The following is a 53785-nucleotide window of genomic DNA, read 5'->3' on the forward strand; positions in this document are numbered from 1 at the left end:
GTCGGACGCCCCTGTCGATTGCGGCGCGAGTCGCTCGCTGCCTACCGTGGCAGGGGCTGACCGAGCAGAATGGTCTCCAGCAAACGGATCACCGTCTCCTGCGGACTGATTCCATGGTCACCGAAGGTGCGCCCGAGGTCGACCACGAGGCTGAAGGCCGCGTGCACGAGGATCCGGGCCTCGCCGATGGACAGGTCCGGCCTCGCTTCCACCACCAACTTCGCCCATTCGGTGATGATCAGCTGCTGGAGATGGCGCAGGGTCACCTGATCGGGTTGGTCTACATGGCTGAACTCGGCGTAGTAGACGAAGGTCAGCGCGCGCTCGGCGAACGAGCCGGAGACATAGAGCTCGATCAGTGTGCCGAGTGCTTCGGCCGGAGTGTCCGCGGCGGCTGTCGCGGGCGCGATCGCTCCCGATACCCGGTCGGCGGCACGCCGGAACGCGGCTACCAACAGGTCGCTCTTGCTGCGGTAGTAGCGGTACACCGCCGATGCGGCCGACAGATCCGCGGCGGCGGCGATATCTTCCATGCTGACATTCGGATAGCCGCGCTCGTGGAACAGCTCGACAGCCTTGCCCAGCAGCAGATCATGTTTGAACGGCTGCGGTTGCTCGCCCCTCGAACCGGCAGTCTTCGTGCTGTCGTGTCCGCTGAGATCAGCGTCGATCAACGTCCAGCTGGTCGCATGGAGCAGCCGGGCGAGGGCCTTCACCGGAATGGTGGCGTGGTGGTCGCCGATGCTGCTCGCCACGGCAAAGATCGAGACTGCGCGAACCGCCCGGTCTCGACCGTCCAACTCGGGTCGTACCTCGCCGATCAGCTTGCGCAGCGTGGCGATCGCCGCGGCGAATTGATCGGTGAACTCCTGAAGATCGGCCGGCTCGAGATAGCGGCGCTCCCAGCGAGCCAGCGCCACGGTCGGCCGATTGGCGATGGTCAAGCCGATGATGGCGTCGAGCACATGATCGACGCGCCGGCGCGGCTCCCAGTCGGCGGCCTCGGCGGGCAACTCGACCGCGCCGACAGCGATCCCGGACAATCGCAGAAGTTCCTCCCGGAACAGTGCGTATTTGCTCGGAAAGTGCCGATACAGCGCGGTGGAACTGATGTCGAGGCGCCGTGCGATGTCGTCCATGCTGACACCGTGGTATCCGTGCGCGCCGAAGGCGGCGGCCGATTCTGCCGCGATCTGGGCACGACGATTCTTCGGCCTGCGCCTGACTTGGCGAGTCGGCGCATCCGCGGGGGATTCGTCTGCCTGGCTGCTCGTCGTCTTACCCTTTGTTCCGCGCGGGGACAGTGAGTTCCCGATGATCTTGCCTGTCATGCTATCGCCTGGCGGCGTGAGGTCGATCCGCCGGACCGCGTCATGGGGCGGGAGGCGAGGTCAACGGGGAGTTCACCTTCTCGACGAGCCAGCGGCCGTCGTCATTGTGCAGGTTGAACACCATCGACAGCTGACTCGGCTTGGGCTTGTGCTCGGTACCCAGGCTCGAGATGGTCGTTCCGATCACCACGATCGCCTCAGCGGAGTTCTCGTCGCCGGAGCGCAGCGCGCACTGGGTATCGGTCACCTTCGAGATGACCTCACCCTGGGTGAGGGCGTCGCGCAGCTCGGTGCTGGTGGATTCGAACTGTTTCTTCCAGTCACCCGTCGCGCCCGCGAGGACAGCCTTGAAGTAGGTGTCGAGGCTCTTGCTGTCGTAGTCGGCCAAGGCCGGCGCGTAGTGGCACGCGGCCTCGCGGGCCTGCTGTTGGGCCGCGAGGAGATCGGTGCTGTTCTTGTTCTCCACGAACAGGAACACCGAGGTCGCCACCGAGGCGCCGAGGACGATCGCGGTGGCACCGCGCAGGCCGAGAGTTCTGCGGTCCATCGCCCACCACTTGGCCTCGGTGGCCGTCTTCGCATCGACTGTGTCCGCGAGCCCTTCCGATGGTGCTGTGCTGGTGGATGTTTCGTCGTTGGTCATTGCTTTTCGTGCTCCTTATCTTGGTGCGGGCACCGAGGGCTGGGACAGTTCGTCACCGGTCACACCGGGCGGCGGTCCCGCACCGTTGTCGGGGCCGGCGGGTCGTGGTGCGTTCGCCGACCCACGGACCTGCAGCGCTGGGTTATCGGTGACGCAGTAGTTGTAGAGGCGCACCCTGGTATCGGCGGTGGCCTGTGTCGGCAGGATCGGAACAGTGTCGTAGTCGCAGGTCGGTCGCGGCCACGGATCCACGAGGGTGAAGAAGGCGTTGTCGTGGGCGGGGATCCCGACCGCCTCGGAGAAGCGACTCAAGGTGGGAAACAGCAGCTCGATCGCGGGTTGACGCAATTTGGCCGCCCGGGTGATCGCCACGAAGTTCGTCACCAGGTCCGTGATCGGGTCGTGGGTGCGGGAGATGAAGCCCCCGAGCGTCGCCAGCTGACCCGGCCCCTCTTGGAGCAGATGCCGCAATTCGGCGTCGGCGGCGGAGAACTGCTGGAACAGGGCGCTACCCGCGTTGGTGAGGGTGCCGAGGTCGGGTTGCGCGTGCGCGGTCGTCGCGGCGATGACTTCCAGATTGCGCAGCAGCTGCTCGGTCTGCGGAAGCAGATCGGTGAGCCCCGCCATCGCACGACTGATCCCGGAGATCATGTTGCGCAAGCCGTCCGGTCCGCCCGCGAGCGCTTTGTCGAGTTCGTTGACGATGACATTGAGGCGGTCGGGGTTCAATCCGCCGACCAGGCCCGTCATGTTCGCCAGAACCGACTGCACCTGCACGGGCACGGCGGTGTCCGCCCGGGCGATGACGGAGCCGTCGCGCAGAAAGGGTCCGGTGTCGGTATCGGGGCGGAAATCCAGGTACTGCTCGCCCGCGGCCGACAATCGGGCGACGGCGACTGTGCCGCCGACCGGAATCCGGGTGCCCTCCTCGATCTCGGCTACCGCCGCGACCCCGTCGCCGGCGACCCGCACGTCATCGACCCGGCCGACCCGAACGCCACGGAATGTCACGTCGCTGCCCGCGGTGAGCCCACCCGAGATGGCCAGTTCGACGGTGACAACGTAGCGCGAACTCGTCGGGTCGATCCGTAGCACGGCGCCGCCCAGGTAGAGGCTGCCCAGCACCAGGACGACGACCAGGCCGGCATTGGCTACCGCGATGCGACGGCGAACCAGCCACTCCCACAACGGTGAATTCATCGGGGCCCCTCGTGGGTCGGCTGCTGCGGTGTGCTGGTGAGGCGGCCGGTCACCTTGGCGATCACGTCGGTGATGCTGCCGAGGAACGCCGGCACATCGGTGCCGTCGGGCCAGCGGCTGCCGGCCGGATCGGTGATCGCACCGATATCGAGGTAGGACAGGATCGCTCCGACCGCCAGGGTCGGCCCCTGCATGCTGTCCATCACCGAGGGATAGACGCTGTGGAAGCCCTCGAGCGTGCCGGTCAGGTCATCGCCCATCTGCGCGAACCCGGACATCAGATTCTGGATGCTCTGGAACAGGCTGACGAACTGCGGCCCGTTCGTGGCGCTGAAGTCGCCGAGGGCGTCCATCGTCACGGCCACCCTGTTGATCAGCTCGACGATGGCCTGGTTGTTCTCGGCGAACAGTCCGATCAATTGCGGGAAGCTGTCGGCCGCGGCGCCGAGTTCGGCTTTGCGCCGCGCCAATTCGCCGGTCAGTACCGACAACCCGGCGAGTGTCGCGTCGAGGTCGCCGGTGCGTGCGTTGAGCGCGCTGATGACCGAGGTCATCTCCCCGATCAGGTGCTGCAATTGGGGCGCCTTGCCCGCGAAGATGGAATTGAGCTCGGAGGTGACCTTGGCCGCCTGATTGAGTCCGCCGCCGTTGATCAGCATCGACACCGACATCATCAACTGCTCGACCGAGGCGGCCGATGCGGTGTGCTCGGCGCCGATGGTCGCGCCCGCACGCAGCGGTGGCCCGGCGGCCTCGGCACTGGGCAGGGTCATGGCGACGAAGATGTCACCGAGGGGTGTCGCCTGGCGCAGCTCCACGGTGGTGCCCTGCGGCAGCTGGATGTCGGTGCGGATCAGCATCTCGACATCGGCGAGGAACGCGGTCGTCGAAATTCCGGTGACGACACCGATATCGGTGCCGCCGATCTTGACGTGGGCGCGATCGGGCAGATTGAGCGCGTCGCGGAATGTGGCGTGCAGGGTATAGCCGGGCCCGCCGATGCCCGGTTCGGGCATCGGCAGTTCGGCCACGGTCATCGAGCAGCCGCTGCTCGATGCGGCCACGGCGGCGGCGCAGAAGGCCGCGGCCAACGTGGTGCGCACAGTCATTTCGTCAGTCCCAACAGCGCGGCGGTCAACCCGAAGTCCGGGCCCATATCGGAAATCTTGCCGGTGCGGCAACCGTCCAGCCGCATCTGCACGCGCTCGCAGAACAGCGAGACCACCTCGCTGTCGAGCACGATCTTGTCGAGCAGACCGTGCAGGCGCAGCGCCTGGTGTTCCCGGCTGATCGCATTGTCGAAGTTCTGGAACATCAGCGGACCGACGTCGATGATCTCGGTCAGATTGCGGGCATTGGCCCGCATCTGGGCGGCGATCGCGACGAACTTGGTGAGCGCGCCCGCGAGCTGATCCTGATTCTGGCCGACCACCGAGGAGGTATTGGTGATGAAGTCGTCGAGCTGGGTCAGCACCGCCTGCAGACCGGGGGACTGCTGCCCGAACAACGCGACCAATTCGGTGATGCGACCGCTGAAATCGCGGACGGTCTGATCGTTGTCGGCGACGATCTGGGTGATCTCACCGAGTTCGATGATGGTGTTGGCGATCTGATCCTTGTTGGCGAAAGTCAGCTCGAAGGCCGCCGACAGTTGGTCGAGCGTTTCGCGCAGCCGGTCGCCGTTGCCGTCGAGCAGTGGGAAGAGCACCCGGCTCGCCATGGGCCCGCTCTGGCTGTCGCCCTTGAGCGCCTCGCCCAGCTGATCGAAGTTGGCCAGGATCCGGTCCAGCTCGACCGGTGTCCTGGTGCGCTCCAGCGGAAGATGCGCGCCGTCGGCCAGCTCGGGTCCTGCGCCGGTATAGGCCGGAGCGAGCTCGACATGGCGGTTGGTGATCAGCTGCGGCGACACCAGCGCCGCCATCGCTTCGGCGGGAATGCGCACGTCGCGGTCGACCGACATCACCACCTCGACGTAGCTGCCGCGCGGTGTCACCGAATCGACGACTCCGACCGGCACCCCGAGTACCGAGACCTCGTTGCCCGCATACAGTCCGGCCACGTTCTCGAAGTCGGCGCTGATGCGCTTCTGCTCGCCGAGCACCTGGTTACCCAGTCCGGTCAGGCTGTCGGGCAGCAGGGCGCAGCCCGAGGCGAGGGTCGCGGCCAAGCAGAGCGCCGCCAGCTTGCTCGTGCGTTCGGTCCTCATCAGTTGCACCCCTGTACGGCCTGTGCGAAGCACAGCCAGTTGTCCGGAAGGATCCACGGTGCCCAGATCTCGCCGTAGGGACCGTTGCCGAGCAGATTGTTGAACTGGCGCAACGTGACCGGGGCGTACTCGTAGATCCGGTCCAGGTTCTCCTTGTTCTTGGTCAGGCCGTCGGCCATCGTGTTGAGGTTGGCGATCAGCGGTCCGAGTTCACCGTTGTTCTCGATGCCCATGTCCTGCAGCAGCCTCGACATGTCGGCGACGTTGTCGAGCAGCTGGGTGAGCAGGGTCTGACGCTTCTGCACCGCCGCCCCGATCGCTTCGCCCCTGGTGAGCAGCACCAACACACTGTTGCGGTTGTCCGAGACCAGTTGCGAGACCTGATCCATGCTCTTCAGCAGTGTGTCGACCTCGTCGCGCCTGCTGTTGATCACCTGGGCGAGTGAGCCGATGCTGTCGAGGGCCTGCACCGCCATGGCGGGTGAATCGCCCAGCTGGGCGCTGAACACATCGAGCGCGGTGCGCAGTTTGTTCGGGTCGATCCGTTCGATCCGCTCGAACGAGGAGGTGTACTTCGGGTCCTGGATAACCTTGCTCAAGTTGTACGGCACCTCGGTGCTGTCGAGCCGGATCCGGTTGTCGGGCAGCTCTTTTCCGTCACCGGGCCGCAGCACGATGTGCAGCCTGCCGAGGATGGTCGACATCTTGATCGCCGCGTGGGCGTTGGCGCCGAGGCGGATGTCCTTGCGGATCCGCAGTGCCACCTCCACCCGATCGTTGACCAGTTTCACCGCCTGGACCTCACCGACCTCGATGCCGGAGACATCGACCGTCGCGCCGGGCCGAAGGCCCGCGGCCTGGGCGAACTCGGCGTGCACGGTCTTGTCGCCGAGCTGGACCTGGTTGAGCAGATTCGAACCGCCGAGCAACACCAGCACCGCGAGGGCCGCGATCAGGCCGAGCCGCAGGTGCCGGTTGTGCCGCAGAAATGCTGGAACGCGTGGTTTGATCATCGGCACACTTCCGATTGTGAGGTGCCGCCGACCTGGGAGAACAAGCCCTCGGGCAGGAGAACGCCCCACAGGGAGACGTCGAGGCGGCAGATGTAGGCATTGCCGTAGGTCCCGTATTGGGTGAACCTGGCGACGCCGTTGAGGAAGTCCGGGAATTCGACCGCAGCGCGATCGAGCGCGGCGCCGTTGTAGAGCAGCATCATCACGCCTGTGGTCGCGTTGCGTTGGGCGTCGGCCAAGCCGGGCTTGACCTGCTCGATGAGCGAGACCAATCCGTTCGTCGCTCCCGCCACCCGTTCGACCGAACTCTTCAACGATTCGCCCTCGGTGTAGAGCCCTTCCATCAAACTGCGAGTCTGGGTGATCAGGGTCTCCAGCTCATCGCTGCGGTTGGCCAGACCGGCCATCACCGAGCTGAGATTGCTCAGCACATCGCCGATGATCTGATCGCGTTCACCGAACGTGCTGGCCAACTGGGCGGCCTGGGTGATCAGCGCGGCCAGCGACACCTCGTTGCCTTGCAGTGCCTGAATGAGGGTTTCCGACAGCGAATTGATCTGGTCGGGTTGCAGCACACTGAACAGCGGCTCGAATCCGGACAGCAGCGCCGAGACATCGAACGACGGCTCGGTCCGCTCGAGCGGGATCTGTGAACCGGCGGGGACAACGGTGCCCTCGCCGGTGCCGGGCGCCAGCGCCAGGTAGCGCTGACCGATCAGATTCTGGTATCGCACCAGGGCTTTGGTGGTGTCGGTCAGGTGCTGGCGCGACTCGATCTGGAAGTCGACCTTGGCGATGTAGTTATCGGTGAAGTCGATCTTGTCGATCCGGCCGACCCGCACACCCGCCATCCGGACGTCGTCGCCGATGCGCAATCCGAGGACATCGGTGAAGACCGCCGAGTAGCTCGTCGTATTGCCGGGGACACTGCGTTGCAGGGTCGACCAGATCGTGTAGGTGAGCAACGTCGCCAGTACGGCGAAGAAGCTGAACCCGAGGAGCGCTTTGGTGGATTTCACTGTTGGACACCACCTTCGGTGTCGGGGACGATGGGAATGTTGCCCAGGATCGACCCGAGCAGCAGCAGCTGGCTGAACGTCGGTGTACCGCCGACCAGCGCCGACACCGCGGCGACGCCGCTCAGCCGAGGCTGCGCCGCCGGGGTGGCGGCGGGCGCGGGATCGTGGGATGCGGCGGGCGCGGTGATCCCCGGGATGGCGGGCAGACCCGGAATGGCGGGCAGACCCGGAATCGTCGGCAGGCCGGGCACCGTCGGCACGGTGATGCTCGGCAGCGCGGGAATCGGCAGTACCGGTGCCGGTCCGGCGGACTCGAGCCGCTTCGGCAGCATCTGTGCCGGATACTCCTGCGGCGGTGCGACTTCGGGCACGGACGGTCCGCCGCATCGGGGCCCGGCCATTGCGCCGTAGTGCGGGCAGTCCTTCGCGGTGTATTGCTGGAAGGGTGTGAACGTCACGTCCATGCGCCAGGTCATCTGTTTGCGCGGGCCGAAGTTGAACACCTGCTGCAACCTGCGGAACGACGTGTTGAGGTTGGCCGCCGTCGACTGGAGCGCGCTGGGATCCTTGGCGATGCCACCGAGCAGCTGGTCCAGGCCGGAGACCAATTCCTTGCCCGAATCGGGATTCGCGGCGAACAGGGCGTTGACCGATTCGATGGTGGAATTGCCCTGGGTGAGCAGCTCCACCAACTGGGTGCGGTGCTCGTTGAGCGTGCGCGCAGAGGTCACCGAATCGGCCAGCACGCCGACCAGCTCCGGTGCCGACTGGCTCAGTGCCGTTGCCGCCTGACCGAAATTGCCGAGCAGGTGGCCGATTTCGGGGATCTGGTGGACTGTGGTGAGCCAGGTATCCAGGCGCTCCACCGTGGAACCCGGCACGCGGCTGCTCGGGTCGAGCGCGGCGGACAGGGTGGCCAGCACCCGGCCGAGCTTCTCGGGCTGGATGGTGGCGAGCACATCGCGCAGTGTGTTGAGTGTGGACTGCAGCGCAATCGTGGCGGCGCTGGTGTCCTCGCGGATGGTCGCGCCCTCGCGCAGCCCCTCGGCGGTCCCCCCGTTGTCCACGAGCTGGAGCGAGGAGACGCCGAAGATGTTGTCGGGTACGACGCGCACGGTGACCGTGTTCGGAATCGTCTGCGCGAGGCCCGGTTTCAGCTCCAGCGTGGCGTGCTGGCGTTCGCCCTTGGCGACCATCTCCACCGAGCCGACCGCGCCGACCAGCATGCCGCGGTACTTCACGTCGGCACGCTGGGGTAGCCCGTCGCCGGTGCTGGTGAGGTCGGCGCCGACCACCACCGTGTCCTCGAACTCGCCGTTGTAGCGCAGTGCGAGCAGATACAGAGCGACCGCGAACGCGGTGATCACCGCCAGTCCCGCGAGCGTGAGCTGCAGGGGTTTGGGGCCGCGGCCGCTGAGATCGAGAATCATTCGATCGACCTATCCCGAGATCCGGAATCCGGGGTCGATGCCCCAGATCGCAAGGGTGAGAAACAGATTGGTGAAGACCATGACGACGATGACCATCTTGATGGCCCGGCCCGCCGCGACCCCGACGCCTTCGGGGCCCCCGGAGGCGACAAAGCCGTAGTAGCACTGGATGAACGCCGCGATGAGGACGAACACCACTACTTTGAAGATCGAATAGAACACGTCCCCGCCCAGCAGGAACTGGAAGAAGTAGTGGTCGTAGGTGCCCGCGGTAGTACCGCCCAGGAAGAGCACCGACAGTTTTGTCGCGATGTAGGCGACTGCGAGGCCGAGTGTGTAGAGGGGAATGATGGTGATCGTCGCCGCGATCATCCGGGTGGTCACCAGATAGGGCAGTGGCCGGATCGCGATGGATTCCAGGGCGTCGATCTCCTCGGAGATCCGCATCGAGCCGAGCTGCGCGGTGAATCGGCAGCCGGACTGGATGGCGAAGGCCAGCGTGCCCAGGATCGGCGCGATCTCACGGGTGGTGGCGAAGCCGGAGATGGCCCCGGTCAGCGGTCCCATGGTGAGCAGGTTCAACGCGGTGTAGGACTCGACTCCGACGGTAATGCCGCCGAACGCGCACAGCACGATGACCACGCCGACGGTGCCACCGCCGACGATGAGCGAGCCGTTGCCCCAGCCGACGTCGGCGACCAAGCGGGCTACTTCCTTGCGGTAGTGACGCAGGGTGAACGGGATGGCGATCAGGGCCTGGAAGAACACGATGGCCTGGTGGCCGAGGCGCTGATTGGCTTGGACAGGGATCTTGGCTGTCGCGCTGATCGCGCGGACCGGCCGCAGTGCGGGCGGGACGTACTCGGCGGCCATCTCACACCACCTTCGCGGGGAAGAAGCTGTTGTACAGCTGGGTAACGATGATGTTGGTGGCGAACAGCATCAGGGCGGAGGTGACCACCGCCGAGTTCACCGAGTTCGCGACACCACCGGGACCGCCCTTGGTGTGTAGTCCGATATCGCAGGCGATGATCGCGGTGAGCGCACCGAAGATCGCCGCCTTGAACAGCGCGACCATCAGGTCGTTCGCCACCGCGAACGAGGCGAACGAGCTGATGAACGATCCCGGCGTGCCCTGCTGGGCATAGACATTGAACAAGTAGGCGGTGGCGAAGCCGACGAACACGATGAACCCGCACAGCAGCATGCTCACCAGTACCGCGGCGGCCAGTCGCGGGGCGACCAGCCGGCGCACCGGGTCGACGCCCATCACCTTCATCGCGTCGATCTCCTCCCTGATCGTGCGGGAGCCCAGATCGGCGCAGATGGCCGAGCCGACCGCGCCCGCGATCATCAGGGAGGTGACCAGCGGTGCGCCCTGGCGGATGATGCCGAGTCCGGCGACCGCACCGATGAAGGTGGTGGCGCCGACTTGGTTGACCAGCGCGCCGACCTGGATCGAGACGACCACCGCGACCGGAATCGCGACGAAAACGGTCGGCAACGCCGAGACGTTGGCCATGAAGGCGCACTGTTTGATGAACTCCTGGAACGGAAAGCGCCGTTGCACGAGAGAGAGAAACAACTGCGCGATCGTTGCCCGACCGAGGAGGACCTGCCTGCCGAGAGTCTCGAGCGACTGCTGAGGATGCCGTCGCCAGAGCCCGGTGGCGCTGTCGATGAGCCGTCCGATCTCGGACGGTTCGGTGGCCGGTTGCGGCGTCACGCTGCACCGATCCTTTCTTGCTGCGGGGGATTGTGTTCCCGGCTGCTCAGAGCGAGCTCAGCCAGTGTTCGAGGAGGACGACGAGTGCGCCGACGGCCGCCAGACACAAGGCGATGACGCAGAGCAGCGCGATCCACATGCCTACTCGGAGAACAGGATTGACCTGTGTCCGCCCGCCGAGGATCTTGACGATGATCACGATGATGTCGATGACCCATACCAGCGCCATCATCAGGTCATCGTCACATTCGCGAAGACGAGTACGGGCCAGCACACGATCGATCCGAGGAACGAGACGATCAGGTCGGCCCCATGGAGGTCACGCAGATGACTGGTGTGGGTGAGTGTCCAGACGACCCCGACCAGTCCGTACGGGATGCCGATGATGATGAGCGTGCCGAGAAATTCGGACACCTTCATCTCATAGCTGAGAAACCTGTCCAGCCGTCGCAACATGGTGGTACCGGTGTCCTTCCTCGGGACCTTGGACGACGTCAGGCCTGCCGGCCGCCGTCGTTGGCGGTGCGATGTTGTTGTCGAGCGTTCTTTGGGGGTGGACCCGAAGGGTGATCGCCGTCCCCTGAGTCATGCAAGAAGTGTGGAGGCTTCCAGAGCTCGGGAGGTCGACCACCGAAGATCAAGTTACTACCCATTCTCATCGCTGTGATGAGAATTACCGGTAACATATCTCATAGATTCGGGATTGCCTATAGGGCACCGAATCGAGCGCTGTCGCAGGTTGCGCCCGCGGCATCCTGCTCGCCGGTCGTCTACTGGCGGGTTGGCGCGGGCCCTTGCGAGCGGAGGGGGCATCGCATCGGCATCGGACGCCGCTGAGGGGTGCGTTCCGGTGCCGATGCGACCCGCGCATCATGCCCCCAACTCGTGATGCTGCGGAATGGATAGTAACATATATGTGCTACACAAAGGCTAAATCACTGGCTATATGGCTAGTTATCGATGGCCCATGGTAAGAATGATAGTTAACTTACTTGATTGATGTCGTCGTGTGCTCGGCGACCGTGCAGGAGGTTCAAGATGTCAGCTGTCATCGTCGATGTGGTTCGTACGCCGTCGGGTCGAGGTAAGTCCGGCGGAGGACTGTCGTCGGTGCATCCGGCCACCCTGCTGGCCGGTGTGCTGGCAGAGTTGGTCGCGCGCACCGGGATCGATCCGGCCCTTGTCGACGACGTGATCGGCGGCTGTGTCACCCAGAGCGGTGAACAGGCCAACAACATCAGCAGGACCGCGGTGCTGGCGGCGGGCTTCCCGGAATCGGTGCCTGCCACCACGGTTGACCGACAGTGCGGTTCGAGTCAGCAAGCCGTGCATTTCGCCGCCCAGGGTGTGCTCGCCGGCGCGTACGACGTGGCGATCGCCTGTGGCGTCGAGTCGATGAGCCGCACGCCGATGTTCTCCAACATTCAGGGCAAGGACTCGCTGCGTGGCCCGCTCGCCGCTCGCTATCCGGCCGGTCTGATCGGGCAGGGGATCGCGGCCGAGATCATCGCGGCCCGTTGGAAACTGGACCGCGCGGTCCTCGACGAGTTCGCGGCCCGCTCGCATCGGCTGGCCGCCGCCACCGCGGCATCCGGCGGGTTCGATGCCGAGCTCGTTGCCGCTGGAGAACTCGTCGCCGACGAGACGATACGCACCGGGACGACTGTCGAAGGGTTGGCGGGTCTGCGCCCAGCCTTCACCGATCCCGCTCTCCTGGACCGGTTTCCGGAGATCAACTGGTCGGTGACCGCTGGCAACTCCTCGCCGCTCACCGACGGTGCGTCCGCGGCGCTCATCATGAGCGAGGCGATGGCGGCGAAGCTGGGGTTGACCCCCCGCGCCCGCTTCCACTCCTTCGCCGTTGTCGGCGACGATCCGACGCTCATGCTCACCGCCGTGGTTCCCGCGACGCGCAAGGCGCTCGACCGGGTCTCACTCACCGTGGACGACATCGATGCCTTCGAGGTGAACGAAGCGTTCGCACCAGTCCCGCTCGTGTGGCAACACGAGCTCGGCGCCGACCCGGCCAGGGTCAATCCGCGTGGCGGCGCGATCGCGCTCGGGCACCCGCTCGGCGCTTCCGGGACCCGCTTGCTCGCGACGATGGTCAACCATCTCGAACAGACCGGCGGTCGCTACGGTCTCCAGACCATGTGCGAGGCAGGCGGATTGGCCAACGCTACGATCATCGAACGCCTCTGAGTCTGCGCGGTGAACGCCCCCGCTGGACGCGATGTGCGGTCGGCGGGGGCGTCGAACTGATTGCCGGTACCGCCGCGGTTCGCGAGGTTCCGCGACTCGATGACGGGCGAGCGGTCGGTCGACGGCGTCGTGCGAAGGATGGGGCGCAAGACTCGCGGCAGTGGGGGCAAAGGGCCTGGACGTCCCACGCCGCGAGCCTTGCGCTCCGGAAGCGAACTCCCGGAATGCCACCTATCGGCGGCAGTCGTGTCCACCTGGCGCCGCAGTGCATGCCCGCTCCGTAGCGCTGGTGAATGCGCATCAACTTAGTTATACAAAGCTGCGGTGTCAATCCTTTGTAGGCCCTATTTTGGGTCCGCTTTCCTCTCTGTTCATTCGAGGAATAGTCGGTAACATAATGGGTGTGCTGAGGTATCCTTGGCGCCGAACCGCGTTCGCGAGGTGCGTCGGGCTGCTGTGCATCGCCTCGGCTACTCGGTCGCGCGGCACATCTCTGGGAAAGGATGACGATGAGCACGGCAACCAGGCCTGGCGACCCCGATTACGTCGACCCGCACAGTGATTCCTACGTCGACGAAGGGGCCGGACCCGCGTGGCGTCGGTCGGCCACCCCGGCGGTGGAACCCGCCGCGACGGAGCATGCGCTGACTCTCGACCGGGTTCGCCTCCATATTCCCGACACTCACCGGTCCCCACGCAAACGGCCCGCCCAGCTGGCCGATGCCTTGGACTTCTGGATGTTCGCGGGCGCGGCCGCGAACGTGGCGATGCAGTTCGCACACCAGGGGGTCGCGGCGGGTGTGATGGAGAGTCCGGTCGAATCCGGTGCGCTCATGGTGCATCCGTGGAAACGGCTGCGGACCACCTCCGCCTACCTCGCGGTGGCCGTTCTCGGCACCGACGAGGACAAGTCGGCCATGCGCGAAGCGGTCAATGTCGCGCACCGCCAGGTCAGATCGCGGCCGGATTCGAAGGTGAAGTACAACGCCTTCGACCGGAACCTGCAGATGTATGTGGCCGCGGCGATCTACATCGGCTTCGAGGACACGCACCAACTGCTGTGCGGCAAGATGACCGACGACGAACTCGAGGCGTTCTACCAGGGCGCCGACACCTTCGGCACCACGCTCCAGGTACACCCCGACATGTGGCCCAAGACGCGGGCCGAGTTCGACGAGTACTGGCTCGAGGCGTGCAAGCAGGTGGTGTGCGATGACGAATTCCGCGCCTACATCGACGATCTGCTGCACCTGCGGATGATTCACTGGTCCATCCGGGTGTTGTTCGGCAGCCTCCTGCAATTCCTGACCGCGGGCTTTCTGCCGCAGCATTTCCGCGAGCAGATGGCGATCGAGTGGAGCGCCGCGGATCAGCGCAGATTCGAGCACCTGTTCCAGTTCGTCGGCTTCGTCAACCGCTTCATCCCGAAGTTCATCAGGTTCGCCGGCACCAACGCGATGATGCGCGACGTGCGCAGCCGCATCAAACGGCAGAAGTCGCTCATCTGACCGAACGGAAGCGCGCAAGGTGCGGGCTCATCTGATTCGGGAGCCGGTGGTGCCGAGGGCGGCGGCGGTGAGACAGGCGAGGGCGGCGGTGATCCACAGGGGAGTGTAGGAGCCGTTGAGGTCGCGGATCAGGCCGCCCGTGAGGGCCATCGCGCCCGCGCCGAGTTGGTGGAAGACGCTGATCCAGCCGAACGTCAGGGCGCTGTCGGGGCCGAAGTAGTGCCGGCACAGGGTCAGTGTCGGTGGCACCGTCGCGACGTCGAGGACGCCGAACACCACAGCGAAGACGACGAGGTCGGGGGACCACCCGCTGGTGAACAGGATGGGGAGGAGAGCGAGGGACACACCACGACCGAGAAAGAATACGGCGAGAAGCAGTCGCGGTTCGATCCGGTCGGTGAGCCAGCCCGCGGAGACAGTGCCGAGGATGTTGGCGACGCCGATGATCGCCAGCAGGCCCGACGCGGCCGTGGCGGCCATGCCGTGATCGTGTGCGGCAGGGGTGAAGTGACTCCACATCAGGCCGTTCGTGGTCGCCCCGCACAGTGCGAACATCGAGGCCAGCACCCAGAACCGGGTGTCGCGCGAGGCGCGGAGCAGGGCGGTGATCGTGCGGGCGAACGGGTTGACGCGGCGATCGGTGTCGGCAGGCTCGGTGTCGGGGTTCGCCCCGTAGCGGACCGCGCCGATCGCGGCGGGGCTCTCGCGCAGGAAGAGCAGGACGCCGAGCAGGGCCGCCGTCGCGACAGCTCCGCAGGCGAGAACAGGCGCGCGCCAGTCGGCTCGCTCGAGCAACACAGACAGCAGGGGCAGCATCGCAAACTGACCGAATACGCTTGCCGCGGTAAGTAATCCGGTAGCAAGACCGATCTTGCGGTAGAACCAGCGATTCGCCACGGTCGCGGCGAACACCGTCGTGATCGACCCGGTCCCGACCCCGATGGCGAAACCGAACCACAGCACGAACCAGAAGACCGACGGAGTCCAGATCGCGGTGAGGACCGAACTCGCGATCAGCGCGAGCAGTGCGTACGACGTCACCCGGCGGATGCCGTAGCGGTCCATCATGGCCGCGGCGAACGGCCCGACCACCCCGTAGAGCACCATGTTCACCGCCACCGCGGCGCCGATTCCGGTGCGACTCCACCCCTTCGTCTCGACCAGCGGTTCGGTGATCAGCCCCGCGATCGTGGCGAAACTCCCCGCCGCGACGAGCGCGAGGGCCGCCACGGCCACGATCGTCCACGCGGGATGAAAACGGGGCGCCCGCCGGATCGCGTGCTGCTCGATATCGACTGCGGAAATACCCACCGGAATCCTTCGCGTTGGCTCGACGTCCTTACTCTCGTTTCTAGCAACCAACGGTCAGGATCGGCAGTATGCACAATCTTGTCCATATGGACGAAATGGATATCATCGAGCGTATGGCAACCACGGAGGAAGTCCGGGCGCCGATCGTCCGAGCGATGCGGAGCTGCCCCGTCGAGGTGAGCATCGCCGTCCTCGGCGGCGCCTGGAAGATGACCATCGTCAAGCACCTGCTCGACGGGCCCCTGCGCTACGGCGAACTACGCCGCAAGGTCGGCGAGGTAACCCCCCGCGTCCTCACCCGTCAGCTCCGCGAGCTGGAACAAGACGGCATCGTCGACAGACATTCTTTTGCCGAAGTCCCACCACGCGTGGAATATTCGCTCACCCCGACCGGGCAGGCACTGCGCGGTTTCGTGTCCGAGCTGAACCGCTGGGGTGCGGAATACGTCGAGAGTATTGCCCGTCCCGACCGGTGAGCACTGACGGGATGGCGCCTGCGGAAGGTCCCCGACCTGGCTGGCCATACGCCTGTATCCGAGTAGGTTGCAGACAAGAGCAGTAGTGGGAGGTCTCTATTTCTGAGATCCTCAGCAACGCTTGACAACTGGTCCGCGACCGCGTTGTCCGAGCTGAACTCGAAGGAGGACGGATGAGCGTTTCCTGGAAGGACGTCCAGGCGTTCCGTGGTCGAGGTGAAGTCGCGAACGCGCTCGCCAGTCGTGCGCAGGACGTCGATCGCTGGGCGGAATCCGAAGGCTACGAGGTGCGCGATGATGGCTCCATCCGTGACGTGTGGCGCGCGACCGGCCGCGACATCGAGCTGACCGGAGCGGAGTCGGTTCGCCGATACAAGGTGGTGTTCGACCTGCGATCCGCCATCGATGCGGTCCTCTCGGATGCACAGCCGCACGAGTAGCGACGTCAGTACGGGCGAGGTCGTGCAGATTTTCGGCGGTCGCGGCATCGTCTGCGTGTGTCCGAATACGTAGATCTTGCATGCGGCGGCCGGCACACGGGCTGGTCGCCACAGGTGGTAGGCGCAGCGGGCTGCTGACTGATAGCGGGTCGTGAGGCAGAATGTGGACGTGAGCGTTAGAAGTAAGCCGAAGTTCGGGGCGGGTGTCGCGGCGCCTGTCTGCGGTTAGTTCGATGTCGGACCAGGAAACAGGGCCGGGGTTCGCGCGCGGACCCGGCAACAGTCGATTCGATGCGGTGGAGCGGCTGCGTCAGAAGTTGGCAGAGACGAGGGCTGCCGAGACGGGTCCGCGCCAGGGCGGAGACGCGCCGTCGAACGTCGTGCGCCTGCCCAAGCCGCCGCGGCGACGTCAAGAGGATATCGGTGCGGCTCCGCGCTGGTCTCCGGTTCCCGATGGCGCCTACGATCCGGCGGCCACCCGCCCGGTGACTCGCGCGGAGTTGCAGCGCGAATCAGGATCGTTGCCGGTCAACGATGTGACGCAGGCCGGCGCCGAGTCGGGCGCGAATGCCGAGCGCGATGCGAATCTCATCGATTTCGACGCGTCGCGCCGTAAACGTGTCGGCGGGGAAAACCGCCCCGGCGGCGGTCGGCGGATGGTGCGGCCGCGCAGGATCGGCCCGACCCGCAGCGATGGCGGTGACGCCGGTCCGTCGCGCCCGGACGAACCTGGCCGCTGAGTCGTTTCGGCGCCACCTGCTCCACCCGTTCATCGCGGCCCCGGCATCATGGTGTGATGCGAATCAGCGTCACCGGGCACACGAACATCTCGGCCGAAACGGTCCCGCTCGTTCGTGCGGCCATCGCCGACCTGATCGCCGACACACCGGGTCTGGTCGGCATCTCGTGCCTTGCCCGCGGCGCGGACAGCGTATTCGCGGAAGTGGTTCTCGACGCGGGCGGGCAGCTCGAGGTGGTGGTGCCGTCGCGCGACTACCGGGAGTCGAAAGTGAAGCCGGACCACCTGGCGCAGTTCGACGGGCTCATCGAGCGGGCCACGACGGTTCGGGTCATGGACTTCGGCAACGCGGGCCGCGAAGCGTATGAAGCCGCCAACGAGGTCCTGGTCAGCGAGGCCGATCGGATGATCGCGGTGTGGGACGGGAAGGCCGGCGAGCGTGCCGGTACCGGGACCGTGGTCGCGCTGGCGCGTGCGCGGGGCATTCCGGTCGATGTGGTGTGGCCGAACGGTGCCGTACGGGATCAGCCCGGCCCGAAGCAGTAGCCGGCTCCACTGGTGTGGATGGCGCGGACGTCATCGAGACGCATGTGCGGGCTTGCCGAACCAGCGGGAGAGGCAGGCGTTCAGGTCCTGCTGGTGCTCTCCGATCCAGGCGACGTGGCCGTCGGGGCGTAGCAGCAGCGCTGGAACATCCAGTTCCGCAGTGGGATCCGCGATGATGTCGACCCGGTCGGACCAGCCGTCGACGGTCAGGCGTTCGGTGCGGTCCAAGACCAGACCGCGGCCCTGACGTAGTCGGTCGTAGAGGTGGCCCTGTTTCAGGTCGAGGTCGGGCAGGCGGCGGCCGAGTAGATCGGGGCCTGGGCCGAAGTCGTACCGGATGGCGGTCGCGGTGATCTTCTCGATCAGGTAGCGGTTCACCTCGTCGAAGCCCATCAGTTCGGTCAGCAGCCTGCGGACGGCCTGTGGGCCCGGCTCGGTGGACGCCAGTTCGACCTGGGCGCGGGTGTTGTCCAGCACGTCCGCGGCGACCGGATGACGTTCGGAATGATAAGTGTCCAGCAGGGTTTCCGGCGCCCAGCCGTGGATCTGCCCGGCCAATTTCCAGCCGAGGTTGACGGCGTCCTGAACGCCCAGATTCAGCCCCTGACCGCCGGCGGGTGGGTGGATGTGCGCCGCATCGCCCGCCAACAGCACCCGACCGACCCGATAGCGCTCGACCAACCGGGTGGCATCGCCGAAACGAGACAGCCAGCGCGGGGAGTGCACGCCGAAATCGGTTCCGGCGATCGCGCGCAACTGCTGTTGGAAATCCGCGAGCGTGGGCGGTTCCGTGCGATCCTCGCGCACCCCCGCGGCGGGAACAACGACGCTGTAGATGCCCTCCCCGAAGGGCCTGAGACTGAATACCGCATGGGTCGCGCGGATTTCGGTCACCTTGGCGACGATCTCTTCCTGCGAGGCACCCACTTCCATCTCGCCCATCAACGTCTCGGTCCGCGCGGGCTCACCGGGGAAATCGACACCGAGCAGTTTGCGTACCGTACTGCGCGCACCGTCACAGCCCACGAGATACCGCGACCGCACCTGCTCACCGTCGGCCAGTTCGACAGTTACGTCCTCGTCGTCCTGCTCGAAACCGACCACCGCGCAACCACTTCGGACCTGCGCACCCAGCTCGATCGCATGGTCTTCGAACAGGTGATCGATGATCGGCTGCGGAATGCCCAGCTGATAGGCGTACGCGGAATCCAGTCCCTCGGGCGTCGGTGTGGCGATGGCGGCGAAAACCCCGCCGACCGGACGCTGCCGTCCGCGTTCGAGGAGGCGATCCAGCAGCCCGCGCATCGCCATCAGCTCCAGGCTGCGCATATGCAGACTGACCACCCGGACGAACGACGACACGGACTCGGGTTCCTTCTCCAGTACGAGAACCCGCACATCGTGCAACCGCAGCTCAGCGGCCAGCATCGCACCGGTCGGCCCACAGCCGGCAATGATCACATCGAACATGAACCACCCATTCGCCCGAATTCTCGCCGATCTCGTCGCCGCATCCCCGCCACCGCGCATGCAGGCAGCGCGCTGATCCCGGATTTCCGCAGGTCCTGGCCTCGGCCGCCCATTGTGCGGTACCTCCAGCGCTCGCCGCAAGCGATATATGCCGAGCCCGAGGGTGTGTTGCCCGACCGATCTGCGAAGGCGCCCGCTGGGGAAGCTATTCGGTGGTCGGGTCGGCGTGTGCGTCATAGACGGCGCCGACGCGGTCGATCTCGGCCATATGATTCTCTGCCCAAGTGCGCAGTGCCGCCAAGGGGACCTCCAGGGACAAGCCCAGTTCGGTGAGCCCATAGTGCACGCGTGGTGGCACCGTCGGTTCCACTCGGCGGGTAACGAGACCGTCCCGGGTCAGGTTGTGCAGGGTCACCGACAGCATCTTCTGGGATACACCGGGCATTCGCCGCCGCAGCTCGGCGAACCGCACTTCATCCGGGGCGGCCTGCGCGAGGACCTTGACCGCCATCGACGTCCATTTTGTGCCGATGCGGTCCAGCAACTGACGTGTCGGGCATTGCGCATCGAACAGATCGCCGCGATCCGGTGCCTTCACCTGCGCTGATCGAGTAGTCACCTGGACCTCACCACCTGTAGTAGACGTGCCGTCTTGGCAGCCTACCTGAGATTACCTATCGTTCCATGGTAACTAATAGTTACTAATCGGAGGTCCCATGTCCCGCACGCCGCCGCTCCATGCCGCGCCTATCGAGCTGCGCCAGATCGAGACCAACGGCATCCGCGCCAATGTCGCCCTTGCGGGCTCCGGGCCCGCAGTCGTTCTGCTGCACGGCTTTCCGCACACCTGGCGATTGTGGAGCGAGATCATCGGCCCGTTGTCCGCGCAGTACCGGGTGGTTGCCCCGGACCTACGCGGGTTCGGCGCCACCAGCCGTGCGTCGGACGGCTACGACGCAGGCACGCTGGCCGCCGATATCGCCGGGATCCTCGATGCCCTCGGCGAACCCACCGCGGCCGTGGTCGCGATCGACGCAGGCACCCCGGTCGCGGTCCTGCTCGCCCTGCGGTACCCCGACCGGGTACGGCGGCTGGTGGTCATGGAAGCACTGCTGGGCAGGCTCCCCGGCGCCGAGGACTTCCTCGTCGCGGGTCCGCCGTGGTGGTTCGGATTCCATGCCGTCCCCGGTCTCGCCGAAACGGTCCTGCTCGGCCACGAGGCGCGGTATATTGAGTGGTTCCTCACCACCGGCACCCGAGGCCGGGGCGTGCGGGAAGATATCCGCGACGCGTTCGTCGATGCCTACACCGGAGATGACGCCCTGCGCTGCGCCTTCTCCTACTACCGCGCACTGCCGACCAGCGCTCGCCAGATCGATCACGCTGTGGCGACCGACCGGCTCACCGCACCCACTCTGGCGATCGGTGCCCACCCGGTCGGCGACGCGCTGGAGCGTCAGCTACGCCCCATCGCCGCCGACCTCACCGGACACGTCATTCCGGATTGCGGTCACATCATCCCGCTGGACCGCCCACAGGAACTGCTCAGCCTCATGACACCCTTCCTCGCCGCCGACCAACCCGCCTGGAGACCACTCGGTCCACCGACCGAATTCAACCTCGGCCGCGGGTATTGAGGTTCACGTTGCGTGCATGTTTAGCGTCGAGGTGCCGGATCGGCCGGTCGAGTTCCAAGTAGGAGGATGGGTGTGTTCTGGTCTGTTGCCGAAATTGCCCGCATGTCTGGCATGACGCCGCGCACGCTGCGGTACTACGACGAGATAGGGCTGCTGCCGCCTGCTGGTATTCGCAGCAATGGCTACCGAGTCTACGAGCAGGAGCAACTGCTGCGGTTGCAGCAGATTCTCGTGTTGCGGGAGTTGGATATGCCGCTCGATGCCATCGCGGCGATTCTCGACGGGCAGACCGATCACGTGCAGGCGCTGCGCGAGCACCACGCGAAGGTGACCCACAAGCGTGATCGTCTCGCCCGGATAGCACACACGCTTGCCCGCACCATCGAGGAACTCGAGATACAGAACGGAACAGTTGTTGTGACCGAAATCAACAGGCCGGAAAACCTTTTCGAAGGTTTCGACCCGAACCGGTACGAAGCGGTACGAGGCGACGATTGGCCGGATCAGGAGCAGACCCGGCAGCGGTCGCAACAGTTCATCGACTCGCTCAGTACCGAGGACATCGAACGGATGCAGCGAGATACGACCGCAGCGATGATTCGGATGGCCGAATTCATGTCATCCGAGACAGCGGTGAGCGACCCGTCCGTACAGGCGGAGATCGAGACGGCATACCAGCTCATCCGCGCGACTTGGGACCCGGGCGCTCGCGCGTTCAAGGCGCTGGCTCGTACCTATGATGATCCGGGCCATGCCGAGAATTTCGACCGGATCGCTGTAGGGCTTGCGACGTACTACCGCGACGCAATGGTGGTCTTCGCCGACACCCGGCTCACCTGAGCTAGGCGGCAGCTGCCGCAGGGGCGGGTCGTGTCCAGGGGGGCTTGTACGACGGCTCGACCAGCGACACGCGGTCACGCTTGTCGACAAACAAGGCCCCGCCCCCATTCGCTTGCCCGGCAGCCTCGAATATCTTCGGCTAGTCCAGATCCATTGGGGTACAACGCTATCCAGCCTGAACACCAGATGTCGTGCCGCTGTTCGAGTAGGTGGCTTTGTCGGATATTGCTATGCGGCATCCCCATCGACTACCCGGTCACCAGATCGCTGGTTCGGGTGTCAGGTCCTGTCGAATGCACTACTCTCGCGGGAACGCAAAACTAGAACAGGTTCTCGGGGTGGGGTATTCGATGCGGGCAGTGCAGATCGCGACATTGCGGGCGGCGGTTGGCGGTGTGGTCTTCGCGCTGGTAGCGGCGTGCGCGGGTTGGGCTACGGCAGTGCCGCTGCCGGAACAGGATTCGTTCTACGCCCAGCCTGTGGGTCTCGCCGACCTGGCCGATGGGACAGTGCTCGCGTCGCGGGTGATCGAAACGGAGTCGTTCTCGCAGCCGCTGCCGGCGGATGCCTGGCAGGTGCAGTACAAGACAATCGACAATCATGGGGCACCCCGGGCCTACATCGCGACAGTCCTTGTACCGCATCGAGAATGGATTGGCGACGGCCCGCGTCCGCTGCTGTCGTACCAGGTAGCCGAAGACGGCGTCGGCTCGAAATGCGCACCTTCGTATGCGCTGCGTGGTGGGATCGACGGCGTCCCCAGCGGCGCGTACGCCGAGACCGGCATGATTCGGTTTGCACTGCAACAGGGTTGGGCTCTGGTCGTACCGGACTATCAGGGTCCCGACTCCGATTTGTTCGGTGCCGACGGATATGTCCACGGCGTGCTCGACGGTATCCGCGCGGCCAGAGCGTTCGCGCCCGCGGCTGTCGACCCCGCGGCGCCGATCGGCATGTGGGGATACTCCGGCGGTGCACAGGCCACCGCTATCGCCGCGCAAGCGCACACCACCTACGCCCCGGAACTGCGATTGTCCGGTGTGGTGCTGGGCGGGGTCGTCGCGGACCTGGAAGCCACCATGTCCGGCTTCAGCGGTGGAATCGCCGGTGGCGCGGTTGTGGTCGGCCTGGTGGGGTTGGACCGGTCCTATCCCGAAGCTGATGTGGCTCAGTACCTCAACGAATCCGGCCGCAGGATGCTGGCCGCGAGCCGGGCCGATTGCGTGCCCCACGCCGCTCTGGCGTACCCGTTTCTCGATGCGGCGGCGCTGGAAGCTTGGCCTGGGTCGATCACGAACAACGCCGAACTGAGCACGGTGGTGCGGAAAGCCAGCCCCTTGTTCCGCCCGGGCGAACCTGCCGTGCCGGTGCTGCTCCATCACGCTGTCGCTGACGAGTTCGCGCCGATCGGTGCCGCCCGGGCGCTGGCCGGAAAATACTGCGCCGCTGGGATTCCGGTGCAGCTGCTGGAGAATTCCGTCGGCGAGCACGGTACCGAAGCCATGCTGGGAATGCCGACGGCTCTGACCTATCTGGCCGACCGATTCGCCGCGAAGCCGGCGGCAAGCACGTGCTGAGCTATATCAGCCCTCGACGGCCCAGGGGATAGGGGAACAGGCCCAGGCCCGGTATCCACGGTGCGGACTGTGCCGGAAACAGTGGCCCGGCCTCCGGCCAATTGATCATCGCAACGCGTATCCTGACCGTCGTGCCGACTGGGGGTAGCAAACAGGTCCGCGCCGCACGTAAGCGCAAGAAGCGGATGGCGGCCGTCTCCCACGACCTCACGGACGCGCAGTGGGACGCGCTCAAAACGTCCTGGGGTGGGTGCGCCTACTGCAAATCTCCCGTCACCTCGCTGCAGAAGGACTGCGTGCAGGCCCTCTCGCGCGGTGGCCGCTACACGCTCGGCAACGTCGTGCCCGCGTGTGGGTCGTGCAACGCCAGCAAGTGCAACGCCGAGGTGACCGGCTGGCTGCGCCGCAAGAAGCTCGACGAACGCTCGTTCCTCGTGCGCCACTATGAGATCGCGACCGAGCTCACTACGAGGTTCGCCTAGCCGCGTACAGGATATTCGGAGCAGCAAGCGATCTCACCGACGCTTGGTGACCGATGGAATGAGCACGATTCTGCCGAACACCTCGCCGGCGTCCATTCTCCGGTGAGCCAGCACAGCTTGCTCAAGGGAAAGTATCTCGTGCACAACTGCTTTCAGCTCGCCGCGAACCGCGGCCGCGAATAGTTCGGCGGTTGCTGCTCGCCGGTCGGATATAGGCACGGTATCGGCACTGAAGGTCGCGAACGACGTCGATCGCCGGAACGCCTTGATCATCTCCACGCCGAAGTCTGCGGGCGGCATGCCTGCCATAACACCGACGACCACCAGCCGGCCGTTGGGCTCGAGCTTGGTGAGGAACGACGGTAGATCCGCACCCGCGGCGATGTCGATGATGACGTCGTAGCCCGTGGGAGCGTTCTCCGCACCCCGGCCGACGCGGTCCAGCACGTGTGTCGCGCCGAGATCGCGCAAGCGATCGCCGCGCGCAGGCGAGGAAGTCGTGACCGCGACCGCACCCGCACCGCCGCGCGCCGCGAGCTGGACTGCCACCACGCCGATACCGCCCGCCGCGCCACGCACCAGTACCGACTCTCCGCGCGTGAACTGCGCATGGCGCAAAGCGAAGTGGGCCACCATGGCCGAGCTGCCGAGGGTCACCGCGTCGACAGCCGACAGGGCCTCCGGAACGGGAACGAGCGTCTCGGCGGAAGCGATGGCGCGCTCGGCATAGCCGCCACCCTCACCGGTGAACGCCCACACGCGCTGACCGATCCACCCTGTGTCGACGCCCTCGCCGACCGTGGTCACAGTGCCGACGACCTCTTGGCCCAGAATGTGACCTGGCGTGATCCCGAAGGTGGCCAGCGCGCCACTTCGGACAAGAGCGTCGACACCGCCGACACCGATCGCCTCGGTCGTGATCAACACCTCTCCGGCGGCCGGATTCGGGTGCGGGAGTTCGACCACCGCGAGGACCTCTGGACCTCCGAATGCCTGGACCACTACTGCCTTCATCGGCGTCTCCGTGTTCTGTTCGAGGGGAACTGACCAGTGGGACCGTAACGGACGCCCCCGTCCGTTTAGCTAAAGTGAGAGCGGTGACCACTGGTTTGCCTCACACCCTGCGTTCGGATGCCAGGGACAACCGCGAACGCATTCTCGATGCGGCCCGCGCGGTGTTCGTCATCGACGGCCTGGATGTGCCGATGCGCGAGATCGCCCGGCGCGCCCAGGTCGGCCCCGCCACCCTCTATCGCCATTTCCCGACCAAGGAGATGCTGGTTGCCGAGGCGTTCACCGATCAGATGCTCGCTTGCCGGACTCTCGTGGACGAAGGGCTCGCCGACCCTGATCCCTGGCACGGCTTCTGCCGCACCGTCGAGAAGCTCTGCGAGCTGCAAGCCCGCGACCATGGATTCGCCGCAGCCTTCATGTCCGCCTACCCGCACGCGCTGGACTTCGCCGCGATCCGCAACTCCTCGCTCACCGGCGCCGCCGAACTGATCCGCCGCGCCAAGAACACCGGCCACCTGCGCCCCGACATCGTGGCGGACGACCTCATCCTCATGATCATGGCCAACAACGGCATCCATGCGGGCACATCGGCAGCACGAATCGCGGCCTCGCGCCGCTTCGCTGCCCTCATGATCGAGGCGTTCCGGGCCTCACCGAGTTCTGTACCGCTACCGCCGGTGCCACGATTGATGCCCCCGATGCCCCGACGCAAGCCTGGCAGAAACGCGGATGCTCGGAGGTAGGGCTGTGCCGACCACGGGCAGTGGGCGGCCGAGTCGGTTCGTGCGGTGAGCGAGTGAGGTCCACCGACTGCGCCCGCTCGGGCTCGGGCGAGGCGGTCAGTAGTTGAAGTCGGGTGCGTCGATGGGAACGACTGGGGGCCAAGGGTTGTGGTGTAATTCGCCCTCGGGGATGCGGACGCCGTGGAACCAGCCGTGGGTGGGGTCGGTGCGGGAGGTTTCGCTGGCGTCGATGTAGTCCAAATGCAGCCAGGACCATTGTTCGTGCGCGGGGCAGGGGCCGGTTCGCGCCCCGGGATCGCTGACTACGTCGGATTGGACCAGAACGTCGAGGTGGTAGGCGGCGGAGAACCAGCGTGCGGTGTCGCGTGCGGCGGGGTCGGGGTCGCGGTGCCAAGTGGTGCTCAGCGCGCGCTCGTCACCGAGACCACCCGCGCCTATCGAGCGTGCGGCCAAACGTCGGACCATGGGCGCAGATTCGGTCAGGTCCGCGCATATACCCTGGGTGACAAGGGAATTGGCGTAGTGTCCCGGTCCGTTCACCGAGATCATCACCCCACCGGGGATCCGGCGGTCGTGATGACGGCGCAGATGGGCACCGGTATGGAACAGCTGCACACTGCCTTTGAACAGGCGCAGCACCCCGTCGCTACCGCGCAGCGGGATCGCCTCGGTATAGATCACGTCGGGCCGCACGGGTGCCAGTTCGGTGAGGTACAGCGATGCCAGTTCGGTGCACAGACGGGCGAATGTGGGGCCTGGCCGGGCGTGAGCCAGACACCGGCTGTTGAAGATCACCAGAAAGGCACTGCTCATTCCGCGCGCGGCCCGCTCCTTCCAGGTGCGTCGGTCTGCGGCGATGCGGGCTGAGATCGCGTGCGGCCCGGCCGCGAGCGTCTGTTCGCCGACCCAGCACAGATCCATCGCCAATCCTCGCGCTGGTGTGCCGGACTTGGTGGCCATCCGTCCGAAAACACATGGCTGGTGCCGGGCCGCCCAGTCCAGAAACGCCGCGCGTTTGGTCTGCTCATCGGCGGCGGACAGCAGAATCTCGTTGGCGGCGTCGATATCGGGGCCGAACGATGTTCCTGCTGGAAATCGGGGCAGTTCGGAGAGTGTGTCGAGCGAGATACCGGCCGGAATCGATGTCATCGTTGCCTCGGTGTCGGGGGCGATGAAGCTTCTGGACCGGCCAAGTCTGCCCTGCGGTCATCCCGATCGCACGCCGCCACTCCGTGTGGCGGAACGCGGTGCCGAACCGAAATGGGTCACTGCCGAGTCGGTGCGGAAGGACACACGAATGGATCGACGCCAGCGAGTGCCGCACTGGCGGCCCACAGTTCGGCAGCAGTGTCGTGGTCGGTCATGTGCGCGTGGGGCGTTTCGCGATGCGGTTGCCCTCGAAGACCGAACACCCTTGGCCCCCAGAGTTGCCCGCCGTCTATCTCGCTGTCGAGAACGGCTCGGACAATGGTGGCGGCCGCCGCGTGTTTACCGTGTAGCGCAACACCCGCGGGTAGTCCGCGCAGGCGCTGGGCGGTGGTGCGAACGAACAGCGGTGGCCGAGACGGCGTCAGTGAGTCCAAGGCACCGCCGGGGTGGACGACAATGCTGGCGATGTCGGCAGCATGCGCGCGCAGACGACGATCCAGTTCGAAACCGAACAGCATTTGGGCCAGCTTAGATCGCCCGTAGGTGCGCTTGGGCCGATAGTCGTGCTCGGATTGCAGATCACCGAGATCGAGTCGCTCCGACCGCGCGGCGAAGCTGCCCACCGTGATCACCCGGCTGTTCGCTGTCGCGGCCAATAGTGGTGCCAGATGTGCGACCAGTGCGAAGTGCCCGAGATGGTTTGTCGCGAACATCAATTCGTGTCCGTGAGCACTCATGCGACGATCGGGACCGGACAGCAGGATTCCCGCATTGAGCACGATCGCGTCCAGACTGTCGACATCGAGGGCGCCCACCGTCACCGACAGTGCGGACAGATCCGAGAGATCCAGACGCACGCACCGCAGTCGAGCATCGGGAACCCGTGCCCGGATCGCGCGTACCGCGAGGTCGCCCTTGGTGGTGTCGCGGCAGCCCAGCACCACCGTGGCACCGTTGGCCGCGAGCTGCTCGGCGGTGAAGTATCCGATGCCCGCGTTGGCACCGGTCACCAGAATGTTCTTTCCCTCGGCTCGTCGGCCGCTGTGCCACGTCATGTCATCGACTCTGACAGCGGACCCTTGCGCCGCCCTTGCACGCTACTGTCCTGGCGTGCGAAGGGACGGCCTGGTTGTTTCCCGCCGACAAGGTCATCGCTATCGTGAACGACAAGGTCACTGTCCAGTCGGACCTGGGCCGACCCGGCCGAGGTGGCTGTTCGATCGGAGAGAGTGGCGTCGGATCATGGCAGAGGACCTGACCGTGACTCGGGGGCTGGTGATACCCGCGTCCGAGTTGCGCGAGCGGTTCTCACGGTCGTCCGGCCCGGGAGGGCAACACGTCAACACCACCGACAGCCGGGTAGAGCTGTCCTTCGACCTCGCCAACTCACCCTCGGTGCCGGAGTGGCTGCGCACCCGGATGCTCGACCGCCTGGCCACCCGCCTGGTCAACGGTGTCCTCACGATCGCCGCATCGGAGCAGCGCGCACAACTGCAGAACCGCGCGGCCGCCCGCGAACGCCTGACCTCGCTACTCCGCGATGCCGCTGCCGCCCCGCCACCCGTTCGCCGCGCCACCAAGCCCTCGCGCGGAGCGAAGGAACGACGCATCTCCGCGAAGAAGCGGCGCGGTGTCACCAAACGCAACCGCCGCGCGTCCCCCGACGACTAGCCGACGGCATTCCTCGGCGGCGGCACAACAAACGAAATATTCCGCGAGGTCAGGCCCGGAACAGCAGTATGCGGCCGAGCGGATGCTTCGTGCGGTTGATAGGGGCTGCGTGCACAAGCCCCGGGGCGTACGATCACAATGATCTTGGTTTTCATTCTTGCCTGCTGTGTTGAGTGCGTGATTTCACTCCCATGACCTGGACAGGAAGGCCAATGATGACCGTTGCAGCGAGCACACACGACCGAGCGAATCTCTTCGATGAACTCGATGATGCGATCAGCGAAATCACCGCCGGCCGGCCAGTGATCGTGGTCGACGACGAGCACCGCGAGAACGAGGGCGACTTGATCATGGCCGCCGAACTGGCCACGCCTGAAACGCTCGGGTTCTTCATTCGCTACACCGGAGGAGTGGTGTGTGCGCCGATGTCGGTCGAGCGGGCCGAGCTGCTCGGGTTGCCGCCGATGACCGCAATGAATCAGGACTGCAAGCAGGCCGCGTTCACCGTGACCGTCGATGCGGTAGCGGGCGTGGTGTCCGGCATCTGCGCGGCCGACCGAGCCGCTACCCTGCGCGCACTGGCGGACCCGGCTACCCGGCCGGAAGACCTTCAACGGCCGGGCCACGTATTCCCATTACGAGCACATCCTGACGGGCTCGCGGCGCGTCAAGGTCACACCGAAGCCGGAATGGAATTGATGCGGCTGGCCGGCCTGTCCCCGGTGGCGGCGATCAGCGAGGTCTGTCACGACGACGGGGCGGTGATGCGGTTGCCCGCATTGCGTGCCTTCGCCGATTCCCATGAGCTGAAGCTGATTTCGATCGATCAGCTCATCGCCGCCACCGGAACCACGGCGCCCGTTCCCTCATGAGCGAGTACGTCGAGGCCGTCCTGTTCGATCTGGACGGGACTCTCGCCGCGACCATGGTGCCCTGGGACCGCTGCTGGGCGCAATACGCCGCCGGCCATGGCCATATCTGGACCGATGTCGACCGACACAGGACGCATGGCCACGGTGACTGGGCCCAGTATCTGGCCCGGGTGTGTGGTATCCATTCCGTCGATCAGGTCATCGCCGATTGCGTGAGGGCGATGATCGAGCAGCTCGAGGCCGGTCACATCGAGTTGCTCCCGGGGGTGGACGCGCTGCTGAGGGCGGTCACGAGCCGGGCGGTGACCGGTGTGGTGTCGGCTTCTCCACGCCGGTTTGTCGCTGCCACCCTCGATCATTTCGGGCTGCGCCGCTCCTTGCAGGTCGTGGTCGCTCGTGAGGACCAGGCGCAAACCAAGCCTCACCCGCAGCCCTGGTTGCATGCCGCGGCCCTGCTCGCAGTCGACCCGAATGCTTGTATAGCAGTGGAGGATTCGGTGGCAGGGATTCGGTCAGCGCATGCGGCAGGGATGCGGGTGCTGGCGATCCCGAGCTGGGCGCCCGACCTGTCTCCGAGCGAAGCGAAACTAGCCGAGCATCTGGCCCCTGACCACCGCGAAGCCCAGCAGTGGCTGAGCAGCATGCTCACCGAATCGGCCAGCACGATCACCCGCTGACGCGAATCAGGTTGCTCCTACTGCTGATGCACGGTGTCGAGAATTTGTTTGGTCAGTACGGGGCGCACGGCCACCTGCACCGACGGGAGCTGGTTGATATCCGGGTTCGAGCGGTCGATCGCACAGATGACCGTGTCGACGATCGCCCCCCGCGATCGCAACTGCTCGGTCGCGGCGACGACCGCTCCACCGGTAGTGATGACATCCTCGATCAGCACGATGCGGCGGTCCCGCACGTCGCCGCCTTCGGCAAGCTGTTGTGTGCCATAGGGTTTCGCTGCCTTTCGGATGAACAGCGAGGGCAGTCCGGTCAACTGGCTCAGCATGGTGACGAGTGGGATCCCGCCCAACTCGAGGCCACCGAGCATCTCAGTGTCTTCCGGGACCAGTGCGACCAGCTGTTTCGGCAGATGCGGACGTTCCTGACTGCGCGGTATGCGGCATTTGCGGATGCCATCGCCTAGAGGCTTGTCGCCGTGCGGACGAGGTCGGCGATGGCTTGTGATCTGCTGTGTGGTGGCCAGGCGATGACGGTGGTGACGGCCGGTGCGTCCGGCACCGGCACGATGGCGTGCTCGTGGCGTAGCTGGGTTCGGAGCGACTCGGGCATGACCGCGCAGGCCCGGCCGAGCGTGATCAGCTGGGTCAACTGGGTACGGTCGCGAACCTGTGGGCCGGGGCCGTCCGGATAGCTTCCGTCGGGTCGAGGCCATCGCGGTAGGGGCAGGTCCCTCAGGGCGTTGACCTCGGCCATCGACAGGTGAGTTCGGTCGGCGAGGGGGTGTCCCGCGGGCAGGACCACGATCTGCTGTTCGGTGTGCAAGTCCTCGGTATCGAATCCGGCCGTCGTGTCGTAGGGCCGGTGGAGCAGAGCGACGTCGGCACTCCCGTTGCGTAGCAGGCTTTCCGGTTCGCCGGGCCCGCACAGCACCACCTCGACTGCGACAGCGCAGGGGTCGGCGGCGTAGGCGTCCAGCAGCTTCGACAACAGTTCGCTGGACGCTCCTGCCTTGGTCGCCAGCACCACACCGGGCCGGTCGGCTGCGGCGCGGCGAGTGCGGCGCTCGGCAGCTTCGACCGCTTCGATCGCCAGCCGGGCCTCCCGCAGCAGCACCGCTCCGGCCGGGGTCAACGTGATCGCGCGCGTAGTGCGGTGCAGCAGAACGACTCCGAGCCGGCGTTCCAGTTGCTGGATCGCCCGCGACAGCGGTGGTTGCGCCATCGTGAGCCGTTGCGCCGCCCGCCCGAAGTGCAACTCCTCGGCGACGGCGACGAAGTATCGCAACTCCCGCGTCTCCACCGGGCCATCGTATCCGGCACTCACCACGACCAATACCCGCGCGGTATCGACGCACACCCGATCGGTCTTGGACGTCCGACCCGTGTCCGCAGCATTGTCAACGGCATGAATGAACGGACAATCGCACTGGTGACCGGCGCGAACAAAGGAATCGGATTCGAGATCGCGGCGGGCCTGGGCGCCCTCGACTGGCGAATCGGTGTGGGCGCGAGGGATCGACAACGCCGCGACACCGCGGTGGAGAAGCTGCGCGCGGCCGGAATCGAGGCGTTCGGCGTGCCGCTCGATGTGGACGACGACGCGAGTGTCGCCGCCGCGGCCGAGCTGATCGCCGATCATGCGGGAGGGCTCGACGTCCTGGTCAACAATGCCGCGATCACCGGCAGCGTGCCACAGACGCCCACCACGGTCGATCCCGCGACCGTGCGCGCTGTCGTGGAAACCAACGTGATCGGCGTCATCCGGGTCACCAACGCGATGCTGCCCATGCTGCGCCGCTCGGCAGCACCGCGAATCGTCAACATGTCCAGCAGCGTGGGCTCGCTCGCCCTGCAGACCGCTCCCGGCCTCGACACAGGCCCGGTTCCCACTGCCTACTCGGCGTCGAAGACCTTCCTCAACGCCGTCACCATCCAATACGTCAAGGAACTGGGCGACACCAACATCCTGATCAACTCCGGCTGCCCAGGTTTCACCGCCACCGATCTCAACGGTTTGCGAGGCGTCCGCACTCCGGCACAGGGGGCGGCGATCGCGATTCACCTCGCGACTTTGCCCGACGACGGACCGACCGGCGGATTCTTCGACGATGCCGGAACAGTGCCTTGGTGACAGGCCCACGGTGCGTCCGGGCGGTCCGGGCCCTTCCCCGGATCGCTGTTCACCGCACGGTCGTGACAGGTGCGGCCTCGGCGGAGGGGGACGGGATCATCCGCTGCGAGTGCCGGATCGAGCGGTCACACGGTCGCGCAGTATCGGCACGCCGGGTCCGGCAAGGTCATCGCAGTACGCAGATCTGCCGGCCATCGCCATGGTCAGCGCGATCGTGGTCCCGCTGACGACAGGGCCGGACCCGGCAGCAAAAGGTCCGTCGGTCGCCTCCAATCGCAGGCCGTCGGTATTGCTGCGGCTGGTGACCGTGAAGTCACGTCCGGCGTAGAAACGCGCGACTTCGGTAGCGGCTTCCGTCGACGGTGTGCGCGATAGTCCGAGGGGACGCCGGATGTCTTGTGCGTGGACAACGACTTCACCGAGCCAGGCCGCCGTGGGTCCGGGAGCCGCAAGGGTGCTGGTGACGACCGCCCGGAACCGTTCGAGGGTTTCGGCGGGAGTACTCCCACGGTGCTCGGCGAGACGCCGGTTGTTGTGCTTGTCGAAGTCGAACCGGGCACCCAGGACGCTGGACAGCCAGCGCAGCCGTCCGATGCTCGCCGCTGCGGTGAGGTGCGCGACGACCTCCTCGACCACCCAGTCCCCACACAGCGAGGGCCGTCCCCACTGCTGGTCGTCCAAGCCGGCGAGATCGTCGGCCAGGGCGGCACGCTCGGCGTGGGCCATCGCCCACAGGGTGTCACGGGCCAGGGCATCCGACACGAGGTACCTCCAACACTCAGTCGCCTACGGGTGCGATGCGCACCTCACGGTGTGCGGCGAAACGGGCGCGCGGAGCCGCTTCGTCGTTCTGTAGTGCAGACGCCGCGATCTGCGCAGACTCATCGGTGCGTGCGTTGTGAATGTCATGTGGCCATGCCGAGGGTTTCGAGAATCCAGCGTATTGCGCGGCGAGTCCTTGTGCGATACCGGCTGCGGGTTCAGGTCCTGGACGTAGTGGTTGGTCACGCCGGGTTCGCGCTACTCGCAGACCATGAACGTCGCGTCGAAGCGCACACCGACCACGCCGACGCCACTGCCGAGATAATCGCGATGCGCGTCGGGCTCACCACGGCCCGGATTCCTGCGGTGACAGGCTGAACCGCAGTCCTCGCACAAGCAGGCTGCTCGCCGAACATGCCGAAACCGGCCGACTGCTGAACTTCCTTCTCGAATCGTCGCTTGGGCGCGGCCCCAGCTGACCACATCGGAGGCTCTCCGGGCTGGGAGCACATCGGCGTAGCCTCGCAGGATGCGGATCGGCGAGCTGTCCAAGCGCACGGGCGTGAGTCCGCGCTCACTGCGGTACTACGAAGCGCAGGGTCTGCTGACCAGCTCACGCTCCGGCGCCGGGCAGCGCCACTATTCCGATGCGGAGGTCCAGCGTGTGTCGCTCATCCGGCAGCTGTTCGCCGCGGGTATGTCCAGCCGGGTGATCGCGACCGTGCTGCCGTGTGTGGACATTCCCGGTGACCTGGGTGTCGCCGAGGAGACGTTCGCGACGATGACGCGCGAGCGCGACCGGATCGACGCCGAGATCGCGCACCTGACCGAGAACCGAGATGCGCTCGACGCGCTGATCAGGGTCAACAGCCGGCACCGGGCGGAGCTGTCGGTGGCCGCCGAACCGGTGGCGCGGTCGGCCTGATGCTGTGACCTGCACCTCGATCGGTTGCCTCTTACATCGGTGTGAGGGGTGAGGATGGCTACAGAGCCCGGAATCATTTGGGCCGGTCATTCGAGAGGCGGCGGAAAATGGGGCAGGCGTGGGGTTTCGGCAGGTATGGCGGACCCGAGGTGCAGGAGTTCTTCGATCGTCTCGATCCCGTTCCCGGTCGCGGCGAGGTGCTGATCCGGGTCGACGTCGCCGGCGTGAATCCCCTTGACCACCTTGTGCGCTCGGGTCTGGTCCCTGGGCTCGACGGCGGGCGTCCATTTCCCCGCGTGCTGGGCATGGAGGCAGCCGGAATCGTTCTCGCCTGGGGTGAGGATGTCGAAGGGCTCGAGGTGGGTGATCCGGTCTTCGGCTTCGCACTCACCGGTGGTGGTACCTACGCCGAGACGACGGTGCTGTCCGCGCCGAACACCGCGCGCATCCCGGCGGGCCTGTCCGCGACTGTGGCGGCAACGCTGCCGGTGGCCGGGACGACCGCGGTGGATGCGCTCGACCAGCTCGACCTTCCGGCCGGTGCTACGGTCCTGGTCAACGGCGTCGGCGGTGGGGTCGGCCTCGCCGTCGCCCGGCTGGCCATCGGGCGCGGGCTGCGTGTGCTCGGCACCGGCAGTACTGCCAAGCGCGAGCACGCTGAAGCCATCGGAGTGCGGTTCATCGACTATGCCGCCGAGAACGTCGTCGCGGCGGCGCGTGAGCTGGTTACGGACGGCTTCGACGGGATCGTCGATCTGGTCGGAGGTACCTCGCTACGGGCGGTCGCGCCACTGGCCCGCGATCCTCGCAACGTCATCGCGGTGGGTGATATGTCTGTGCCCGACCTCGGTGGGCGTTTCATCGAGCGTCGCCTGGACCGAGAGAATCTGGAGCGCTCCGCCCAGCTGGCCCTCGACGGAGTCCTCGCACCCGTGATCACCGCGGTCCATCCGCTCGCCGACGCCCCGGCCGCCCTCGCCGCCGTCGAGAACGGCCACATCTCGGGCAAGGTCGTCATCAAGGTGACATGAGAAGCGCCGGCTTTCCGACGCCGAGAGGCCGCACCCAGGACCGCGGATCGGGAAACAGCGATACCACCCTGCTCAGAGTTCGACAGGTTGAGACCGCGATAGGCTGACTGTTGATTGCCGCGGAATCGCAAGTGCGGCTGGGGGAGGGGCGGACGTGGTGATACGTGGCCGAGAGTCCCGCGATGCTGCGACGCCCCTTGACATGTCGCGCGCGGAGCGCCTGCGCGTCCACGGCGCCGTCTCTACTGCACTGGCACTGCACAGCGATCATGCGTTGGGCGAGCTCGTGGATGCGGCCGTGCCGATCGGTTCCGGTATCGGCGGGAAGTCAGCGCTGCTGGAGATCGCCGGAGCTTCGGTTTTCGTGAAGCGAGTGCCCCTCACCGATCTGGAACGGCAGCCGGAGAACGTCCGGTCGACGGCGAACCTGTTCGATGTGCCGCAGTTCTACCACTACGGTGTCGGCCTCCTCGGTGGGGCGGGCTTCGGAGCTTGGCGCGAGCTCGCCGTGCACACCATGACGACGAACTGGGTGCTCGCTGCCGAACGCGAGGGGTTCCCGCTGATGTACCACTGGCGGGTGCTGCCGGACACGACGCCGCTGTCGGACGAGCTCGCCGACATCGATCGCGCCGTCGCCTACTGGGATGACGACCCCGGATACGCCATCGGATCGAGGCCGTTCGGGACTCTTCGGCGAGTATCGCGCTGTTCCTGGAGTACATTCCGCAGACCCTGCACGAGTGGCTGAATGCCCAGATCGAGGCGGGCGATGAGGCCACTGACCGGGCCTGCGCCATGGTGGAGCGGGAGTTGGCCGCCGCCACCGCCTTCATGAACGGTCGGGGGCTCCTGCATCTCGACGCGCACTTCCAGAACATCCTGACCGACGGTCGACGCCTCTACTTCGCAGATTACGGCCTCGCGCTCTCCTCCGGGTTCGACCTCTCACCGCAGGAAGCCGCGTTCTTCGACCGGAACCAGAGCTATGACCGCGGCTTCACCGCAACCTATTTGGTGAACTGGCTACTCACCGCTCTGTACGGGCTCCGGCGGGACGACCGGGCCGAACGCATCGAGATGGTGCGCGCCATCGCGGCGGGTGCGCCGCCGGAGGGTATATCCGAGGGGGCCGCCGCGGTTCTCATCCGGCAGGCGCCGGTCGCTGCGGCGATGTCCGCGTTCATGCTTGCGTTCCAGCAGACGAGCCGGAGCACCCCGTACCCGGACGATGAGATCCGCCGCCTGCTGGACGAGCAGACTTCTGTGTTCGCTCAGCCGCTCCTGTCGTCAGATCAGCTCGGGCGGAAGTGCTAACGCCGGGACAAGTGTTGCGAGGTCGGCAATCGATGATCTGTCTCCAGATCGAACGGTCGCGACGGGTCCACGGGCCGGCAGGGCAACCGCGGGCACCGAATTGCGTCCTGAGTGGAGTGAACGATCTCATCGGTACGCTCGTAAGCATGGGTGGGGACTTGCTACTGCTGATCGTCACCGTCGGTCCGGTGGCGCTGTTGGGGTGGGCGGCTGTTCGGGCGAAGCACCGCGGCTTGGGAGGGTCGTTCGTCGGGCCATTTCAGGAGATGTTCGATCCCGGTGCGGCGCGAGCGCAGATCGTCATCGAGGAGATCGCGGAACTGCCGGATCCCGCGGACTCCGGCGACCCGGCCGACGACGATGATTCGCCAAATACGTGGGTGTACAAGGGTATTCGGCTCCATATCGACCCTGATAGGGCTCGGCGGCGCGGAGGTGGTGGGACCGCCAGGCAAGCAGGATGAGCACCCGCCTGGCAAACCCGAACAGCCGTCCGACCATCACGCTCTCCGAATTCACCGTCTGATGGTTGCGAGGATTGACGAAGTGCACTCTCCTGGTCGACGTTTCGAGAGTTGCTCCTGCGATGACTCATTCCGAGGTCATCGAGACGTTGGAACAGGGGCGGCGATTGCGGCGTCGAGGCTCTGGACAGCTTTGTCGTACTGATTGCGGTCGAACAGAAATGGGCCGAATGCGGCGCAGTCACGAGTGGTGCGATACGGCTGTTCGAAGTGGTCCCATACGACAAGGTCGCCGGTCGAGGTTATGCGCGCCAGCAGCGGCCAGCAGCCGAAATCCCCGCAACTGCAAGCAAGTACAGGAGTCTTCTGTCTCATGGCGAGGGGAGAGGAACCGTGAAAATGCTCCTCCGCTGACTCGAACCGGACGAACAGGGGGACGAGGCCACCGTAACGGCCGCCCACGGGCTCCAGGTCGGCGCTGATTTCGAAGGTGTCGATGAGATCGGTCAGAGGGATGGTATCGATGCGGGGCATGATCTGGGGGACGTCGGTGGGTCCGGGGGGTCCTGGCCGATAGTCGAACCCGATCTCACTGATAGCTGTCAATCGGTTGCGCTGCAAGCGCTTCCGATCTCGGGTGATCGACCCAGCACCCGCACGGCGGCGCGCGTCGGGGGCCTGGGCCCTGCGGGGGATCACCGACTGAGGCGCACGACGCCCTTCCCAGTTGAAAGAATCACGGCGTCAATGTATCCAGCGCTCGCCCATCCTGCAAAGGTGGAGGCCCTCTGCGACGCCGCCCAGCCGGACGCTCATCGGTAGGTGAGTGCGGACGTCGGGGTCGCGCGGGTCGCGGCTTGAGAGTGCGTCGGGCCGGTAGCATCACGAGCGTGGGCGACCAGGACCGGCCGAGCGAGCGGGTTGTCGAGCAGCGACTGCGAAACCGCGCGATAGAGGCACTGGAGACACTCGTCGAGGGGGACGAGGGTGTTCGTAGATGGGGGTACGGGGACCACATCAACGAGTTCTTCGACACGATCGACGACGACGGAGCCTGGCGATGGCGCGAATGGTCGACGTTCACGCCAGCAGAGGTGACCGCGCTCGACAAGGTGCAGCGAGCACTCCTTGATGCCTGTGCTGCGACACCTCGGATTTCGTCCGATGAGGAGTTCGTCGCTTCGGGGTGGCCGAGGCGTATCAAGCCGGTCGCGGCTGCGGCGCTCGAACTGATGCAGTCGAGAGGTCGTTTTCGAGAGGATCGCGAGGAAGATGTGCCTTCGCGTACGAGCTGAAACTCACACCACCGATCGCACGAGAATCGGCAGATCAGTATGTCAGTGCGTTCAGAACCGCATGGCCGCGCTGGTCAAGTGGGCAGGCCAGCTCGAGGATGGGCACGTCTTCGAGTAACTGCATGTCGTCGACGTAAACCAGTTCCAGCAGAGCATCATTCACGCTGCGCCGGAGCCCGGTCAGTTCCGGTGTGGGTAGTACACGTTCGGTCTCGGCAGTGATGGGAACAATCACCAGCAGATCGAGGGAGGCCAGTGCGGTGCGTATGGCGGTTTCGTCGATCCCGGCTTCCGCATCGACGCCGATGGCTGCCAGATATGCGAGGAAGTCGAGCGGTGTCCTGTCGTATACCGCAGCGGGTGCGGGATCGCCGAGTAGGCGCATCGCGTAGCGCAACTGTGCCCAATAGTCCGCGGCCACGGGCGGATACGCGAATTCGTATCCTTCCTCTTCGAGTAGTACGTACGGTTCCTGGATTGCTGTGTGCCCGCGCTCCAGTCGCGCACAGAGCTCTTCGACCAAGGTTGTCTTGCCGGTTCCATGCGGTCCGGAAACCCCGATGCGCAACTCTGCCCCTTCCAATGTCTGGTCACTAGTCTGCGTCCTGCAAGGAATCGTGCGGAAATCAGGTGTGGAGTCCAGGGTGTCAGGATGCCCAGGCTGGAGACCACCGCCCCCTCCTTCGAAGCGATCGCGCCGAAATTCGCCTGTCTGCAACCAGTTCCTGATGAGGACTGTTGCCCGACGGCACCTTGCCGAAGGTGTTGATCAGTGCGTCCAGCCGGGCCGTCAGGTGTGGGGGTAGGACGGGGCGGAGTTTGGCCGTCGCGCTGTCGGCTGCGCGGGCGGCCGGTCGGCGCCGCGGCTGGGGAAGAGCCCGAGTAACACGGCCACCGCCTCGTCGTCGGTCAGTGGCATCCGTCAGCAGGAGCACACAGTGAAGCTCGTCTCGATCCGTGTGATCACTGACGACATCCAACGACTGGTCAGCTTCTATCAGCACGTGACCGGCGTCGAAGCCAACTGGGCTACACCGGATTTCGCCGAAATCGTGCTGTTTCGAGATCCCGACGGCAACCTGATCAACCTCTTCACCCCGGCGGCCCGGATACAGCAGGTCCGCCACCGAAACATTACGTCACGTCGTGGAGGAGTACGGACTTCAGCAGGTCGCCACCCATAGAGTTTCACGGATCGGCGCGCAGAAGGTCGTAGACATAGGACCGTTCGCCCTTGCGGCTCACCCACACGCCCTCAGGAGGAATCTCGCCTTGCCCAGGTTCGTCGAACGGGCGACTCGATACCTCATCGGCCGCGTTGCACACCACCCAACCGAAGTCGGGGAGTCGGCGACACCAGATATCGAGGTCGGTCCGCTTATACGATGGGAACCCGTGCGCGTCCCCATCGCGGACGAACTCATATGTCAACCCATCCACGCGCCGCACGAACCTCACACCCGACATCGGGCCATTCTCACCGAAGACCTCGGCACGAACAAGCAGGTCCCCGGTCAGGTTGACGAGAACCCAGGGACCGCATACGTGGTCAGCTCTGCTGATTGCTGAGCAATCCTCGAGCAGGTGAGCCTCTGTGTGTGAACGGCTGCCGGCCCCTGTGTGCGCACGCCACCCCGGAACAGGACAGATGCCCACTGAGGGTGCGAGCGCGTGTTCCGCGGTGGCTTGAACGCCGTAGGGTTTGTTTCGATGACGGCATCGACACACGCTCATTGCTTCCATGCCGGCGCTGTAGGCGAATCACCACTCGTTCTGCTCCATGGCTCACACGGCAGCGAATCCGACCTCATTCCGGTAGCCGACGAAATTGCCCCAGAGGCATCAAAACTGAGTGTCCGTGGCACAGTCAGCATGGATGAGGGCTATGCCTTCTTCCATCGCTTGCCGGACCGTCGCGTGGATCCGCGCGACATCGTCACCAGGACGCGGGTGCTGGCAGGTTTCATCGCAACCGCCTGCGCTGACTACAACCTCACCAGACGCCCCGTCGCAATCGGTTTCTCCAACGGCGCCATCATGGGCGCGGCTCTACTCATCACCTATCCGGGATTGCTGGCGGGAGCGATCCTCTTCCGTCCCCTGGCCCCGTTCGCCCATGATCTAGCCGACCGCGTCGACAACACTCCAGTTCTGATAGTCGACGGCGCGCACGACAACCGCCGGTCACCCGGGGACGGCCTTCAGCTGGCTGAACAGCTGCGTCGTGCGGGAGCCCGGGTAACCCATCAGGTGCTATCGGTCGGCCATGCGATCACCGCCGAGGACAAAATCGTTGCGCGCGAGTGGCTTCTGGCGCAGAGGTATTGAGCGATGGTGCCCAACCAAGGTGCCACACATTGCCCGGGCGATCTCTGCGCGCCTACGGTCATGCTCCGAGCACGACTGGTCTGCGCACAAACTTCGAGTTTCTCGAGACAACCAGTTTCATGCTTGCAGAGTTCAAGGGCGATTTCTCTGGCGCGAAGTTCGACTGGGTGATATTCCAGCATGCCGAGTTCTCCGGTGCTGTCGACGACAGCGGGGCGGACTTCAATCCGATCGGCTTCCCTCACATCAAGTCTCAGAGGTGAGCGCTGCTGATCCTGCTCCGAGTTAGGGTTCGGCTTGGCGGTGCGATTGCCTACTGATCTCGACGTTGCTCAGTCATCGGCATTACCGGTCGGTGGGATTGCGCCGGATGTCGTGGCGGCGGTGAGGCGCTGGCCCAGGGCGCGCACGGCGTCGTTGAGGGCGTCGGGGTGCTCGATGACAAAAGGGCGGTTCAGGGCGGCGAGGACGGGGGGAATCCAGTCGAGGTGTTCGGCGCGGATGAGGACTCGGACCCAGGGGGTGGGATCGGTGGGTGGGGAGTCTATTTCGTGCAGCGTTGCGATGGTCGCGGGGAGTAGTGGGCGGATTTGGGTGGGTGTGCCTTGGACGCGGATCGATACCTCGTGCCGGTAGGGGGCAGTGGCGAGGGCGGACACGAGGTGGGTGGTCGGGTCGAATTCGGTGGGTGGAGTGAAGGTTTCGGGGAGGGTGGTTGTCTCGGTGATGCGGTCCAGTCGGAACTGGCGTAGGTCGTCGCTGTTGTTGTCCATCGCCGTCAGGTACCAGCGGCCGGAGTGGGCGACAAGTCCGTAGGGGTGCACGGTCCGCTGAGAGTGTTGTCCGTTCCGGTCGGTGTAACCGATGGCGACCAGTCGGTGTTCGCGGGTGGCCGCGGCGATGTCGAGGAGGACGGCGGTTTCGACCGGGACTTCGGGGCGGGCGCCGGTGGTGAATTCGGCGGTGTTCATCAGTGCGTCGAGACGAGCGCCCAGGCGTGCGGGCAGGACGCGGCGGAGTTTGGCGGTCGCGCTGTCGGCGGCGTGGACCGATATCGTCGAATGGCTGGTGAGGAGTCCGAGCAGCACGGCTACCGCCTCGTCATCGGTCAGCATCAGTGGAGGCATCCGGTAGCCGGGAGCGAGTCGGTACCCGCCGTAGCGGCCGCGGACCGAGCGGACGGGGATATCCAGGTCGGTGAGATGGGTGACGTAACGCCTGACGGTGCGTTCGTCCACGCCCAGTCGCCCAGCGAGTTCGCCGACGGTATGGGTGCCGCCCGTCTGCAACAGCTCGAGCAGGGCCAGTACCCGGGCCGTGGGGCGCGTCATCCGGCAATTCTCCCATCGATACCGGGCGGAAACTGTCCGGTATCGCCTCTACCTTGGGATTCAGCGGTGGAACTTCCGCCCTTCCCGACAGCAGGAGTACGCAATGAACCTCGTCTCGATCCGCCTGATCACCGCCGACATCGAACAGCTGGTCGGCTTCTATCAGCGGGTGACCGGTGTCGAAGCCCGTTGGGCTACACCGGATTTCGCCGAGATCGTCACTCCGGCCGGCACACTCGCGATCGGAAGCGTGCGTACGGTCGCGTTGTTCGGGGCCGGAAGCGCGCGCCCTGCCGACAATCGCACCGCGATCATCGAGTTCATGGTCTCCGACGTCGACGCCGACTACCGCAGGTTGCGCGACTCCGTCGAAGACTTCGTCAACGAGCCGACGACGATGCCGTGGGGCAACCGGTCGCTCCTGCTCCGAGACCCCGACGGCAACCTGATCAACCTGTTCACCCCGATCACCGCGCGGGCCGCCGGGTAGGCGTGCAGCCCACCGTTGACCGTTTGCCTAACGGCGTTCATAATAACTAACTATGGACGCTATGCCGAGGCGTGATCGGAAAGCGGAACGGCGTGAGGCGACGCGGCAGGAAATTGTCGAGGCCGCGTGGGAGATCGCACGGGAGCGGGGACTGGCGCAGCTGACACTGCGCGAGGTCGGCGAGCGGATCGGAATGCGGGCGCCGTCGCTGTACTCGCATTACGGATCGAAGAACGCGATCTACGATGCGATGTTCGAGCAGGCTTGGAGTGAGTGCGAGCGCGTCTCGATCGACGCGCTGCGCTCGGCCCCCGCGGATCCCCGCGGCCTCGTGCGCGTCTTGGCACTGGCGTACTTCGATTTCGCGGTTGCCGATCTCGCCCGCTATCAGCTGATGAACCAGCGCACGATTCCGGGATTCGAACCCTCACCCGAGGCGTACGTGTCGGCGGTCCGCGCGCTCGACGAGGTCATCGCGGTGCTCGCCACGATCGGCGTGACCGACCGCGATGACGTGGAGATCTGGATTGCGATCCTGTCCGGCCTGGTCGATCAGCAGCTCGCCAACGATCCGGGCGGGCACAGTCGGCGCAAGCTGTTGGACCGCGCCGTGGACATGTGGGCCGACAGTGTCGGCCTTCCGCCGACGAAGGAGCCGCAGAAATGACGGCTGTCGAGCAGACGGCGGTGACTGCGCGGCGCGCGATGCTCGCCCATGCCGACGCGATGCGGCTCGCCCGCGACGAGTACTCGCGCTTCGCCGACGCGGTCACCGCGCTCGACGGTGACGACTGGAATGCACCGACCGAGTGTGCCGGGTGGACCGTGCACGACCTCGTCGCCCACGTGGTCGGTATGTCCACGATGGCATCGTCCCCGCTGGAGAATGTCCGCCAGACCCGGGCTGCCCGTAAGCGGTTGCGGCCCGGCCAGCAGCTCGTCGACGCCGTGACCGCGTATCAGGTCGAACGATTCGGACAGCAGACGACGGATCAGCTGGTCCGGTCGATGGCGGCCATCGCGCCCAAGGCCGCGGCAACGCGCAGACGTACCCCGGGGTTGCTGCGCAATCGAACAATTCCCGAGCAGCAGCTGGTCAACGGCACCGCCGAACGGTGGACCATCGGGTACGCCATCGACACGATCCTGACCCGTGACCCGTGGATGCATCGGATCGACTTGGCCCGGGCCACCGGGCACGTTCTCGTGCTGACCGATGAGCACGACGGGGCGATCGTGGCCGACGTGGTGCAGGAATGGGCCGCCCGCCACAACAAACCCTTCGACCTGTGCCTGACAGGTGCCGCTGGAGGCCGATGGCATTGCGGCACAACGGATGAACGCCTCGACCTCGACGCGGTCGAATTCTGCCGGATCCTCTCCGGCCGCGCCGAAGGCGCTGGACTACTGACCACCCAAGTGCCGTTCTGACACTGCACCGAATCGAGCCGACCATGACCACCACCATCGAGGAAATCGCCCCCGACATCTACCGCATCTCGACGTTCGTGCCCGACATCGGCGAACAGGGGCTGACGTTCAACCAGTTCCTGCTCGCCGATGATCAGCCGCTGCTTTTCCATACCGGGCATCGCGCGATGTTCACCGACGTCGCGGCGGCGATAGCACGGGTCACACCGGTGAACCGGCTGCGGTGGATCACCTTCGGGCACGTCGAATCCGACGAATGCGGGTCGATGAACCAGTTCCTCGCCGCGGCCCCCGAATCGCAGGTCGCCCACGGTGCCGTCGGCTGCATGGTGTCGCTGGACCACATGGCCGACCGGCCACCGAGACCGCTTGCCGATGGCGAAACCATCGAACTCGGCCGGATGCGAGTGCGCCACATCGACACCCCACACACCCCGCACGGCTGGGAAGCGCGTGTGTTGTTCGAGGAAACCACACAGACTCTGCTGTGCGGGGACCTGTTCACCCACCTCGGTGCGGGCGCGGCCCTCACTACCGGCGACATCGTCGGCCCCGCCGTTCACACCGAAGATCTGTTCGCCTATTCGTCGCTCGCACCGGCGACCCCGATGATCGTCGACCGACTCGCTGAGCTCGCACCGAAAACGCTGGCGCTGATGCACGGTTCGTCGTTCACCGGCGACGGCGGCGCCGCGCTGCGCGCCTTGGCCGACAGCTACCGCCACCGCATCGGCGACGCCACGGCTTGATGGCTTGCCGCAGGCGATACGCCGAGCGGAGGGGAACGTTCTGCTGACCGCCTCGAGCGCGGCCGGCGGATCAGCCGGGCGCTTGCGATGCTGCCGCCACGGGTGCGTCCGGGGTGGGCCGTGCGCGCGGCACGGTGAAGGTCGCCAGGACCGAAGCGATCGCGACGGCGAAGCAGGCTGCTGTGTACCAGAGGTTTCCGATGGGGTCGCCGTTGGTTGTTTCGCCGTTGACGGCGGCGAAGAAGTCGGGGAGCGACGCTATCCAGAGAGCGGCGAAGACGACCAGGTAGAGGGTGGCGAACCGTTGGACGAAGGGGTCTTCGTACTGCGGGGGTGTGGCGGTTCCTCGGCGTAGTTCGGTCCACTGGCGGACCATGACGATCCCGGCGACCACCGCGAGGAAGGCGAGTTCCAGTGCGTAGACGATGCCGCGCACGGTGGTGCCGCTCATGCCGATGACGGTGGCGGGCAGCGGGAGCAGGAACGTGCCGACCGAGGCCAGCAGGCCGATGACGATGGTGCGCCAGGTCAATTCGACGCCGGAGAAGTGGCGGCCGTCGTCGACGTGGCGGCCGACGAAATACTGCACGCAGAAGGCCAGCGACATCGGCCACAGGGCCGCGAACACGACGACGCTGCCCATCGGGACCGAATCGAACATCGGCTGGTTGATCGGGTTGTCGATCGACCATTCCCACCAGCGCAATTGGGGCCCGAGGTGGTCGAAGATCTCGTAGAAGGCGTGGTGGACGAAGCCGACGCAGGTGGCGCCGATCAGGGTGCCGTAGCGGCCGAAGATGCCGAGCATCCGGACGATGCCGAACGCCATCGTCGCCATCAGCGGGTAGATCGCGATGATGTAGATGGGCAGTCGGCCCCAGAGGAAGTCCACGGTGAAGACGTTGTGCGCGAACATCGTGTCGACGTGTTCTTCGATGCCGAACGCCGCCGGGAAGTACAGCGGCGGTTCGATGACGAACAGGTAGGCGGTGGCACCGAACCACAGCACGAGATTGGTCGGGTCACCGTGGCGGCGCAGGCGCACGATCGCGTACCAGAGCGCGAGAACCGCGCCGACGACGATGGTGAGCTCGAGGACCGGCAGGGTCCAGTTCTCGAGGGCGAACGGGTTGCGGAACTCGACGAGTCCGCCCGCCTCCTCGCAGGAGAAGCCGAGTTCGTGAGCGAGTTCGGCGAAGGTGGGGGAGCAGTGTTCGGCCATCGGGCTACCTTCTACGAGCTGACGGAATCGGCTGTGTACCAACGGGTTACGTCGTAACCTTCGTCATAGCGGCGGAACCACTCGTCGGCTAGCGCGGGCAGCTTCTCGTGCGCGGGATTGTGTCCGGGCGTCTGGCTGCGGATGATGCCGCCCAGCGCGACGAGTTGTTCGCGCAGACCGAGATTGTCGAACGCGCGCGGCATCGTGCCGTTGTCGGCCGGCTGGAGGAACGGCAGCCACCGGCGCAGGGTCTGCCCCCGGCGGTAGTTGGCGAACATCGACAGCGCGTCGACCTGGCGATCTTCCAGCGGCACATGCTCGTTGAAGCCCTCGCACGCCACCCGGATCACCTGCAACACGTGCCGGAAGATCGAGGCCGCCACCCGCATCCGGTACAGCTCGCTGTCGACCACCGAATTGAAGATGATCAGCGCCGAACTGCGGTGCTCGACTTCCTCGACGAAATGCCAGATGAACAGTGAGGCGACGCGGTCGTCGCCGGGGGCGAACAGATTCTTGTCGTTGTCGAGCATCAGCTTGAACACCGGCGTGAACGTCGCCTCGAGGTCGGCGGTGTAGGCGAGGCGGTACTTCACCGAGGTCTCGGCGGTGAGCTTGTCGAACTCGCCGATCACCGCGTCGAGGGTCTGCTGCAAGCCGGGATAGCGGCGGATCAGCGCCTTGACATGCTGGCGATGCGCCGTCGAATGCTGCCCTTCCTGGCGCATGAAGGCGTCGGCCTCCGACGCCACCTCGGGGTCGGTGATCTGCGGTTTCGCCTGCGTGATCAGTTGCACGATCATTTTCTCGAAGCCGATGGCCAGGAACGAAACGGCATTGGCCATCGACGAGAACGCCGGGTTCTGCGGATTCCACAGAAACGGCACGTCGTAGTCGGAGAACGCGAAATCCATTTTGCGGACGTGAAGGTCGGTCACGGTGAGTTACCTCGTTGTTCGGCCACGGTTGATAGAGCAATCATACGCACGAGGCTTCGCGTGTATGATCACTTTTACGGAATTCGCCCTGACCTGGGGTTGTGCTAGCGTCCACCTGGTGGCGCGTAGACGTGGGTGGGGCGGCAGTCCGCCGGGTGACGATGCGGAGGCGACGCGCCGGATCATCGCTGCCGCAGTCGAACTCATCGGCCGGACCGGTGCGGAGATCAGCATCGCCGACGTGGCGGAGTCCCTCGGTGTCATCCGGCAGACGGTGTACCGGTATTTCCCCAGCGCCGACGCGCTCATGACCGCCTCGGCCATCGCCTCGGTCGACGATTTCCTCGATCGACTCACCCGTCAGGTCAGCGGCCTGGGCGACCCTGTCGAAGCGATGACAGAGGCCGTCGTCTTCACCCTCACCGATGTTCGGCGGACCCCCCACCTGGGGATTCTGCTGTCGAGCTCGTATTCCAACGCCCACCCGGAAGGCATGACCTCCGATGAGGCCCAGGCGTTCGGTATGACCATGATCCGCCGCTTCGACGTCGACTGGGCCGCTCACGGCTACGACGAGCCCGCGCTGCGCGAACTCGTCGAATACGTGTTGCGCACCATGCAGTCGTTCTTCCTGTCACCGGGCAACCCGGCACGCTCCGACGACGAACTGCGCCGGTACCTGCGGCGATGGATGGGATCGGCGATCGGCGCGCAGCAGAAGGGCTGAACGCCGAACGCGCCCGTCCGGAATTCCGGACGGGCACGAAACGCATGCTCAGCTCGCGGCGGCGATCCTGCGGGGCTCCAGCGCGGCGGCGAGCAGATAGCTGCCGCCGCCGGCCAGTGCCAGCGCCCAGTACAGGTACGCGCCGTCGAGAAACAGTGCGGCCGTAGAGCTCACGGCCAGCCAGGCGCCGAGCGTGTATTGCAGGACGTCGCGGTAGGCGACACCGCCGGCGAGGTAGAGCAGTCCGACGATCAGCCCGGACCCGGTCGGCCAGAGAGTCGCTGCGGTGTCGGGGCTCAGCGTCGAACCGAGCGCCGTGATCAGGAAGAACAGCGCGGCGAAACCGATCAGCCACGATGCGCCGAGCAGATTGCCCACGACCGCTTCCTGTCCCGTCGCGCCGCGCTGGGCTCGCAGGGAGACGACGGTGGTCACGATCATGGCCGCCAGCAGGCCGACGCCCAGCAGCGCGGTCGGCACGAATCCGGGGAGGTCGAGCAGGGGGTTCGGGCCATGGCTGAGGGCGAAGGTGCCGTGGCCGACCAACCAGGCGAGGCCGAAGCTCAGGTAGATGGGGCGGTTGTCGAGGACGGTGCGAACGGGCTGGGAAACGTACATGACTGATCTCCAGGGTGTGAGCGGGTCAGGCGCTGACGAGGACGACTTTGCCGGTGACGGTGCCGGATTCGGCGAGCTCCAGAGCTCGGGCGGCATCGGTGAGAGTGATACGGGCCGCGACCTGGGCGGTGACGGTGCCCGCGGCGGCGAGGGAGAAGACCTGGGACAGATCTTCGGCGATTCGAGCACGGAAGCGGGTGATGTTGCGCTTGCCTGCCCACAGGTTGTAGAAGTGCGCACGTCGCTTGTTGGGCAGCATGTTCCACCACAGCAGGCGGGCGAACAGTTTCAGCACCGGCAACCGGGAGTCGCCCTCGTCGTTCTTGGTGGCCGCCGTTCCGTAGGAAACGAGGGTGCCGCCGTCGGCAAGCAAGTCGAACGAATCGCTGATGCCGGGCCCGCCGACGTGATCGAACACCGCGTCGACACCGTGCGGTGCGATGGCCCGAACCTGGTGTGGCACATCGGTGCGGTAGTCGATCCAGGTGGCACCCAGCGCGGTGACCGCGTCGGCATGGCGAGCGGACGCGGTGCCGATCACGTGAATGCCCGCGGCGCGGGCCAATTGGACCAGGGTCGAGCCGACGCCACCGTTGGCGCCGTGGACCAGTATCGTCGCGCCCGGCTGAACAGCGGCGACGCGGTGCAGCATCTGCCAGGCGGTGATGCCGTTCACGACAAAGGTTTCCGCGTCGGCGGCGTCCAGGGTGTCCGGCACGGGGATCAGATCGGCGGTGTCGAGGTCGACGTGGCTGCTCCAGCCGCCGGTCTTGGTCAACGCGGCCACCCGCTTGCCCACCAGTGTCGCGTCGTCGGCCTCGACCACCGTGCCGACCAGGTCGTAGCCGGGCACGAAAGGAAACGGTGGCTGGTCGTAGTACTTACCGCGGCGCATCTGCTGCTCGGCGAAGGACACCCCGGAGGCATCGACTCGAACCAGTGCGCGACCTGGTGCGGGTGCGGGGAGTTCGCGTCGGGTGACGAGCAGGCCGCTGGGGTCGACGCGACCGGGCAGGACGATTTCGGTGGCGGTGGTGGTGTTCATCAGGAGCTACCTTCCGTGGTGTGTGACTGGTCAATCACTCTTGCTGCAAAAGAAAGCTCCACCCTGAAAAGGCTGGAGCGAGGGGGGTCAGTGGGCTTTCGGGTGGCGCATTCCCGTCGTCAGGGCGGTGGCCCAGGCGCTGTCGTTGCCGTCGAGCCCGAGGGTGGTGACGAGGTGGCAGAGCTGGCCGTAGGCGATGAAGTACTGGATCTGCTCGGGGGTGCCGCCGGAGCGGCGCTGCACGAAGGTGGTCACCTTGGCCAGGCCCCGGCGCAACGCGTCGGCGATTTCGGGGATGTCGGTGGCGGACTGGGCGTGCACCTGCAACATGAGCAGGCTCTTGTCGGCGATGAGTTCGGCGTAGGCGCCGCCCATGTCGTGCAGGATGGCGGCCGGGTCTGTCGCGGTGGAATTGGCCGCGCCCGTGGACATCGCGCGTTCGACGAGGTCGAAGCAGTGATCGAGCGCGGCGACGAACAAAGCGACCTTGCCGGGGAAGAGTTTGAAGACGTAGGCGGGGGAGATTTCGGCGCGCGCGGCGACGGTGTTGATCGGGGTGCCGTGGTAGCCGGTCTTGGCGAACTCGATGATCGCCGCGTCGACGACCGCGTCACGCCGGACGTCCGAGGTGGAGAGGGTGGCGCCGCGCTTGGTCATGTGAGTGACTGTACACTCACTCCTTCGCGCCGTCAACGGGTGACCGGAGATTCAGTGCAGATCGGCGAGGGCGGTGTCCACGTCCGGGCCGGTCAGGCTGTGCCGAATACTGCGCATGACCAGGCGCAACGGTCGTGGGCAGTCCGGGACGGCGGAGGAGCGATCGGTGGCCACGACACGCGCCGGTGCGCCGAGACGGTCGCGGACCCGGGTCATGAGGTCGTAGCGGCTCAGGGTTTCCGCGCCCGCGAGGTGCACGGCGCCCGCCTCGTCGGCGAGCTGCTCGAGTGCGGGCGCCAGGCTGGGCAAGTACAGCGGATTGCAGACGATATCGGTGCGCGCGGGGATCTCGGGTGCGGCGAAGCGGGCCAGGAACTTGTTCGACAGTGGGCTGCGCCCGTAGACGAGGGGCAGGCGCACGACCAAGTGCCGGTCGTGTTCGAGGACCAGATCCTCGGCGGCCACCTTGGTCTCGCCGTAGACGTTGATCGGTGCGCGCGTGGCGCTTTCGTCGTAGTGCTCGGCGGCGCCGTCGAAGACATTGTCGGTCGACAGGTAGACGAGCTTCGCGCCCGTGTCGCCGATGGCGTCGAGCAGCGGGACCATCGGCGCCACGTTCGCGGCACGGGCCGCGGCGGGATCACGCTGCGCGGCACCGAGATCCACGACACCGGCGGTGTGGACGACCACGTCGAAACCTTGTGCGACGAGGGCGCGCACCGCGCCGGTGTCGGCGAGATCCACCGGGGCGAGTCCGTGCCCGCCCCGGCTGGTCCCGACGACCTCGTGGTTCGCGGCGAACTGCGCGTGCAGCGCGCTGCCGACGAAACCGGAGGCGCCGAGGATCAGGATCCGCACCGTGTCAGCGCGCCTGCCAGTTCGGCTTGCGCTTCTGCGCGAATGCGATGGCGCCCTCGCGCATGTCCTCGGTGACCGCGACTGTCATGATCTCGCGGTTGGACTGGTCCCAGGCGTCGTCGTCGGCGAGCTTGCCATCGATCATGCCCAGCGCCACCCGCTTGCTGGCCTGCACGGCCAACGGCGCGTTCTCGGCGATCCGACCGGCCAGCGCGAGCGCCGCGTCGAGAACCTCGGCGGCGGGCACGACACGGTTGATCAGGCCCAATTCCAGCGCACGGGCGGCGGTGATCGGTTCACCGGTGAGGATCATCTCCATCGCGACCTTGCGGGGGAGCTGCTCGGGCAGGCGAAACGCGCCGCCTGCCGCGGCGAACAGGCCGCGGGCGACCTCGGGCAGGCCGAAGGTGGCGGTCTCGGCGGCGACCGCGAGATCGCTGGCCAGGACGAGCTCGGTGCCGCCGCCGAGTGCGAAACCGTTCACCGCGGCGATGGTCGGCTTGCTGATCGGATGCCGGACATACCCGGCCAGGTTCCAATCCTCATGTCCCGGGGCGAGAATCGACTCACCGCGGCTGAGCGCCTTCAGGTCCGCGCCCGCACAGAACGCCCGCTCGCCCGCGCCGGTGAGGACCACCGCGCGGATCTGCGGGTCGGCCTCGGCTCGCTCGAGCGCCTCGCCGACCCCCGTGCTCACTTCGGCGTTGACCGAGTTCATGGCCTCGGGCCGATTCAGCACGATGACGAGCACATGCTCGCGTTGCTCGACGAGAACTGCGCTCACGAGTGACTCCTTCGCTAGGTGGCTGTCAGCATGACAAACCTCTTCGATCTGTATCACGCCGGACGATCTTGAATACCCGAATCGGGGATTCGTGTCCGTCGTCGTCGCGCGCGCCCGGCACTCGTCGTAGGCTGCCGAACACTCGCGAAAAGAATTTTCGGCCGGGTGTCGATCCGCAGCGGTGCCCGTTCGACCTAGGGATGAACGCAGGGCCCGGCAGGCGGGTCCACACCGATCCGAGGAGACGAAACCATGAAGTTCATGCTGATCATGCGCGCCACCGACGAAGCCTGGGCCGCGGCGGCCGATATCGACTTCAACGAGATGCTCGAGACCATGGGCAAGTTCAACGACGAGTTGATCAGCGCCGGAGTGCTGGTCGCCGCCGAGGGGCTCGACGACGCGGCGCAGGGCGTGGTCGTCGACTACTCGTCGGAGACCCCGGTGGTCACCGACGGGCCCTACGGGGAGACGAAGGAACTGTTCGGCGGGTTCTACATTCTCAATGTGGCCTCCAAAGAGGAGGCGATCGAGTGGGCCAAGCGCATGCCGGTCGTCGTGCCGGGCACCAAGACCGAGATCCGACGAGTCCCGAGCATCGATGAATTCCCGCAGGACAATGTCTGGGTCGCGAGGGAGCGCGCGTGGCGTGAGGCCAGCGGCCAGCTCTGAATCACGATGAGCGACCACACCGGCCGCGAGGCCGTGGCCGCCGTCTGGCGGATCGAATCGGCCCGGATCGTCGGCGCCCTCGCGCGCTACACCCGCGACTTCGCGATGGCCGAGGATCTCGCCCAGGAGGCGTTCGCGGAGGCACTGGTGACCTGGCCGCGCGAAGGCGTGCCACGTCAGCCGGCCGGGTGGTTGCTCACCGTCGGCAGACGCCGGGCCATCGACGCGTTCCGGCGCCGGGCCGCCCTCGACGACCGCTACACCGCCCTCGCCGCCGACCTCGGCGAGGGCGACGCGCTCACCGGCGGGGACCCTGTGCGTGCCGGGCAGGACGTGCTGTGGGATCCCGATCAAATCGACGACGATGTGCTCGCGCTGATGTTCATCTCGTGTCACCCGGTGCTCTCGCGGGAGGCGCGGTTGGCCTTGACGCTGCGTGTCGTCGGCGGTTTGACCAGCGACGAGATCGCCAAGGCGTGCCTGGTCCCGACCGCGACAGTGCAGGCCAGGATCACCAGGGCGAAGAAGACTCTCGGCGCCGCCGAAGTCCCCTTCGAGGTGCCGCCGGTCGCCGAGCGCCGGGCCCGGCTGGGTTCGGTGCTCGGGGTCATCTATCTGATCTTCACCGAGGGGTCGTCTGCCAGCACCGGCGACGACCTCATCCGCTTCGACCTCGCGGGGGAAGCGCAGCGGCTGGCCCGCGTGCTGTCGCGGCTGATGCCGCACGAACCCGAGGTCTACGGACTGCTGGCGCTGCTCGAACTGACCGCTGCGCGATTTCCTGCCCGCACCGGTCCCGACGGTGAGCCGATCCTGCTCGAACGGCAGGACCGCCGCCGCTGGGATCGCTCGGCGATCCGGCGCGGTCGTGCGGCGCTGGTGAAAGCCGGCGCGGTCGGGCGTGGGCTGGGCGCCTACGGGCTTCAGGCCGCGATCGCCGAATGTCACGCCGTCGCACCGTCGGTCGAGCGGACCGACTGGGAACGGGTGGTCGTGCTGTACGAAGCACTGGGCAGACTCGCACCGTCGCCGGTGGTGGACCTGAACCGGGCGGTCGCGGTATCGATGGCCGACGGGCCCGCAGCGGCCCTGCCGATCGTCGACGAGATCACCGCATCCGGCGCCCTGTCCACCTCGCACCTGCTGCCCAGCGTGCGCGGTGAACTACTCACCCGGCTCGGCCGCACCACCGAAGCTCGTGCGGAGCTCGCCGAAGCCATCCGCCGGTGCGGCAACGAACGTGAGAAGAACGTCCTCGCAAAAAAACTCGCCGGACTCGCCTGATCGTCGAGCGCCGGCGCCGCCCGCCGCAGCGGGGCTCGGCCTGCACTCGCGGGTCGGCCAGTTCGCCGAACGGCGGCAGAAATACCCCGGGTCGCAGGACCATATTCGCAGTATAGAGGCCATAAAGGCCGGTCTTCGCGCGCTCGTAACGTTTGCTCGCAAAGAGGTCGGGTATTCGTGAAAGGCGACGACGAGAGGGTGTTGTGGATGTCAAGGGAATCGAAAACGGTGCTGCACCGGGCAATCGGTGCGTCGGCGATCGGTAATGCGGTCGAATGGTTCGACTATGGTGTCTACGCCTATCTGGCGACGTATATCGCGAGGTCGTTGTTCCCCGGTGACGGTGAGTCCGGGATGGTCTACACGCTGCTCGGTTTCGCCGTATCGTTCCTGATCCGGCCGGTCGGCGGCATGATCTGGGGTCCGCTCGGCGACCGCATCGGGCGCAAGCGCGTGCTCGCCACCACGATTATTCTGATGGCCGGATCGACCCTCGCCGTCGGCCTTATCCCGAGCTTCGACATGATCGGCATCGGCGCCCCGATTCTGCTGTACGCGCTGCGCATGATCCAGGGACTTTCCGCCGGTGGTGAATATGGTGGCGCCGCGACATTCATGGCCGAATACGCACCCGATCGCAAGCGCGGATTCTATGGCAGTTTCCTCGAGGTGGGCACGCTCGCCGGCTTCACGCTCGGCAACCTGGTCGCCCTGCTGCTGGTGAATGTCCTCGACGACGCGTCGATGAATTCGTGGGGCTGGCGCATCCCGTTCATGATCGCCGGTCCGCTCGGCCTGATCGGC

The 53785-nt window shown here is 66.0% G+C and carries 63 protein-coding genes (1 of these 63 cut by a window edge); 32 read left to right on the forward strand and 31 right to left on the reverse strand.

The genetic code is table 11. The annotated features are described in order from the left end of the window. Positions 1-41 precede the first annotated feature (41 nt). From ACWGCN_RS16705 to ACWGCN_RS16760, 12 genes are read right to left on the reverse strand one after another with little or no spacing between them, the layout of a single operon-like run. Entirely contained in the window at positions 42-1331 is a 1290-nt protein-coding gene (locus ACWGCN_RS16705; RefSeq protein WP_378989834.1) for a TetR/AcrR family transcriptional regulator, read from the reverse strand. Positions 1332-1371: 40 nt separating this feature from the next. Continuing rightward, complete coding sequence (locus tag ACWGCN_RS16710; protein ID WP_452458506.1) at positions 1372-1974, reverse strand: hypothetical protein; 603 nt, start codon at positions 1972-1974, stop codon at positions 1372-1374. A gap of 15 nt (positions 1975-1989) precedes the next feature. Next, a complete protein-coding gene (locus ACWGCN_RS16715; RefSeq protein ID WP_387447299.1) occupies positions 1990-3174 on the reverse strand; it encodes an MCE family protein in 1185 nt (394 codons plus the stop codon). Beyond that, positions 3171-4283, reverse strand: coding sequence for an MCE family protein (locus tag ACWGCN_RS16720; RefSeq protein ID WP_452458505.1), 1113 nt, complete (start codon positions 4281-4283; stop codon positions 3171-3173). Before ACWGCN_RS16720 ends, ACWGCN_RS16715 begins: the two co-directional genes overlap by 4 nt. Then, entirely contained in the window at positions 4280-5380 is a 1101-nt protein-coding gene (locus ACWGCN_RS16725) for an MCE family protein (protein ID WP_387447300.1), read from the reverse strand. Before ACWGCN_RS16725 ends, ACWGCN_RS16720 begins: the two co-directional genes overlap by 4 nt. Next, complete coding sequence (locus tag ACWGCN_RS16730; protein ID WP_387447301.1) at positions 5380-6393, reverse strand: MlaD family protein; 1014 nt, start codon at positions 6391-6393, stop codon at positions 5380-5382. Before ACWGCN_RS16730 ends, ACWGCN_RS16725 begins: the two co-directional genes overlap by 1 nt. Continuing rightward, positions 6390-7412, reverse strand: a complete 1023-nt coding sequence (locus ACWGCN_RS16735) for an MCE family protein (RefSeq protein WP_378989840.1) — start codon at positions 7410-7412, stop codon at positions 6390-6392. The genes ACWGCN_RS16730 and ACWGCN_RS16735 overlap by 4 nt, the downstream gene beginning before the upstream one ends. Further along, the gene (locus tag ACWGCN_RS16740) at positions 7409-8842 is read right to left on the reverse strand and encodes an MCE family protein (protein ID WP_452458504.1); all 1434 of its coding nucleotides are present in this window, start codon (positions 8840-8842) and stop codon (positions 7409-7411) included. Before ACWGCN_RS16740 ends, ACWGCN_RS16735 begins: the two co-directional genes overlap by 4 nt. A 9-nt stretch (positions 8843-8851) precedes the next feature. After that, the gene (locus ACWGCN_RS16745; RefSeq protein ID WP_378989842.1) at positions 8852-9715 is read right to left on the reverse strand and encodes an ABC transporter permease; all 864 of its coding nucleotides are present in this window, start codon (positions 9713-9715) and stop codon (positions 8852-8854) included. Between the two features lies 1 nt (position 9716). Next, entirely contained in the window at positions 9717-10568 is an 852-nt protein-coding gene (locus ACWGCN_RS16750; protein ID WP_378989843.1) for an MlaE family ABC transporter permease, read from the reverse strand. 46 nt (positions 10569-10614) lie between these two features. After that, entirely contained in the window at positions 10615-10800 is a 186-nt protein-coding gene (locus ACWGCN_RS16755) for a hypothetical protein (RefSeq protein ID WP_378630924.1), read from the reverse strand. Continuing rightward, complete coding sequence (locus ACWGCN_RS16760) at positions 10800-11024, reverse strand: hypothetical protein (protein ID WP_452458503.1); 225 nt, start codon at positions 11022-11024, stop codon at positions 10800-10802. Before ACWGCN_RS16760 ends, ACWGCN_RS16755 begins: the two co-directional genes overlap by 1 nt. Positions 11025-11606: 582 nt before the next feature. On the opposite strand from ACWGCN_RS16760, the gene ACWGCN_RS16765 reads away from it, so the two are divergent. After that, positions 11607-12770, forward strand: a complete 1164-nt coding sequence (locus tag ACWGCN_RS16765; RefSeq protein WP_452458502.1) for a thiolase family protein — start codon at positions 11607-11609, stop codon at positions 12768-12770. A 509-nt stretch (positions 12771-13279) separates the two neighbouring features. Continuing rightward, a complete protein-coding gene (locus ACWGCN_RS16770) occupies positions 13280-14278 on the forward strand; it encodes an oxygenase MpaB family protein (protein WP_452458501.1) in 999 nt (332 codons plus the stop codon). Between the two features lie 27 nt (positions 14279-14305). Here ACWGCN_RS16770 and ACWGCN_RS16775 read toward each other — a convergent pair whose 3' ends face one another. Then, positions 14306-15589 carry an MFS transporter gene (locus ACWGCN_RS16775; RefSeq protein WP_452458500.1) on the reverse strand — a complete coding sequence of 428 codons (1284 nt, stop codon included), beginning with the start codon at positions 15587-15589 and terminating at the stop codon, positions 14306-14308. Between the two features lie 113 nt (positions 15590-15702). Between ACWGCN_RS16775 and ACWGCN_RS16780 the strand changes: the two genes are divergently transcribed. From ACWGCN_RS16780 to ACWGCN_RS16795, 4 genes are all read left to right on the forward strand, one after another. Continuing rightward, the gene (locus ACWGCN_RS16780; RefSeq protein WP_452458499.1) at positions 15703-16065 is read left to right on the forward strand and encodes a winged helix-turn-helix transcriptional regulator; all 363 of its coding nucleotides are present in this window, start codon (positions 15703-15705) and stop codon (positions 16063-16065) included. A gap of 173 nt (positions 16066-16238) precedes the next feature. Beyond that, positions 16239-16505, forward strand: a complete 267-nt coding sequence (locus ACWGCN_RS16785; protein WP_378989849.1) for a hypothetical protein — start codon at positions 16239-16241, stop codon at positions 16503-16505. 233 nt (positions 16506-16738) lie between these two features. Continuing rightward, entirely contained in the window at positions 16739-17245 is a 507-nt protein-coding gene (locus ACWGCN_RS16790) for a hypothetical protein (RefSeq protein ID WP_379315503.1), read from the forward strand. A gap of 56 nt (positions 17246-17301) precedes the next feature. After that, a complete protein-coding gene (locus ACWGCN_RS16795) occupies positions 17302-17790 on the forward strand; it encodes a hypothetical protein (RefSeq protein WP_452458498.1) in 489 nt (162 codons plus the stop codon). Positions 17791-17820: 30 nt separating this feature from the next. Here ACWGCN_RS16795 and rox read toward each other — a convergent pair whose 3' ends face one another. Together rox and ACWGCN_RS16805 are read right to left on the reverse strand one after the other, a co-directional pair. After that, complete coding sequence (rox, locus tag ACWGCN_RS16800; protein WP_452458497.1) at positions 17821-19260, reverse strand: rifampin monooxygenase; 1440 nt, start codon at positions 19258-19260, stop codon at positions 17821-17823. A 205-nt stretch (positions 19261-19465) separates the two neighbouring features. After that, entirely contained in the window at positions 19466-19879 is a 414-nt protein-coding gene (locus ACWGCN_RS16805) for a winged helix-turn-helix transcriptional regulator (RefSeq protein WP_452458496.1), read from the reverse strand. Positions 19880-19976: 97 nt separating this feature from the next. Here ACWGCN_RS16805 and ACWGCN_RS16810 point away from each other — a divergent pair, with 97 nt between their 5' ends. The 4 genes from ACWGCN_RS16810 (at position 19977) to ACWGCN_RS16825 (ending at position 23796) form a co-directional block, all read left to right on the forward strand. Beyond that, the gene (locus tag ACWGCN_RS16810) at positions 19977-20897 is read left to right on the forward strand and encodes an alpha/beta fold hydrolase (RefSeq protein WP_452458495.1); all 921 of its coding nucleotides are present in this window, start codon (positions 19977-19979) and stop codon (positions 20895-20897) included. A gap of 66 nt (positions 20898-20963) precedes the next feature. Then, on the forward strand, positions 20964-21737 hold the full coding sequence (locus ACWGCN_RS16815) for a MerR family transcriptional regulator (RefSeq protein ID WP_452529049.1): 774 nt from the start codon (positions 20964-20966) through the stop codon (positions 21735-21737). 350 nt (positions 21738-22087) lie between these two features. Continuing rightward, on the forward strand, positions 22088-23314 hold the full coding sequence (locus ACWGCN_RS16820) for a lipase family protein (protein WP_452458493.1): 1227 nt from the start codon (positions 22088-22090) through the stop codon (positions 23312-23314). A gap of 131 nt (positions 23315-23445) precedes the next feature. Further along, positions 23446-23796: an HNH endonuclease gene (locus tag ACWGCN_RS16825; RefSeq protein ID WP_449961047.1), complete on the forward strand. Its 351-nt coding sequence runs from the start codon at positions 23446-23448 to the stop codon at positions 23794-23796. A 33-nt stretch (positions 23797-23829) separates the two neighbouring features. On the opposite strand, the gene ACWGCN_RS16830 is transcribed toward ACWGCN_RS16825, so the two are convergent. Further along, complete coding sequence (locus ACWGCN_RS16830) at positions 23830-24810, reverse strand: zinc-binding dehydrogenase (protein ID WP_452458492.1); 981 nt, start codon at positions 24808-24810, stop codon at positions 23830-23832. A gap of 83 nt (positions 24811-24893) precedes the next feature. On the opposite strand from ACWGCN_RS16830, the gene ACWGCN_RS16835 reads away from it, so the two are divergent. Next, a complete protein-coding gene (locus ACWGCN_RS16835) occupies positions 24894-25553 on the forward strand; it encodes a TetR/AcrR family transcriptional regulator (protein WP_387447314.1) in 660 nt (219 codons plus the stop codon). A 96-nt stretch (positions 25554-25649) separates the two neighbouring features. Here the strand turns inward: ACWGCN_RS16835 and ACWGCN_RS16840 are convergent, their stop codons facing one another. After that, entirely contained in the window at positions 25650-26702 is a 1053-nt protein-coding gene (locus ACWGCN_RS16840) for a hypothetical protein (protein WP_452458491.1), read from the reverse strand. 116 nt (positions 26703-26818) lie between these two features. Further along, complete coding sequence (locus ACWGCN_RS16845; RefSeq protein WP_387447316.1) at positions 26819-27757, reverse strand: SDR family NAD(P)-dependent oxidoreductase; 939 nt, start codon at positions 27755-27757, stop codon at positions 26819-26821. Between the two features lie 187 nt (positions 27758-27944). On the opposite strand from ACWGCN_RS16845, the gene arfB reads away from it, so the two are divergent. The 3 genes from arfB to ACWGCN_RS16860 all read left to right on the forward strand — a co-directional run bounded on the left by arfB (position 27945) and on the right by ACWGCN_RS16860 (position 29922). Then, positions 27945-28373: an alternative ribosome rescue aminoacyl-tRNA hydrolase ArfB gene (arfB, locus tag ACWGCN_RS16850; RefSeq protein ID WP_379313894.1), complete on the forward strand. Its 429-nt coding sequence runs from the start codon at positions 27945-27947 to the stop codon at positions 28371-28373. 212 nt (positions 28374-28585) lie between these two features. Continuing rightward, a complete protein-coding gene (ribB, locus tag ACWGCN_RS16855) occupies positions 28586-29245 on the forward strand; it encodes a 3,4-dihydroxy-2-butanone-4-phosphate synthase (RefSeq protein WP_452458490.1) in 660 nt (219 codons plus the stop codon). Beyond that, positions 29242-29922 carry an HAD family hydrolase gene (locus ACWGCN_RS16860; RefSeq protein WP_387447317.1) on the forward strand — a complete coding sequence of 227 codons (681 nt, stop codon included), beginning with the start codon at positions 29242-29244 and terminating at the stop codon, positions 29920-29922. The genes ribB and ACWGCN_RS16860 overlap by 4 nt, the downstream gene beginning before the upstream one ends. A gap of 17 nt (positions 29923-29939) precedes the next feature. Here ACWGCN_RS16860 and ACWGCN_RS16865 read toward each other — a convergent pair whose 3' ends face one another. Both ACWGCN_RS16865 and ACWGCN_RS16870 read right to left on the reverse strand, forming a co-directional pair. Beyond that, complete coding sequence (locus tag ACWGCN_RS16865; protein WP_452458489.1) at positions 29940-30248, reverse strand: orotate phosphoribosyltransferase; 309 nt, start codon at positions 30246-30248, stop codon at positions 29940-29942. 134 nt (positions 30249-30382) lie between these two features. Then, a complete protein-coding gene (locus tag ACWGCN_RS16870; protein ID WP_452458488.1) occupies positions 30383-31222 on the reverse strand; it encodes a LysR family transcriptional regulator in 840 nt (279 codons plus the stop codon). 105 nt (positions 31223-31327) lie between these two features. On the opposite strand from ACWGCN_RS16870, the gene ACWGCN_RS16875 reads away from it, so the two are divergent. Beyond that, positions 31328-32053: an SDR family NAD(P)-dependent oxidoreductase gene (locus tag ACWGCN_RS16875; protein WP_452458487.1), complete on the forward strand. Its 726-nt coding sequence runs from the start codon at positions 31328-31330 to the stop codon at positions 32051-32053. Positions 32054-32149: 96 nt separating this feature from the next. Here ACWGCN_RS16875 and ACWGCN_RS16880 read toward each other — a convergent pair whose 3' ends face one another. Then, complete coding sequence (locus ACWGCN_RS16880) at positions 32150-32815, reverse strand: maleylpyruvate isomerase family mycothiol-dependent enzyme (RefSeq protein WP_452458486.1); 666 nt, start codon at positions 32813-32815, stop codon at positions 32150-32152. A gap of 529 nt (positions 32816-33344) precedes the next feature. On the opposite strand from ACWGCN_RS16880, the gene ACWGCN_RS16885 reads away from it, so the two are divergent. The 5 genes from ACWGCN_RS16885 (at position 33345) to ACWGCN_RS16905 (ending at position 36552) form a co-directional block, all read left to right on the forward strand. Then, positions 33345-33740, forward strand: a complete 396-nt coding sequence (locus ACWGCN_RS16885) for a MerR family transcriptional regulator (RefSeq protein WP_379313890.1) — start codon at positions 33345-33347, stop codon at positions 33738-33740. A 107-nt stretch (positions 33741-33847) separates the two neighbouring features. Further along, positions 33848-34771, forward strand: coding sequence for an NADP-dependent oxidoreductase (locus ACWGCN_RS16890; protein WP_452458485.1), 924 nt, complete (start codon positions 33848-33850; stop codon positions 34769-34771). 202 nt (positions 34772-34973) lie between these two features. Next, the gene (locus ACWGCN_RS16895; protein WP_452458484.1) at positions 34974-35522 is read left to right on the forward strand and encodes a hypothetical protein; all 549 of its coding nucleotides are present in this window, start codon (positions 34974-34976) and stop codon (positions 35520-35522) included. Between the two features lie 62 nt (positions 35523-35584). Continuing rightward, positions 35585-36088: a hypothetical protein gene (locus tag ACWGCN_RS16900; protein ID WP_452458483.1), complete on the forward strand. Its 504-nt coding sequence runs from the start codon at positions 35585-35587 to the stop codon at positions 36086-36088. 116 nt (positions 36089-36204) lie between these two features. Further along, complete coding sequence (locus ACWGCN_RS16905; RefSeq protein ID WP_452529051.1) at positions 36205-36552, forward strand: hypothetical protein; 348 nt, start codon at positions 36205-36207, stop codon at positions 36550-36552. 138 nt (positions 36553-36690) lie between these two features. Here ACWGCN_RS16905 and ACWGCN_RS16910 read toward each other — a convergent pair whose 3' ends face one another. After that, positions 36691-37086 (reverse strand): hypothetical protein, encoded by a 396-nt coding sequence (locus ACWGCN_RS16910; RefSeq protein ID WP_452458481.1) that lies wholly within the window; start codon positions 37084-37086, stop codon positions 36691-36693. Between the two features lie 356 nt (positions 37087-37442). On the opposite strand from ACWGCN_RS16910, the gene ACWGCN_RS16915 reads away from it, so the two are divergent. Beyond that, positions 37443-37847, forward strand: a complete 405-nt coding sequence (locus ACWGCN_RS16915; protein WP_452458480.1) for a hypothetical protein — start codon at positions 37443-37445, stop codon at positions 37845-37847. Positions 37848-37881: 34 nt separating this feature from the next. On the opposite strand, the gene ACWGCN_RS16920 is transcribed toward ACWGCN_RS16915, so the two are convergent. Next, a complete protein-coding gene (locus ACWGCN_RS16920; RefSeq protein WP_452458479.1) occupies positions 37882-38415 on the reverse strand; it encodes an AAA family ATPase in 534 nt (177 codons plus the stop codon). 370 nt (positions 38416-38785) lie between these two features. Between ACWGCN_RS16920 and ACWGCN_RS16925 the strand changes: the two genes are divergently transcribed. From ACWGCN_RS16925 to ACWGCN_RS16935, 3 genes are all read left to right on the forward strand, one after another. Beyond that, complete coding sequence (locus ACWGCN_RS16925; protein WP_452458478.1) at positions 38786-39031, forward strand: VOC family protein; 246 nt, start codon at positions 38786-38788, stop codon at positions 39029-39031. A 526-nt stretch (positions 39032-39557) separates the two neighbouring features. Beyond that, a complete protein-coding gene (locus ACWGCN_RS16930; RefSeq protein ID WP_452458477.1) occupies positions 39558-40175 on the forward strand; it encodes an alpha/beta hydrolase in 618 nt (205 codons plus the stop codon). Between the two features lie 119 nt (positions 40176-40294). Continuing rightward, positions 40295-40438, forward strand: a complete 144-nt coding sequence (locus tag ACWGCN_RS16935) for a hypothetical protein (RefSeq protein WP_452458476.1) — start codon at positions 40295-40297, stop codon at positions 40436-40438. A 69-nt stretch (positions 40439-40507) separates the two neighbouring features. On the opposite strand, the gene ACWGCN_RS16940 is transcribed toward ACWGCN_RS16935, so the two are convergent. Further along, positions 40508-41506: a helix-turn-helix transcriptional regulator gene (locus tag ACWGCN_RS16940; protein WP_452458475.1), complete on the reverse strand. Its 999-nt coding sequence runs from the start codon at positions 41504-41506 to the stop codon at positions 40508-40510. Positions 41507-41609: 103 nt separating this feature from the next. Between ACWGCN_RS16940 and ACWGCN_RS16945 the strand changes: the two genes are divergently transcribed. From ACWGCN_RS16945 to ACWGCN_RS16960, 4 genes are all read left to right on the forward strand, one after another. Next, complete coding sequence (locus ACWGCN_RS16945; protein ID WP_387447330.1) at positions 41610-41996, forward strand: VOC family protein; 387 nt, start codon at positions 41610-41612, stop codon at positions 41994-41996. A gap of 61 nt (positions 41997-42057) precedes the next feature. Further along, positions 42058-42663 carry a TetR/AcrR family transcriptional regulator gene (locus ACWGCN_RS16950; RefSeq protein ID WP_379313924.1) on the forward strand — a complete coding sequence of 202 codons (606 nt, stop codon included), beginning with the start codon at positions 42058-42060 and terminating at the stop codon, positions 42661-42663. After that, positions 42660-43427, forward strand: coding sequence for a maleylpyruvate isomerase family mycothiol-dependent enzyme (locus tag ACWGCN_RS16955; protein ID WP_452458474.1), 768 nt, complete (start codon positions 42660-42662; stop codon positions 43425-43427). The genes ACWGCN_RS16950 and ACWGCN_RS16955 overlap by 4 nt, the downstream gene beginning before the upstream one ends. 23 nt (positions 43428-43450) lie before the next feature. Next, entirely contained in the window at positions 43451-44176 is a 726-nt protein-coding gene (locus tag ACWGCN_RS16960) for an oxygen-binding di-iron domain-containing protein (RefSeq protein ID WP_378989888.1), read from the forward strand. Positions 44177-44246: 70 nt separating this feature from the next. Here the strand turns inward: ACWGCN_RS16960 and ACWGCN_RS16965 are convergent, their stop codons facing one another. Further along, on the reverse strand, positions 44247-45398 hold the full coding sequence (locus ACWGCN_RS16965) for a hypothetical protein (protein WP_452458473.1): 1152 nt from the start codon (positions 45396-45398) through the stop codon (positions 44247-44249). Between the two features lie 11 nt (positions 45399-45409). Next, a complete protein-coding gene (locus ACWGCN_RS16970; protein WP_452458472.1) occupies positions 45410-46336 on the reverse strand; it encodes a metal-dependent hydrolase in 927 nt (308 codons plus the stop codon). Positions 46337-46454: 118 nt separating this feature from the next. On the opposite strand from ACWGCN_RS16970, the gene ACWGCN_RS16975 reads away from it, so the two are divergent. Beyond that, positions 46455-47063, forward strand: a complete 609-nt coding sequence (locus ACWGCN_RS16975; RefSeq protein ID WP_378989891.1) for a TetR/AcrR family transcriptional regulator — start codon at positions 46455-46457, stop codon at positions 47061-47063. Between the two features lie 48 nt (positions 47064-47111). Here the strand turns inward: ACWGCN_RS16975 and ACWGCN_RS16980 are convergent, their stop codons facing one another. The 5 genes from ACWGCN_RS16980 to ACWGCN_RS17000 form a co-directional block, all read right to left on the reverse strand. Continuing rightward, positions 47112-47681 carry an ABC transporter permease gene (locus ACWGCN_RS16980; protein ID WP_378989892.1) on the reverse strand — a complete coding sequence of 190 codons (570 nt, stop codon included), beginning with the start codon at positions 47679-47681 and terminating at the stop codon, positions 47112-47114. A gap of 25 nt (positions 47682-47706) precedes the next feature. Continuing rightward, a complete protein-coding gene (locus ACWGCN_RS16985; protein ID WP_387447334.1) occupies positions 47707-48726 on the reverse strand; it encodes a medium chain dehydrogenase/reductase family protein in 1020 nt (339 codons plus the stop codon). An 87-nt stretch (positions 48727-48813) separates the two neighbouring features. Next, on the reverse strand, positions 48814-49383 hold the full coding sequence (locus ACWGCN_RS16990; protein WP_452458471.1) for a TetR/AcrR family transcriptional regulator: 570 nt from the start codon (positions 49381-49383) through the stop codon (positions 48814-48816). 51 nt (positions 49384-49434) lie between these two features. Then, the gene (locus ACWGCN_RS16995) at positions 49435-50241 is read right to left on the reverse strand and encodes an SDR family oxidoreductase (protein WP_452458470.1); all 807 of its coding nucleotides are present in this window, start codon (positions 50239-50241) and stop codon (positions 49435-49437) included. Positions 50242-50245: 4 nt separating this feature from the next. Further along, the gene (locus ACWGCN_RS17000; RefSeq protein ID WP_452448369.1) at positions 50246-51025 is read right to left on the reverse strand and encodes a crotonase/enoyl-CoA hydratase family protein; all 780 of its coding nucleotides are present in this window, start codon (positions 51023-51025) and stop codon (positions 50246-50248) included. 252 nt (positions 51026-51277) lie between these two features. Here ACWGCN_RS17000 and ACWGCN_RS17005 point away from each other — a divergent pair, with 252 nt between their 5' ends. The 3 genes from ACWGCN_RS17005 to ACWGCN_RS17015 form a co-directional block, all read left to right on the forward strand. Further along, complete coding sequence (locus ACWGCN_RS17005) at positions 51278-51697, forward strand: YciI family protein (protein WP_378989897.1); 420 nt, start codon at positions 51278-51280, stop codon at positions 51695-51697. Between the two features lie 6 nt (positions 51698-51703). Continuing rightward, positions 51704-52981 (forward strand): RNA polymerase sigma factor, encoded by a 1278-nt coding sequence (locus ACWGCN_RS17010; protein WP_452458469.1) that lies wholly within the window; start codon positions 51704-51706, stop codon positions 52979-52981. A gap of 207 nt (positions 52982-53188) precedes the next feature. Then, on the forward strand, positions 53189-53785 hold the start of the coding sequence (locus ACWGCN_RS17015) for an MFS transporter (protein WP_378989900.1). It continues 762 nt past the right edge of the window; only the first 597 of its 1359 coding nucleotides appear in the window; the start codon lies at positions 53189-53191; its stop codon lies off the right edge, out of view.

It is taken from the genome of Nocardia sp. NPDC055050 (assembly GCF_053608345.1).

What these genes read in the sequence shown, in the direction of transcription:
- ACWGCN_RS16705 (WP_378989834.1), bottom strand. Translation starts at nt 1,331, where the DNA reads ATGACAGGCAAGATCATCGGGAACTCACTGTCCCCGCGCGGAACAAAG.
- ACWGCN_RS16710 (WP_452458506.1), bottom strand. Translation starts at nt 1,974, where the DNA reads ATGACCAACGACGAAACATCCACCAGCACAGCACCATCGGAAGGGCTC.
- ACWGCN_RS16715 (WP_387447299.1), bottom strand. Translation starts at nt 3,174, where the DNA reads ATGAATTCACCGTTGTGGGAGTGGCTGGTTCGCCGTCGCATCGCGGTA.
- ACWGCN_RS16720 (WP_452458505.1), bottom strand. Translation starts at nt 4,283, where the DNA reads ATGACTGTGCGCACCACGTTGGCCGCGGCCTTCTGCGCCGCCGCCGTG.
- ACWGCN_RS16725 (WP_387447300.1), bottom strand. Translation starts at nt 5,380, where the DNA reads ATGAGGACCGAACGCACGAGCAAGCTGGCGGCGCTCTGCTTGGCCGCG.
- ACWGCN_RS16730 (WP_387447301.1), bottom strand. Translation starts at nt 6,393, where the DNA reads ATGATCAAACCACGCGTTCCAGCATTTCTGCGGCACAACCGGCACCTG.
- ACWGCN_RS16740 (WP_452458504.1), bottom strand. Translation starts at nt 8,842, where the DNA reads ATGATTCTCGATCTCAGCGGCCGCGGCCCCAAACCCCTGCAGCTCACG.
- ACWGCN_RS16745 (WP_378989842.1), bottom strand. Translation starts at nt 9,715, where the DNA reads ATGGCCGCCGAGTACGTCCCGCCCGCACTGCGGCCGGTCCGCGCGATC.
- ACWGCN_RS16755 (WP_378630924.1), bottom strand. Translation starts at nt 10,800, where the DNA reads ATGATGGCGCTGGTATGGGTCATCGACATCATCGTGATCATCGTCAAG.
- ACWGCN_RS16760 (WP_452458503.1), bottom strand. Translation starts at nt 11,024, where the DNA reads ATGTTGCGACGGCTGGACAGGTTTCTCAGCTATGAGATGAAGGTGTCC.
- ACWGCN_RS16765 (WP_452458502.1), top strand. Translation starts at nt 11,607, where the DNA reads ATGTCAGCTGTCATCGTCGATGTGGTTCGTACGCCGTCGGGTCGAGGT.
- ACWGCN_RS16770 (WP_452458501.1), top strand. Translation starts at nt 13,280, where the DNA reads ATGAGCACGGCAACCAGGCCTGGCGACCCCGATTACGTCGACCCGCAC.
- ACWGCN_RS16780 (WP_452458499.1), top strand. Translation starts at nt 15,703, where the DNA reads ATGGCAACCACGGAGGAAGTCCGGGCGCCGATCGTCCGAGCGATGCGG.
- ACWGCN_RS16785 (WP_378989849.1), top strand. Translation starts at nt 16,239, where the DNA reads ATGAGCGTTTCCTGGAAGGACGTCCAGGCGTTCCGTGGTCGAGGTGAA.
- ACWGCN_RS16790 (WP_379315503.1), top strand. Translation starts at nt 16,739, where the DNA reads ATGTCGGACCAGGAAACAGGGCCGGGGTTCGCGCGCGGACCCGGCAAC.
- ACWGCN_RS16795 (WP_452458498.1), top strand. Translation starts at nt 17,302, where the DNA reads ATGCGAATCAGCGTCACCGGGCACACGAACATCTCGGCCGAAACGGTC.
- rox (WP_452458497.1), bottom strand. Translation starts at nt 19,260, where the DNA reads ATGTTCGATGTGATCATTGCCGGCTGTGGGCCGACCGGTGCGATGCTG.
- ACWGCN_RS16810 (WP_452458495.1), top strand. Translation starts at nt 19,977, where the DNA reads ATGTCCCGCACGCCGCCGCTCCATGCCGCGCCTATCGAGCTGCGCCAG.
- ACWGCN_RS16815 (WP_452529049.1), top strand. Translation starts at nt 20,964, where the DNA reads ATGGGTGTGTTCTGGTCTGTTGCCGAAATTGCCCGCATGTCTGGCATG.
- ACWGCN_RS16820 (WP_452458493.1), top strand. Translation starts at nt 22,088, where the DNA reads ATGCGGGCAGTGCAGATCGCGACATTGCGGGCGGCGGTTGGCGGTGTG.
- ACWGCN_RS16830 (WP_452458492.1), bottom strand. Translation starts at nt 24,810, where the DNA reads ATGAAGGCAGTAGTGGTCCAGGCATTCGGAGGTCCAGAGGTCCTCGCG.
- ACWGCN_RS16840 (WP_452458491.1), bottom strand. Translation starts at nt 26,702, where the DNA reads ATGACATCGATTCCGGCCGGTATCTCGCTCGACACACTCTCCGAACTG.
- ACWGCN_RS16845 (WP_387447316.1), bottom strand. Translation starts at nt 27,757, where the DNA reads ATGACGTGGCACAGCGGCCGACGAGCCGAGGGAAAGAACATTCTGGTG.
- arfB (WP_379313894.1), top strand. Translation starts at nt 27,945, where the DNA reads ATGGCAGAGGACCTGACCGTGACTCGGGGGCTGGTGATACCCGCGTCC.
- ribB (WP_452458490.1), top strand. Translation starts at nt 28,586, where the DNA reads ATGATGACCGTTGCAGCGAGCACACACGACCGAGCGAATCTCTTCGAT.
- ACWGCN_RS16860 (WP_387447317.1), top strand. Translation starts at nt 29,242, where the DNA reads ATGAGCGAGTACGTCGAGGCCGTCCTGTTCGATCTGGACGGGACTCTC.
- ACWGCN_RS16865 (WP_452458489.1), bottom strand. Translation starts at nt 30,248, where the DNA reads ATGCTGAGCCAGTTGACCGGACTGCCCTCGCTGTTCATCCGAAAGGCA.
- ACWGCN_RS16875 (WP_452458487.1), top strand. Translation starts at nt 31,328, where the DNA reads ATGAATGAACGGACAATCGCACTGGTGACCGGCGCGAACAAAGGAATC.
- ACWGCN_RS16885 (WP_379313890.1), top strand. Translation starts at nt 33,345, where the DNA reads ATGCGGATCGGCGAGCTGTCCAAGCGCACGGGCGTGAGTCCGCGCTCA.
- ACWGCN_RS16890 (WP_452458485.1), top strand. Translation starts at nt 33,848, where the DNA reads ATGGGGCAGGCGTGGGGTTTCGGCAGGTATGGCGGACCCGAGGTGCAG.
- ACWGCN_RS16895 (WP_452458484.1), top strand. Translation starts at nt 34,974, where the DNA reads ATGTCGCGCGCGGAGCGCCTGCGCGTCCACGGCGCCGTCTCTACTGCA.
- ACWGCN_RS16910 (WP_452458481.1), bottom strand. Translation starts at nt 37,086, where the DNA reads ATGCCCCGCATCGATACCATCCCTCTGACCGATCTCATCGACACCTTC.
- ACWGCN_RS16930 (WP_452458477.1), top strand. Translation starts at nt 39,558, where the DNA reads ATGACGGCATCGACACACGCTCATTGCTTCCATGCCGGCGCTGTAGGC.
- ACWGCN_RS16935 (WP_452458476.1), top strand. Translation starts at nt 40,295, where the DNA reads ATGCTTGCAGAGTTCAAGGGCGATTTCTCTGGCGCGAAGTTCGACTGG.
- ACWGCN_RS16940 (WP_452458475.1), bottom strand. Translation starts at nt 41,506, where the DNA reads ATGACGCGCCCCACGGCCCGGGTACTGGCCCTGCTCGAGCTGTTGCAG.
- ACWGCN_RS16945 (WP_387447330.1), top strand. Translation starts at nt 41,610, where the DNA reads ATGAACCTCGTCTCGATCCGCCTGATCACCGCCGACATCGAACAGCTG.
- ACWGCN_RS16950 (WP_379313924.1), top strand. Translation starts at nt 42,058, where the DNA reads ATGCCGAGGCGTGATCGGAAAGCGGAACGGCGTGAGGCGACGCGGCAG.
- ACWGCN_RS16955 (WP_452458474.1), top strand. Translation starts at nt 42,660, where the DNA reads ATGACGGCTGTCGAGCAGACGGCGGTGACTGCGCGGCGCGCGATGCTC.
- ACWGCN_RS16960 (WP_378989888.1), top strand. Translation starts at nt 43,451, where the DNA reads ATGACCACCACCATCGAGGAAATCGCCCCCGACATCTACCGCATCTCG.
- ACWGCN_RS16965 (WP_452458473.1), bottom strand. Translation starts at nt 45,398, where the DNA reads ATGGCCGAACACTGCTCCCCCACCTTCGCCGAACTCGCTCACGAACTC.
- ACWGCN_RS16980 (WP_378989892.1), bottom strand. Translation starts at nt 47,681, where the DNA reads ATGTACGTTTCCCAGCCCGTTCGCACCGTCCTCGACAACCGCCCCATC.
- ACWGCN_RS16985 (WP_387447334.1), bottom strand. Translation starts at nt 48,726, where the DNA reads ATGAACACCACCACCGCCACCGAAATCGTCCTGCCCGGTCGCGTCGAC.
- ACWGCN_RS16990 (WP_452458471.1), bottom strand. Translation starts at nt 49,383, where the DNA reads ATGACCAAGCGCGGCGCCACCCTCTCCACCTCGGACGTCCGGCGTGAC.
- ACWGCN_RS17005 (WP_378989897.1), top strand. Translation starts at nt 51,278, where the DNA reads ATGAAGTTCATGCTGATCATGCGCGCCACCGACGAAGCCTGGGCCGCG.
- ACWGCN_RS17010 (WP_452458469.1), top strand. Translation starts at nt 51,704, where the DNA reads ATGAGCGACCACACCGGCCGCGAGGCCGTGGCCGCCGTCTGGCGGATC.